The sequence below is a fragment of the Rhodoferax sp. genome (assembly GCF_034519335.1).
GTDB lineage: Bacteria > Pseudomonadota > Gammaproteobacteria > Burkholderiales > Burkholderiaceae_C > Allorhodoferax.
This window is the reverse complement of record NZ_JAXHOL010000004.1, coordinates 1-47,135: the sequence shown is the minus strand read 5'-3', so window position 1 is coordinate 47,135 and position 47,135 is coordinate 1. Positions and strand designations below refer to the sequence as shown.

Below are 47,135 nucleotides of genomic sequence, written 5' to 3'. Positions count from 1 at the left end.
AAGTTACGTATTGCTGTCCGACGAGAATTGGTTTCATTGAGGCAATTTCGATATCGAAAGCAACGGGTCTCTCGAATATCCAATTCGAACCGCAATTCATAAATTCTTCCATATCGTGTTCTTGCATCGAGAAACTTTGTTTAATGTTTCTCTTAATGTTGTTGCTGTTGTATCCATTGACAAGGAAAGATGTAGAACGAAAGGGTATCATTGTCGTTGTCATTTTTTCTCCTGTGTGATCTACCATGCTCATTTCACAAATCATAATCAGACCCACTTTTATTAGTGTTTTTTTTGATGCTTCATTTTGAATTAAACGCGTTCCGAAGTTCTGGAAGCACTGATTGTTGTGTCTTTGGCGCGTCGCAGCTGTCCCAGTTCATGGACCAGACCAATCCGTTGGCTGAAATCACCCACAAGCGCCGCGTATCGGCCCTTGGCCCGGGTGGTTTGACCCGCGAGCGCGCAGGCTTTGAAGTGCGTGACGTGCACGTGACCCACTACGGTCGCGTCTGCCCGATCGAAACGCCTGAAGGTCCGAACATTGGTCTGATCAACTCCCTGGCCTTGTACGCCCGCCTGAACGAGTATGGTTTCATTGAAACCCCTTACCGTCGTGTCGTGGACAGCAAGGTGACGATGGACATCGATTACCTGTCTGCCATCGAAGAGGGTAAATACGTGATTGCCCAGGCCAATGCGGCTCTGGACAAGGACGGCAAACTGACCGGTGACCTGGTGTCTGCCCGTGAAAAAGGTGAATCCATCTTGGTGGGCGCAGACCGCGTCCAGTACATGGACGTGTCGCCCGCGCAGATCGTGTCGGTGGCTGCTTCGCTTGTGCCATTCCTGGAGCACGATGATGCGAACCGCGCCTTGATGGGTGCAAACATGTCGCGCCAAGCCGTGCCCGTGCTGCGCCCCGAGAAGCCCATGGTGGGAACCGGTATCGAGCGCGTTGCCGCGGTTGACTCCGGCACCGTGGTGACTGCCACCCGTGGCGGTATCGTGGACTATGTGGATGCCACCCGTGTGGTGATCCGCGTGAACGACGCCGAAGCGCAAGCTGGTGAGGTTGGCGTGGATATCTACAACCTCATCAAGTACCAACGTTCTAACCAGAACACCAACATCCACCAGCGTCCCATCGTCAAGAAGGGCGACAAGCTGTCCAAGGGTGATGTCATTGCCGATGGTGCGTCGACCGATCTGGGCGAAATCGCTATCGGGCAGAACATGCTTGTGGCCTTCATGCCTTGGAACGGCTACAACTTCGAAGATTCGATCCTGATCAGCGAGCGTGTGGTGGCCGAAGACCGCTACACCTCCATCCATATCGAAGAACTGGTGGTGATGGCGCGTGATACCAAGTTGGGCGCGGAAGAAATCACCCGCGATATCCCCAACCTGAGCGAACAGCAACTGAACCGTCTGGACGAGTCCGGCATCATCTACGTGGGTGCCGAGGTTCTGCCCGGCGACACGCTGGTGGGCAAGGTCACACCCAAGGGTGAGACCACGCTGACGCCAGAAGAGAAGCTGCTGCGCGCCATCTTCGGCGAGAAGGCCAGTGACGTGAAGGATACATCCCTGCGCGTCGACCAAGGTAGCTCTGGCACCGTAATCGACGTGCAAGTCTTCACCCGTGAAGGCATCACGCGCGACCGCCGTGCCCAGCAGATCATTGACGACGAACTCAAGCGCTTCCGTCTGGACTTGAATGACCAGCTGCGTATCGTGGAAGCCGATGCGTTCGACCGTATCGAGAAGCTGTTGACCGGCAAGGTTGCCAACGGCGGCCCGCAAAAGCTGGCCAAAGGTACCAAGCTGGACAAGGCCTACTTGGCTTCCGTAGAGAAGTTCCACTGGTTCGACATTCGTCCTGCCGACGAAGAGGTGGCTAGTCAACTGGAGAGCATCAAGAACTCGCTGGAGCAGACCCGCCACAGCTTCGACTTGGCTTTTGAAGAAAAGCGCAAGAAGTTGACGCAAGGCGACGAATTGCCCGCGGGCGTTCTGAAGATGGTCAAGGTCTACATTGCGGTGAAGCGCCGCTTGCAGCCCGGTGACAAGATGGCAGGTCGCCACGGCAACAAGGGTGTGGTCTCCAAGATCACTCCGGTGGAAGACATGCCTTACTTGGCGGACGGTACTCCGGTGGACATCGTACTGAACCCGCTGGGCGTGCCTTCGCGTATGAACATCGGTCAGGTGCTGGAAGTGCACTTGGGCTGGGCCGGCAAGGGCCTGGGCCAACGTATTGGAGATATGTTGCAACGCGAAGCTGCCGCAACAGAAATCCGCGGTTTCCTGGAGAAGGTTTACAACAGCGCCGGCCGTAAGGAAGACTTGGCCCAATTGTCTGACGCTGAAGTTCAGGAAATGGCCAAGGAGCTCACCAGCGGGGTGCCATTTGCGTCTCCAGTGTTCGATGGCGCCACAGAAAAAGAAATTGGCGACATGTTGCAGCTGGCGTACCCAGACGATGTTGCCAAGGCCAAAGGCCTGACTGCAACGCGTACCCAGGCGCAGTTGTATGACGGTCGCAGTGGTGATGCTTTCGAGCGCACCACGACAGTGGGCTATATGCACTACCTGAAGCTGCACCATTTGGTGGACGACAAGATGCACGCCCGCTCGACTGGCCCGTACAGCTTGGTGACCCAGCAACCTCTGGGCGGTAAAGCCCAGTTTGGTGGTCAGCGCTTCGGTGAAATGGAAGTGTGGGCGCTGGAAGCCTACGGTGCGTCTTACGTGCTGCAGGAGATGCTCACCGTCAAGTCCGATGACGTGCAAGGCCGTACCAAGGTGTACGAGAACATCGTCAAAGGCGAGCATTCCATCGAAGCCGGTATGCCGGAATCGTTCAATGTGTTGGTCAAGGAAATCCGTTCCTTGGGCATCGACATCGAACTCGAACGTTCTTAATTGAAAGGGAAAGAGTCACATGAAATCTTTACTCGACCTGTTCAAGCAGTTCACTCCCGATGAGCATTTTGATGCCATCAAGATCGGCATGGCTTCGCCTGAGAAGATCCGTTCTTGGTCTTTCGGTGAAGTCAAGAAACCCGAAACCATCAACTACCGCACGTTCAAGCCCGAGCGCGACGGTCTGTTCTGCGCCAAGATCTTCGGCCCCATCAAAGACTACGAATGCCTGTGCGGCAAATACAAGCGTTTGAAGCATCGCGGTGTGATCTGCGAGAAGTGCGGCGTTGAAGTTACACAGACCAAAGTTCGCCGTGAACGCATGGGTCACATCGACTTGGCCGCTCCCTGCGCGCACATCTGGTTCCTGAAGTCCCTGCCCAGCCGTCTGGGCCTGGTGCTGGACATGACGCTGCGCGATATCGAACGCGTGTTGTACTTCGAGGCATACGTGGTGACTGACCCCGGCATGACCCCGCTGAAGAAGTACAGCATCATGTCCGAGGATGACTTTGATGCCAAGTTCAAGGAATTCGGCGACGAGTTCACCGCCAAGATGGGCGCTGAAGGTATCAAAGACCTGCTTGAGAGCATCGACATCGAAGGCTCTATCGAGAAGCTGCGTAACGACCTGACCGGCTCTGAACTGAAGATCAAGAAGAACGCCAAGCGTTTGAAGGTTCTGGAAGCGTTCAAGAAATCCGGCATCAAGCCCGAGTGGATGGTGTTGGACGTTCTGCCCGTGCTGCCACCGGACCTGCGTCCTTTGGTGCCGCTGGACGGCGGCCGCTTTGCGACCTCCGATCTGAATGACCTGTACCGCCGCGTGATCAACCGCAACAGCCGTCTGCGTCGTTTGCTGGAACTCAAAGCGCCCGAAATCATTGCGCGCAACGAAAAGCGCATGCTGCAAGAAGCCGTGGACAGCTTGCTGGACAACGGCCGCCGCGGCAAGGCCATGACAGGTGCCAACAAGCGCGCACTCAAGTCCCTGGCTGACATGATCAAGGGTAAATCCGGTCGTTTCCGTCAAAACTTGCTGGGCAAGCGCGTGGACTACTCCGGTCGTTCCGTGATTACCGTGGGCCCGACGCTCAAGCTGCACCAGTGCGGTCTGCCGAAATTGATGGCTTTGGAGTTGTTCAAGCCCTTCATCTTCGCGCGCCTGGAAGCCATGGGCATTGCGACCACCATCAAGGCGGCCAAGAAGGAAGTCGAATCCGGCACCCCCGTGGTGTGGGACATCCTCGAAGAGGTCATCAAAGAGCACCCAGTGATGCTGAACCGTGCGCCCACACTGCACCGTTTGGGTATCCAAGCCTTTGAGCCCATCCTGATCGAAGGCAAGGCTATCCAGTTGCACCCCCTCGTTTGTGCGGCGTTTAACGCCGACTTCGACGGTGACCAAATGGCGGTTCACGTGCCTTTGTCGGTGGAAGCACAAATGGAAGCCCGCACGCTGATGCTGGCCTCCAACAACGTGCTTTTCCCCGCCAACGGCGAGCCCTCCATCGTCCCATCGCAAGACGTGGTGCTGGGCTTGTACTACACCACTCGTGACCGAATCAACGGCAAGGGCGAGGGCCTGATCTTCTCCGATACCGGCGAAGTCCAGCGCGCTTTCGATGCGGGTGAAGTCGAGCTGAACGCGCGCATCAACGTGCGTTTGACAGAGTGGACCAAGAACAAGGAAACCGGCGAGTTTGAGCCCTCGACCAAGCTGTGGGAAACCACTGCTGGCCGTGCGCTACTGTCCGAAATTCTGCCCAAGGGCCTGCCCTTCTCCAACATCAACAAGGCATTGAAGAAGAAGGAAATCTCCAAGCTGATCAACGTGTCCTTCCGCAAGTGCGGATTGAAGGAGACTGTGGTGTTTGCCGATAAGCTGCTGCAAAGCGGTTTCCGTCTGGCGACCAAGGCTGGCATCTCGATCTGTATCGACGATATGCTGGTGCCGCAAGAGAAGCACGACATCATTGGTCGTGCCCAAAAGGAAGTCAAAGAGATCGAGCAGCAGTACGTCTCCGGTCTGGTGACCTCCGGCGAGCGCTACAACAAGGTGGTTGATATCTGGGGCAAGTCCGGCGACGAAGTGTCCAAGGTGATGATGGCCAAGCTGTCTAAGGAGACGGTCACTGACCGCCATGGCAAGCAAGTCCAGCAGGAGTCCTTCAACTCCATCTACATGATGGCCGACTCTGGTGCTCGCGGTTCTGCTGCGCAGATTCGCCAGGTGGCCGGTATGCGGGGGCTGATGGCCAAGCCGGACGGCTCCATCATCGAGACGCCCATTACCGCGAACTTCCGCGAAGGTCTGAACGTGCTGGAGTACTTCATCTCCACCCACGGTGCTCGTAAGGGTTTGGCCGATACTGCGTTGAAGACAGCGAACTCGGGTTACCTGACACGCCGCCTGGTGGACGTGACTCAAGACTTGGTCGTGACCGAGCAGGATTGCGGTACCCACAATGGCTACCTGATGCGTGCCATTGTTGAAGGCGGTGAAACCATCGAATCGCTGCGTGACCGCATTCTGGGTCGTACCGCTGCTGACGATGTATTGCACCCTGAAAACCGCACGGTGTTGGCTCCTGCCGGCTCCATGTTGGATGAAGATCTGATCGAAGAACTCGAAAGTGCCGGCGTCGACGAAGTCAAGGTGCGTACTGCCCTGACGTGCGAGACCCGCTTCGGTATCTGCGCCAAGTGCTACGGACGCGATTTGGGCCGTGGTGGTCTGATCAACGGCGGCGAAGCTGTCGGTGTGATCGCTGCCCAGTCCATCGGTGAGCCTGGTACCCAGCTGACCATGCGTACCTTCCACATTGGTGGTGCCGCGTCGCGCGCTGCCATCGCCTCCAGCGTTGAAGCCAAGTCCAATGGTGTGATCGGCTTCAACGCCACGATGCGCTACGTGACCAACAGCAAGTCTGAGTTGGTTGTGATTGCCCGTTCTGGTGAAATCATCATCCATGACGAGCATGGCCGTGAGCGCGAACGTCACAAGGTGCCATATGGGGCCGTGTTGACCGTGAAGGCTGACCAAACCATCAAGGCTGGCGCCATTTTGGCCAATTGGGATCCGCTGACTCGCCCCATCATCACTGAATTCGCCGGTAAGGCCCACTTCGAAAACGTCGAAGAAGGTTTGACAGTAGCCAAGCAAGTGGATGAAGTGACTGGTCTGTCCACTCTGGTGGTCATCGACCCCAAGCGTCGCGGCGCTGCCAAGGTCGTGCGTCCCCAGGTCAAGCTGATCGACGCTTCTGGTCATGAAGTGAAGATTCCAGGTACCGATCACTCGGTGACCATCGGCTTCCCAGTGGGCGCCCTGGTGCAGGTGCGTGATGGTCAGGACGTGGGCCCAGGCGAAGTGCTGGCCCGTATCCCGATCGAAGGCCAGAAGACTCGCGACATTACCGGCGGTTTGCCGCGTGTGGCCGAATTGTTCGAAGCCCGTTCGCCCAAAGACAAGGGTGTCTTGGCTGAAGTGACCGGTACGGTGTCCTTTGGCAAAGAAACCAAGGGCAAGGTTCGCCTGCAGATCACTGACCCAGAAGGCAAGGTCTGGGAAGAACTCGTGCCCAAGGAAAAGAACATCTTGGTGCACGAAGGGCAGGTGGTCAACAAGGGCGAGTCCGTGGTGGACGGTCCTGCAGACCCGCAAGACATCTTGCGTTTGCTGGGCTCCGAAGAACTGGCGCGCTACATCGTGGACGAAGTGCAGGATGTTTACCGCTTGCAAGGCGTGAAGATCAACGACAAGCACATTGAAGTGATTGTTCGCCAGATGCTGCGCCGCGTAGTGGTCGAAGCCGCAGGTGATTCTGGGTACATCAACGGTGAGCAGGTCGAGCGTTCTGAAATGCTCAACACCAACGACGCTTTGCGTGCAGAAGGAAAGATCCCCGCAACTTACACCAACCTGTTGCTGGGTATTACCAAGGCATCGTTGTCCACCGACAGCTTCATCTCCGCAGCGTCCTTCCAGGAAACGACCCGCGTGTTGACGGAAGCTGCCATCATGGGCAAACGCGACGAGCTGCGTGGCCTGAAGGAAAACGTGATCGTGGGCCGTCTGATCCCCGCAGGCACTGGCTTGGCTTACCACGAAGCCCGCAAGGTGCGTGAGACTATGGACGATGCAGAGCGTCGTGCCATCGCTGAGGCCGAAGCTGCTGAGCTGGCTGGTGGCGCAGACGTCGCCGGTGAGTTGGAAGCCAACGAAGGATCTGCGGCCGAATAATCCGCCGGTTCCGCGTTAGTGCCGATGCCCCAAGCATGTGTCATGCAGCTTGGGGCATTTTTATTGAGGGTTTTATGATGGATCTGTCCCTGCTGCTCTGGGTGGTTCTCGCACTTCTGATTTTTTGGGGAGTAGGTCTCTACAACCGTTTGATGCGTCTGCGTGCACGTGGTCTCGAGGTGATGGCCGTGGTGGAGAAACACGCAGGAACCTGTGCCGCATTGGTTCGGCAATATGTTGCTGCCCCGAATGCAGAGGGAGCCGCTGAGGTCGACGCGCAATGGAGCCATGTGCAAGTGGCCGCCGGTCATTTGGAACAGGTCCTGGCGCAGCCACGCCCTGCCTCCCTGCAGCCAAGCGCAGTGGCTGCCTTGTCCGATGCCTGGGCCTCCATGCATGCGGCATGGCAGGAAGCGAGCGCTGCTCCGACAGATTTGGCTGGGCCAGCGCTACCGCCAGACATGCAAGAGGCTTGGAATTCCGCCAGTCTCAAGGTGCAAAGCGCAAGTGGCGGGTTTAACCAAATCATCACTCTCTACAACGAGGCGATTCAACAGTACCCAGCACGCTGGGTTGCAACCCTCATGGGCTTTCAGCCTGCAGGGCATTTCTAAGTTATGAATCAATCTGTAAACGCCCCCCCTCTTTGGAAGCAACTCCAACAAGTGGCCCGTGTGAACCAGGCTGTCATGTCGGGCGCCTCGGGCACATCGGTATTGGAGACCGTCGACCCCGGATTGCGAAGTGGTGTCCAAGCCCTGTGCTTCTACGTGTGGCGGAACTGGGGCCGCGCACAGGCACTGCGGGCGCTACTGGTCCGCAAAGCGCCCCCGCCGCTGGCTGACGCATTGTTGTGTTCGGCTCTGGCGCTGACTTGGCAAATTGAAGACAATGCCTACGACGCGTTTACGCTCGTGAATCAAGCCGTCGAAGCCGCCAAACGTCAATCAGCGACGAATGCGCAAGCAAATTTCATCAACGCGTGCCTGCGTCGGTTCTTGCGGGAGCGCGATGCGCTAGTTGCCGCCACAGACCTTGATCCGGTCGCCTTGTGGAATCACCCACGCTGGTGGATCGCCCGGCTTCAAAAAGACCACCCTCAGCATTGGGAGCTCATACTGAGGGCTGCGAATCAGCATGCCCCCATGACTTTGCGCGTGAATCCACGGCGCAAGGACCCTCAAACCTATCTCGGATTGCTGCAAGCCGCTGGCATGAATGGGCAGCATTTGTCCGCCAATATCATCGAACTCCAGCGCGCCGCGCCAGTACAAGCTATCCCGGGTTTCGAAGACGGTTGGGTTTCGGTGCAGGACGCTGCAGCCCAGGTGGCGGCCCCTTTGTTGGTTGAGGGTTATCTTGCACCAGGCCCATGGCGCATATTGGATGCTTGCGCCGCACCTGGCGGCAAGACTGGCCACTTGCTGGAAATCACGGATGCCGAAGTGGTCGCCCTCGAAGTGGATGCTGACCGAGCGAAACGGATTGGTAGCAATGTGCAGCGCTTGGGACTCAGTCCTCAGGTAATTGTCGCGGATGCCGGGGCTGTGCAGACCTGGTGGGATGGCAGCCTGTTCGACCTGGTTTTGCTGGACGCCCCTTGCACCGCCTCCGGCATCGTGCGGCGTCACCCCGATATCCGTTGGTTGCGCCGCGAAAGTGACGTTGCCCAACTGGCAGCGACCCAGCGACAGCTCCTGTTGACCTTGTGGCCCTTGGTCAAGCCCGGCGGGCGCCTGTTGTTTTGCACATGCTCGATATTCCGCGCCGAGGGCGATGCCCAAGTACAAGCGTTTCTTGTACACAACACTGACGCTGCTTTGATGCCGTCCCCGGGGCATTTGCTGCCGCACAGCAGCCCTGCGCGAGAGGTTGTCGCTGACAATTCGCTGGGTGACCACGACGGTTTTTTCTATGCACTTTTTGAGAAACGCAAAGCCTGAGTTCGGCCTGCGTTGGCTCTTGATCGTCTGCTTTTTGAGTTTTTCATTGCTTGGCAAGGGCCATGCGGCTGCGGAGCTCACGGGTTTTGAGCTGGAACGCGATAGTGAAGAGGTCAGTGTTACGGCCCAATTGCAGTTTGAATTGTCCAGCACCGTGGAAGAAGCTTTGCTCAAAGGCATTCCCATGGTGTTTGTTGCCGAAACGGAACTGCTGCGCGAGCGCTGGTATTGGTATGACAAGTCGGTTGCCACCTCTGCGCGTCATTTCAGGCTTGCGTTTCAGCCACTGACGCGGCGCTGGCGACTGAATATCAGTTCGGGCGCCGCCAGCGCCACAGGCCAGGGGCTTGCCTTGAATCAAAGTTTTGATACCTTGCAGCAAGCCTTGGCCGCAATCAAACGCATTTCGCGTTGGCGTGTGGCGGGCGCCAACGAGCTTGACCCTGCAGTTCGCTACCGGTTTGAATTCCGTTTTCGGCTCGACCTCGGGCAGTTACCTCGGCCTTTCCAGATTGGAGCCATCGGTCAGTCTGAGTGGGACATATCCGTTGTGCGCTCCGAGTTTCTGGCGCCCGAGGCCGCCAAATGAAACCTTTGGAGATTCTGGAAGCCAGTCCCAGGCCCCAGACATCGCGTGCTGTACGACGCACAGTGGCCCTGGGAGCTGCGGCCATGGTACTCATTGGTCTGCTGTTGCTTTACCTGCTCACACAGGCCACCAACAACCGTGAACTTTATGAGCAGAACTACGCGCGCCTGTTTGTGGTGAACGTGGTGGTGGCGACTGTGCTGGGCGTGGCTATTGCCTGGGTCGGGTATCGCCTGATGGCCCGTCTGCGGCAGGGGCGATTTGGCAGCCGCTTGTTGGTCAAGCTAGCCACCATCTTTGCGCTCGTTGGGGTCATGCCCGGTCTGCTGATCTATGTGGTGTCCTATCAGTTCGTATCCCGCTCTATCGAAACATGGTTTGACGTCAAGGTAGAGGGAGCATTGGAGGCTGGGCTCAGTTTGGGGCGGGTCACCTTGGAAACATTGTCCAATGACTTGGCCACCAAATCACGTGCGGCGTCCAACCAGCTGGTGGAAACCAGCGATGCTGCGACAGGCGAAGTTGCGGAACGGTTACTAGACCAGTTGGGTGCCACCGACATCACGGTCTGGACAGGTGCTGGCAAGCTCATTGCCAGTGTCGGGCAATCGCGTTTCCAGCTGAGTCCGGACAAGCCGAGTTCCAGTCAGTTCAGAGCGGCCCGACAAGAGCGGGCACTGGCGTGGGTTGAGGGCTTGGAAGACGCTGTACCCGGTGCGCTTGCCAACGCCCATATCAAGGCGCTGGTGCCAGTGTCCAGCTCAGTGCTGGGTTTGTCTGCTGAGACCCGCTATATGTTGGTATCGCGCGCATTGCCCGCGAGCTTGGTAGCCAATGCCATGGCGGTCGAAGCCGCCAATCGGGAGTATCAGGAGCGTGCTTTGGCCCGGGAAGGTCTCAAGCGCATGTACATCGGCACCCTTACTCTCAGCCTTTTTCTGGCAGTGTTTGGTGCCGTGTTGCTGGCTGTGGTGTTGGGCAACCAGATCGCCAAGCCCCTGTTGCTGTTGACTGAGGGGGTAAGTCAGGTGGCTGCGGGGGATTTGACTCCCAAGCTTGCCATGCAAGGGCGGGATGAATTGGGGGGGCTCACGCGCGCCTTTGCTTCCATGACACAGCAGCTCGCGGATGCACGACGCTCGGTGGAAACCAGCATGTCGCAAGTAGATGCGGCCCGCGCAAACCTGCAGACCATTCTGGACAACTTGACCTCTGGGGTAGTGGTGCTGGCTGCTGACGGCAGTATTGTGTCCTCCAACCCCGGAGCCACCCGCATACTGCAATTGCCTTTGGCCGCGTATGAAGGCCAGCGCCTGGCCAATGTTCCGGGCTTGCAATCCTTTGGTGACGCGGTGCACAACCAATTCGCACAGTACCTGACCAACCGCGCAGAGCACGGATTGGACCACTGGCAGCAGTCCTTTGAGCTGGGCGGCGAGGCAGCGGTTCAAAGCCCATTTGAGCGAGCTGTCACACTGGTGGCACGTGGTGCGGAATTGCCGGGCGAGCAACGGTTGCTGGTGTTCGACGATATTTCTGAAATCGTGTCGGCACAGCGGGCCCAGGCGTGGGGAGAAGTGGCGCGCCGTCTGGCCCATGAAATCAAAAACCCTCTGACGCCCATTCAGCTCTCTGCCGAGCGCATGGAAATGAAATTGGCTGGCAAGCTGGAAGGTGCCGAACTGGCCATCCTAACCAAATCGGTCAAAACCATTGTTGACCAGGTCGATGCCATGAAACGCCTGGTCAACGAGTTTCGCGATTACGCACGACTGCCCTCCGCAGAACTCAAACCCGTGGATTTGAATGCACTGATGCATGATGTCCTTCAGCTCTATGAGTCTGATGCCAGCAAGGTAGTTTTGGTTGCAGATCTGGACGAAGCCTGTCCCCCTGTCCGCGGTGACGCCCAACAACTGCGGCAAGTCATTCACAACTTGCTGCAAAACGCCCAGGACGCGACCGAATCCGCAAACTTGCCTGCGCCGGGCCGTGTCATTCTGCGTACCCAACACCTTGCTGCAGCGGACCGCGTACGCCTGTCAGTGCAAGACCAGGGCACAGGTTTCCCCGACCATATCCTCAAACGTGCATTTGAGCCCTATGTCACGACCAAAGCCAAAGGCACAGGACTTGGTTTGGCGGTAGTCAAGAAAATTGCGGATGAACATGGCACCCGAGTGGATATCACCAACCGCATCTCGGAAGGCAAGGTAACTGGCGCACAAGTGTCGTTATCATTGGCCATAGATCACAGCGCACAAGGTTGAGTGCGGACAAGGGCATCAAAGGGACTGCGCTAACAATGGCAAACATACTGGTAGTAGACGACGAGCACGGCATTCGGGAATTGCTCTGGGAAATTCTCAATGACGAGGGCCATACCGTCGAGCTTGCTGAAAATGCCGCGCAAGCCCGTGCTGCCCGCCTGCGCGAGCGCCCAGACTTGGTGTTGCTGGACATCTGGATGCCCGACACCGATGGTGTCACCTTGCTCAAGGAGTGGTCGTCTACCGGTGCGTTGACCATGCCGGTCATCATGATGAGCGGTCACGCCACCATTGATACCGCAGTAGAAGCCACCAAAATCGGCGCGCTCGCCTTCCTCGAAAAACCGGTCACCCTGCAAAAACTGCTAAAGGCGGTAGAGCAAGGGTTGGCGCGCAACAATTTGCGCAAAACAGCCCCACTGCCCATGGCCAGTTTGCAGGCCACCGAGCTCGCAGTGTCGCCCGCTGCAGTCATCGTTGCCACAGTGGATGCAGGGCCGGTCTCCGAGCAGCGCTTTATGCTGGACAAACCCTTGCGCGAGGCGAGGGATGAGTTCGAGAAGGCCTATTTTGAATACCATCTGGCCAAAGAAAATGGCTCCATGACACGGGTTGCAGAGAAAACCGGCCTGGAGCGGACCCACCTGTACCGCAAGCTCAAACAATTGGGCGTGGATCTGACCCGCGGCAAACGAAATGGCCCTTAAACTGATGCTATAATTCAAGGCTCAGGCCCGGTAGCTCAGTCGGTAGAGCAGAGGATTGAAAATCCTTGTGTCGGTGGTTCGATTCCGCCCCAGGCCACCAAACCTAAAAATGGCTTCCAGCAATGGAAGCCATTTTTTTTGCCCATTCGCTACGGTCTTTCCCCTGGCGTAGTCCACACGGGCTCTTGTTGCTAAGATGGCTCGGCGTTACGCTTGTAACCAGTGACGAGCCTCGTTGAGCAGATGGCAAGGCAGGTTGGCAAAATAAAACGGGCTGGAGTAACATGCAGCCGACAACACGAGGGGCACTCATGTTCAGCATGTTTCGGGGCAAAGGTGACAAGCCAGATCCCGCCAAGGACGCGCCGGATTCGCGCGGCTTGGAGGTGAAGGAGGACGACCCTGATACGGCCTGGAGCTTGTGGGACAGTGCTTTGGCAGAGCAAGATTCGCGGTTTGTCGACCTGCCCCCTATTTCCACGGCCATGCCGCTTGCGCCCGAACCTCGTGCGCGCAGCCAAGCCAAAGCGGCAGACGCGTTTCCCGACCTTGAGCTGCCTACCCAACCCATGGGTCTGGAAGAAGCGACGCCAGCTATGCGCATGAAAGCGGCGTTGGACATTGTGGAGCTACACCACCACCGCATTGCCAATACGATCCGCACCCTGTGGGGTTACAAGGAATGCAGTGTCTATATCAACAAGCTGATCATGAATGGGGGCGATGGCATGGGCAACGCCCGCATCGGCTTCAATCAGGAAGCGGCGGATGCCATGTTGGTGCTGGCGGACCTGCACGACGCCGAGTTTGGGCCGTCCGATCCCGGTGGCGGGCTGGGGTTTGCCGACTCGTCGTTCCACACCGGATACAGCGGCCATCGCGGCTAACCCGCCCGCCTTCGTGCGGTTGGGCGTTCAGACCTTACCAGTCCAGCAGCGTCAGTCCCACACTCAGCACGGTGCGGCGGCGGTTGTAGTCCATCAATGAGTCCCCGTAGCCGCTGAACAGCTCCGTATGGAAGCGCAGGCTGCTGCGATCACTATGGTTGCTGGCGCTCCCGATTTTGTACAACCAGCCCAACCGGACTGAGCCATTGCCCTCGCCCTTGAGGGAGTGACGCAACGTCAGTGCCAGTGTGTTGCTGGGGTCAATGTTCCACGCCGCTGCCACTTCGGCCCTTCCCACCATGTCTTCGATGTCCGGGTTGTCGTCGCTGGCGGCGTCTTCGGGCAGGCGCTGCCAGAGGCTGGCATTGATGGCCACCTTGCTGCCCAGCTCCAGCCCGGCGCGGGCGATCACGCGGTTCCAGCTGCGCGAGAGCGGCAGGCTTTGGCCGTTGCTCTGGTGGTTCAGGCTCACGCCGCCGTAGCGCAAGCGCCAGCCCGACGGCAGGGCCGATTCCAGCGGAAAGATGTAGGTCAGCTCGGGCTCGTGGTCAGTGGCGCGAAAGGGGCGTGACAGGTCGGCGTTGAACAGCTGCCAATACGACTGCTGGCTGTAGGCAAACCATAGAGAGTCAAGCCGGTTCGGGTCGCCACCGGTCAGCAGGCCCTGGGCCACCTTGGTACGCACCGAGAGCTGGATGCGTGTTTCGGTGGTGGTGTAAGGCTGAAAGCTGGCAGTGTGCCCCGCTGTCGGAGAGCTGGGGGCGGTATTCACACTGTCCGATCCGATGACGGACAGGCTGATGGGCCGGTAGCCCCGGATGCCAAAGGTGCCGCAGTCGCTGGCGGGCTCTAGTTCCCAAAAGCGCGACAGCGGTGTGGCGGCCGGGTTTTTGCAGCTCACCACTTCCACCGGAATCGGGGTGTTCACCGCCGCAGGGGTTTCTGCCACCGGCTGGTTGCTGGCCAGCGCATTGGTGTCAATTTGAGCCAATGCGCCCGTGGATATTGCGCAAGTAGCTATAAAAAACAGAGCAAAAAGAGTGCGTTGGGTCATTTCAGGGCAGCGGCTTGGGCCGCGTTGGCTTGGGCTTTGGCGGCAAACTCGGCACGCAGGGCGCGCAGTTTCTCGCGCGGGTCTTCTTTCACGGTGGCTTGGTCCAGGCCCATCTCGGCAATAAAACGGCTGGGCAGGGCCGCCACCATCTCACGGCCTTTTTTGCGGCGGCGCGTCCAGCTCACAGCCAGGCTGCGCTGGGCGCGGGTGATGCCCACGTACATCAGGCGGCGTTCTTCTTGCAGCCGGGTGGCCATGTCTTTATTGGCCGCTTCATCGGCCATGCTGGAGCCGCCCAGGCTGTCGGCCCCGTCGCCCAGCTTGAAGGGCAGCATGCCCTCGGTCACGCCCACCAGCATCACATGCGGCCACTCCAGCCCCTTGGAGGCGTGCAGGGTGGACAGTGTCACCACGTCCTGGTCCTTCTCGCGCTCGCTGATGGTGGAGAGCAGGGCGATGGTTTGCGCCACTTCCAGCAGGCTTTTGACCTCGCGCGCGGTCACACCCGCTGCGTCTTCAATCTGCCCGCCGCAGCGCTGCGCCATCCAGTCGCAAAACTCCAGCACATTGGTCCACTTGGCGGCGGCAACCTTCTCGCTCTCTTCGCCGTCGTACAGGTGTTTTTCGTAGCCAATTTCCTTGAGCCACTCGGCCATGAAGGCGGTGGCGGCCTCGGCACCTTCGGTGTGGCGGGCGCGGAACTCCAGGTCGTTGATGTAGCGGCCAAACTCGTGCAGGCTGCCCAGCGCTTTGGCGCTGAGGGCCGCGGCCAGGGACGAGGAAAACAGCGCCTCAAACAGGCTCAGCTTGTACTGGCTGGCGTACACGCCCAGTGTGCCCAGCGTGGTGTGGCCAATGCCGCGCTTGGGCGTGGTCACCGCGCGCAAAAACGCCGGGTCGTCGTCGTTGTTGCTCCACAGGCGAAACCAGGCGCACAGGTCGCGGATCTCGGCACGGTCAAAAAAGCTTTGCCCGCCCGACACCTTGTAGGGAATACCAGCCTTGCGCAGCGCTTTCTCAAAGGGCTTGGCCTGGTGGTTGGCGCGGTACAGCACGGCAAAGTCGCGGAACTCTTTGTACTGCTTGCCTTGCATGTTGGCCAGCCCTTCGGCGCGCAGGCTCTGGATGCGGGCCACGGCGCGCTCGGCCTCGTGTTCTTCGTTGTCGGCATCCACCACACGCACTGGCTCGCCCTCGCCCAGTTCGCTGAACAGGGTCTTGGGAAACAGCTTGGGGTTGGGGCCAATCACATTGTTGGCCGCACGCAGGATGGCGCTGGTGGAGCGGTAGTTCTGCTCCAGCTTGATGACCTTGAGGGTGGGAAAGTCCACCGGCAGCTTTTTCAGGTTGTCCAGCGTGGCGCCGCGCCAGCCGTAGATGGACTGGTCGTCGTCGCCCACTGCGGTGAAGCGCGCCTTTTCGCCCACCAGCAGCTTCAACACGTCGTATTGCGTGGCATTGGTGTCCTGGTATTCGTCCACCAGCACGTGGCCCAGCTTGGCCTGCCAGCGCTCGCGCACCTCGGGGTAGTCGCGCAGCAGTTTCAGCGGCAGGCTGATCAGGTCGTCAAAGTCCACGCTCTGGTAGGCCGTCAGCCGCTCTTCGTAGCGCCCCATCACCGTGGCGATGATGCGTTCGTTGTCATCCGCCGCCTGCGCCAGCGCTTCGGTGGAGGTGAGCCCCGCGCTCTTCCAGGCGCTGATGGTCCATTGCCACTGGCGCGCCGTGGCCGCATCCACCGTGCCACCCGCGTCCTTGAGGATGCTGGTGACGTCGTCACTGTCCAGAATGCTGAACTGGGGTTTGAGCCCCAGCACTGCGCCGTCTTCGCGCAGCATGCGCACGCCCAGCGCGTGGAAGGTGCAGACCAGCACGTCTTTGGCGGCGCGGCCGATCAGCTGCTTGGCGCGCTCGCGCATTTCGGCAGCGGCCTTGTTGGTAAAGGTGATGGCGGCAATGCGGTTGGCTGGCAGCCCCATCTGGATCAGGCGCCCAATCTTGTGCGTGATCACCCGCGTTTTGCCCGAGCCCGCACCGGCCAGCACCAGGCAGGGGCCGTGCAGGTAGTTCACCGCCTCTTGCTGTGCGGGGTTCATGCCGTGGTTGGCGTTGGGGGAGGGGGCAGACATGGGTAACGCGAGAGAAGAAAGTGGGAGCGCCGGAAGGGAGCGGGAACGATCCCGAAGGGGCCGGCGCGCCATCTTAACGGGTCAGCAAAACCCGTGCCCTGGGTGCGTTGCTTGTCAGCCCGGTGGCAGGCCCAGCCCCCAAACCCCGCCACAATGGAGGCCGTGCTGCAAATCCTGACTGTTACCTTCCCTTTCTTCGCCCTGGTGCTTGTGTGGCTACCTCGCCGCCCGCCGCGGCATGCTGCCGCTGGCGGCCATTCCCGGGCTCAACGGGTTTGTGCTGTTTTTTGCGCTGCCCTGCATGCTCTACCGCTTTGGCGCCAGCACACCCATCGCGCAGTTGCTGGACGTGCAGGTGGCGCTCACCTACCTGCTGTGCGCCCTCGTCATGGTCGGCTTTGTGGTGGCCGTCACGCTGCATGGCCGCATTGGCTGGAACGACGCCGCCTTTGGCGCGCTGGTGGGCGCCTTCCCCAACACTGGCTTCATGGGCGTGCCGCTGCTGGTGGCCCTCCTGGGCGCCAAGGCTGCGGGCCCCGCCATCGTCACCATTTTGGTGGACATGGTGATCACCTCGTCGCTATGCATTGCCCTCTCGCGCCTGGGCGGCACCGATGGGGTGTCCGCCACCCAGGCCGCCAAAAACGCGCTCAAAGGCGTGGCCGCCAACCCCATGCCCTGGTCCATCTTGCTGGGCGCGCTGGTGTCGGCCCTGCAATTGGAGCTCCCCAAGCCCGTGGTGACCACCGTAGGGCTGCTGGCCGACGCGGCCTCCCCGGTGGCGCTGTTCACCATTGGTGCGGTGCTGGCCCGCTCCCAAATGCTGGCCAAGGACGACAAAACCCACGAGGTGCATTGGCAAGAGTACGTGCCCGTCGCCCTCATCAAGCTGTTTTTGCACCCGCTGTTGGTGCTGCTGGTGGGCGTGTCGGCGGTGAGCTTGGGCGTGCCCATCGACAAATTTGCGCTGACCGTGTTGGTACTGCTGGCCGCGCTGCCTAGCGCCAGCAATGTGTCCCTCTTGGCTGAGCGCTTTGGCGCCGACAACGGCCGTATTGCGCGCATCATCCTGGTGTCCACCGCGGCAGCATTCTTCACCTTCTCGGGGGCGGTGGCGCTGATGGTGGGGATATAGGCGCTATTGTTTTAGTAGCTGCTCGCGCATATTCCACCGGGGCTAGAGGCTTATTTGGCTTGAAATTTGGGCTGCCCCCAGGTTTGCTGGTGGTTTTGCCTGGGCGGGCACAATAGGCGCATGAATCTTGTTTCTCAAGTCGTCTCCGCCGTGCTGCGCACGGTGCTGAAACTCGCTTTGCTGGCCGCAGCCTTGGTGTTCATCACCAGCCTGCTGATCGTGGGCCTGCTCAGTCTCGTGTTGGTGCTGCTCAAGGCGCTGCTCACCGGCCGCAAGCCGGTGTTTGTCACCACTTTCCAGCGCTTCAACCAGGCCCGCCAGCAGTTCAAGCAAGGCGGCTGGCGTGCCGGACCTGCAGGCGCCGGGGGCTTTGCCCCTGGGGCAGGTGTTGCGGATGTGGTGGATGTGCAGGCGCACGAGGTGCGTGACGAGCAGGCCTTGCCCTACGGAACCAGGTCGGACAAATCCTGACTGCGGGCCACAAGGCAAGTGGGCGCTATTGAATAGATAGCTGCTCGCGCAGCGTGCATAAGGGCTGTGACCTGATTTTGTTCGAAAGCCCCCGTTCCCTGGTGCACGCTTGCTTGCACGCTCAAACGATTCGGCAAGCAGACGGGATATCCATGCGCTTTACGTTGGAGGCCAACGGCGCACAGCATACGCCGCGCAGCGGCAACCCGCTGCTGTGTGTCCGCGTGGGCCGACCTGTTAAACGGATGTTTCATCGGAGACACGTATTCGTGGTTCTTTAGCAAGAATGGCTCGAAGCTGGTCAGTCACGACACGAACTTGCTCAACGGTGCTTGCACGACCAAACAGTTTCTTCCAAAAGAAAGGTGTCCAAATTGGGGCATCAGTTCCAACAAAGCAGGACCATTCGATCGCTCGACCATCAGGCACAAAGGATGCATTCTCTTCAGGCGTGACTTTGCTATAGAACTCCGACCTATCGTTGCCGCACCCAACCCACAGCATGAATGGTTCGCGTCTGAGCATGACACACCACCCCCAATCTTCCGCAATGACTGGCTCAGGTTCGTAACCCATCTCTTGGAACTTGCTACTTACCCACTCAGCCAATGAGCGCCCATAGCAGAACGGATTGGTTTCCTCGTCTTCTCGTGGATCGACCTGAAAGAGATCGCTGCGAAATAGGATGGTTGAAGACTCTGGCGGCATTGCACTAGCCGTTTAACGTTGGAGGCCACTGGGACGCAACCCGTGCCGCACAGCGGCAGCCTTTGGTTGCGTGTCCATGTGGGCCGAAAGGTTAAACGGCGGTCGTGAATCACTCATTGCCCGACTGCCTCAGTCGGTTGCCGCTCTGCGCTGCAACTAGCGCAGAAACGAGCTTGTGGCGTGCGAAGTAGTTCACCACACGAGTGACAAGGCGGACCAAACATACTCAGCCGGTGGTGGAAAAGCGCATTGGCGTTTGTTTCTTTGAACCCCGTAATCCTCTCATAGGCCAAAAGTGCCTCAAGCCCAAAGCCCTTCGTGGTTGCTTCGGCCAAAGAACAACCATGCGTCTCGCGATAGCGTTTGATTTGACTGACCCCATCTGCCAAATGCGGACCAACCTGTTCCCATTCTTCCTCTGTGAGCATCGGCATATCCATGCGACAGCGCCAACAGTAGATCGTCCTTGGCATAGCGGTTTAACGTTGGCGATGACTAGCGCACAGCAACTGCTGCGCAGCAGCCATTTTCTGCTGGGTGTCTGCGTCGATCAACTGGTTAAAGCTCACTGCCACAGGCTCCAAGACTCTTTCGAATGGCCACACCCAATTCTTCCGAGCTGGCATTGGTGGGCAAGGTCGAAGAGCAGCCGGGCACCGGAGAAAAGCCTTTTTGGGGACCTTTAGCCCCCCCGTTCATGTGTGGTTCGAGTTCTATCAAGTCTGTGGACTTGATGGCTACCAAACGAGCATTTGTCATAAATGTTTTTTCAGACTTGGCCCCTGCTGCCCGCAGTCGCGAGTTGGCGACTTCGGTCCAAGAGGTTGGATGTGGAACGACGCCATCCGACTGCTGCAGTGCCGCCAAAACGGCTGCCCCCAGGTCATTGTCCAGCGCGGAAAGAGGCATAGAAACGAATTCAGCGGATGCCAACCAAACCCCAGCCGTGGTCTTTCGCAGCGGGTAAACAAAGTACCGGTCTCGCAGTTGATAAACGTTGGCGGATCGCATCGGTGAGCTTTAACTTGATATACGAGTGAAACCTGTCTTATCAACAAAGTTTGCTTCGATCATTTTTTCACTCCCGTTTTTTGTAAGTCCTTGTTTTATAACTGATTGTGCAGAGCTCCCTGCCACCGCCCCCGGATAAATTCAGGACAAACCCTGCAAGCACGCTGGATAAAACGGCCGTTGCTGTTCAACCCGTTGTAGAGATGTCCGTCAATGCCTTGATTCCATTGGCCTGCAGCCACTTTTCGATCATTTGCGCATCGATAAATTCGACCACAAAGTCGCCAAAACCCAAGCCTTTTCCATCGCGGTGGAAATGCTCTTTTGCAAGCTCAATGCCTGCTTTAGAGGAACTTCACGAACGACCGGAACCTGCCAGGGCACGAAACCGACGATCAATGGTGCAGTCCAATCGCGTTTGCTGGTTGGGTTTGGACCGGAACAATGGGTTGCTCTGTGGCCCTTACATCCTGCGACGGTCTCAGGATGCACGATTTTGCTATGAATAAAGTAGCTGCTCGCGCAATTAATACGGGGGCTGTAGCCCTAAAAGGCACTCAAATCGCCAGCGGATCCACATCAATCGCCCAGCGGATCAGGCCCTTGCATTCCGGCTGCCCGCGCGTGGCGTGCAGCACGCTTTGCCAGCCGTTAAGGAACTGCTGCAGCGCCGCGCGCGAGGGACTTTCGATCAGCATCTGGGCGCGCTCCACATTGGCCACGCGCTGGATGGTCATGGGCACGGCGGGGTAGAGCGTGATCTGGTCCAGCAGCGGGGCCCAGCCCTCCCATTCCAGCATCTCGGTTTGTGCAAACGTGCGGGCGGCGTTCAGAAAGGCTTGCGCGGCTTCCTGCGTCTTGGCGTCGGCGCGCACCAGGGCCTGGGCGCTGAAGGGCGGCATGGCGGCCTGTTCGCGTTCTTTCAGCTGCTGCTCGGCAAAGGCCGGGTAGTCGTGTTTCTTGAGCGCTGCATACAGCGGGTGGGTGGGCTGGAAGGTCTGGATCCACACCTCGCTCTGCGCGCCCAGTGACGCATCCCGCCCGGCCCGGCCGGCGGCCTGCATCAAGAGGCTGAACAGGCGCTCGGGTGCGCGGAAGTCGCTGCTGAACAGGGCGTTGTCGGGGTTCACCGCCGCGACCAGGGTGATGCGCCGAAAGTCGTGGCCCTTGGCAATCATTTGCGTGCCCACCAGCACGTCCACATCGCCCGCGTGCACGGCGGCCAGCTGGGATTCCAGTTCGCCTTTCAGGCGCGTGGTGTCCGCGTCGATGCGGGCGATGCGCAGGTGCTCGCCCCTGGGGTTTTGGGGGGTGACCGAGCCGGCGCGTTTCACGTCCACCAGCAGCTCGGCCAGGTGCTCTTCCAGCTGTTCGGTGCCACGGCCGATGGGCGCAATGTCCACATTGCCGCAGTCCGGGCAGGCGCGCGGTACGCGCTCGGTAAAACCGCAGTGGTGGCAGCGCAGGGTGCGGTCGATCTTGTGGAACACGCGGAAGGCGCTGCAGTGCGGGCATTCACTCTTCCAGCCGCAGTCGTCGCAGGCCAGCACGGGGGCGTAGCCGCGCCGGTTCAGAAACACCATGACCTGCTCACCGCGCGCCACGCGCTCCTTGATGGCATCGATCAGCGGCAGCGAAAACACCGCCTTGCGTGGCTGGTGGTTCATGTCCACCCGGCGCACCAGCGGCAGCTTGCTGGACTCACCCACGCGGCTGGGCATGTGCAGGCGCAGGTAGCGCCCGCCTTCCCCGGCCGGGCGGCTGTGGTGCCAGCTCTCCAGCGAGGGCGTGGCCGAGCCCAGAATCACCTGGGCGCCTTCGAGCTTGCCGCGGTAGATGGCCAGGTCACGCGCCGAGTAGCGCGCGCCTTCGCTGCTTTTGTAGCTGGGGTCGTGTTCCTCGTCCACCACGATGAGGCGCAGTTTGGGCAGGCTGGCAAACACCGCCATGCGCGTGCCCAGCACAATGCGCGCCGCGCCGCCATGAGCCGCCAGCCAGCTCTTGAGCCGCTGCGGGTTGGTCATGCCGCTGTGCAGGCTGACCACCGCCTCCTCACCATACAGCGGCGCAAAGCGCGCCTTGAAGCGCTCTTCGAGCTGCGGCGTCAGGTTGATCTCAGGCACCATGATGAGCGCCTGGGCGTCCGGGGCGGCGGCCAGCAGCTTGTGCACACAGTGCAGGTAGACCTCGGTTTTGCCGCTGCCGGTGGCGCCAAACAGCAGGAAGGGGCCGGGGTGGCTGTCGATCTGGCCTATCACCGTGGCCTGCTCGGGCGTCAGCACCGGCACGGCCAGCACAGCGCCGGTCGCACCCTCCACCGGTTTTTTGCGCTTGAGTCGGCGCGCCATCTGCTCGGGGCTCAGCTCGCGCAGCTGCGGCGGTAGGGCGGCCAGGGCCACCTCGCCTGCCGATCGCTGGTAATAACTGGCCGTGAATGTAAGCAGTTGTTGCCACTGGGCCGACAGCGGCGCAATGCCCTCCAGCGCCCCCGCAATCGCCCGTACTTTGCTGGGATCGAACTCGCCGGTGGCTTCGGTTCCCGTGTTGTCCCACACCACGCCCAGGGTTTCGCGGCTGCCCAGGGGCACGCGCACCAGCGTGCCGGCGGGTAGCGGCTGCTCACTTTGGTAGGTCAGCACCGGCCCCAGCGCGGCGTGCGCAGGCGTATTCACCAGCACGGGCAACCAGTGACTCATGGGAGGGTCACCAGTTCGGCAACGGTGGAGCAGGGGCGGGTCGGCACTTGGGTTAATTTATTGATGTGAACTGGTGAAAAAGGGGCTAAGTGCTTGATTTCAAAGCGCTTTACAGTTCGTTCACGTTTTCTGTGGATAACTTTGTTGATATCTGCGCTTTGCCCCTGCCGAAGCCTTGTAAATCAAGGGTTTGCATTGCAATGCCCAGAAAAAAAGCAAACTTCAAATTCCTTATAAATCAAGCACTTACGCGCGCTATTTCTTTTGTAGCGGGCGTCCCCCATGTGGGGGAAGGGATAACCCTAGCCCCCCCATTTTTGTGCATAAGTAAGTTTGTGGAACTTGAATTTGGTGCACAAATCGTGGTAGCGGAATTACCCGCGCAGGCGTTTGGAGTGCGCGTGCACCGCCGAAACCAGCGCCGCCACGTGCTCGGGCGGGGTGTACTGGCTGATGCCGTGGCCCAGGTTAAAGATGTGCGTGGGGCCGGTGCCACTGCCCTGGTAGGGCGTGCCAAAACTGTCCAGCACCTTGGCCACTTCGGTTTCGATAGCAGCCGGTGGCGCAAACAAGACGTTGGGGTCGATATTGCCTTGCAGTGCCTTGCCGGGGCCGTTCTCCAGGCCACCCACCAAAGCGCGGGCTTTGGCCAGGTTGACAGTCCAGTCCAGGCCCAGCACTTCGCAGTCCAGCGCCTGCATGTCCTGCAGCCACAAGCCGCCGCCTTTGGTAAACACAATGCGGGGCACCACCTTGCCGTCGGTGCCCAAGCGCTTGAGCTGCTTGAGCACGCGTGCGGTGTAGGCCAGGCTGAACTCCTGGAACGCACCATCGGCCAGCACGCCGCCCCAGCTGTCAAACACCATCACCGCCTGGGCGCCCGCGTCGATCTGGGCATTCAGGTAGGCCGCCACCGAGTCAGCATTGATGGCCAGCATGCGGTGCATCAGGTCTGGGCGGCTGTACAGCATGGTTTTGACCAAGCGGTAATCGTCGCTGCCTTTGCCTTCGACCATGTAGCAGGCCAGTGTCCACGGGCTGCCGCTAAAGCCGATCAAGGGCACGCGGCCCTTGCCGTCCACCGTGAGGGCCTTGCGGATGCTGCTCACCGCATCAAACACGTATTGCAGCTTGGCCATGTCTGGCACTTCCAGCTTGGCCACATCGGCCTCATTCTTGATGGGGCTGGCAAAACGGGGGCCTTCGCCTTGGGCAAATGACAGGCCCAGGCCCATCGCGTCGGGCACGGTCAGGATGTCGCTGAACAAAATGGCGGCGTCCAGCGGGTAGCGGTCCAGCGGCTGCAGGGTCACCTCGGTCGCGTAGTCGCGGTTGGTGGCCAGGCCCATGAAACTGCCGGCCGTGGCGCGTGTGGCCACGTACTCGGGCAGGTAGCGCCCGGCTTGGCGCATCAGCCACACGGGGGTGTGGGGCGTGGCCTGGCGCATGCAGGCTTGCAAAAAGCTGGGGTTGTGCAGGGTGTCGAAAGACAGGGCGGCGGGAGCGTACGGGGTGGTGTCGGTCATGGACCGATTGTCGCAGTTCGGCCCCACCCGGCCTTTGTCTTGCCTCAAGTCAAGGCGAGAGGCGGGCGTGCTCCACCAGCAGGCACTTGTCCTGCACACACAGCAGGCCCGCAGCCCGGGCTTGGGCCAGCGCCGCGTCGTGGCGTATGCCCAGCTGCAGCCAAAGGGCCGGTGCGCCAATGGCAATCGCCTCGTCCACCACGGGCGGCACGTCGTCGCTGTTGCGAAACACATCGACTAGGTCAATCGTCTCGTGGGCGGCGGCCTCGGTCAGGCTGCGGTAGACCTTTTCGCCCAGGATCTCGATGGCATTGGGGTTGATGGGCACGATGCGCCAACCCTGGCGCTGCAGGTACTGTGCGACCTTGAAGCTGTCGCGGTGCGGTTTGGGCGAGAGGCCGACCACAGCAACGGTCAGCGGTGTGCGCACCAGCTGGGCAATGGTCTGGGCTTCGGTCAGGGCGGCAGCAGGCATGGGGCGCTCACAAGGTGGCAATGGCGCGGCGCAATTCGCCAGGCGTCAGGATTTCGGACAACACCACGGGCGCCTTGCCTGGTGCGTACAGCACATACACCGGCACACCGCTGCGCCCCAGGGCCTGCAGTGCTTGGGTGATGGCCGGGTCGCGCCGCGTCCAGTCGGCGCGCAGCAGCGTGACGCGCTTGGCGGCAAAGTCGGCTTGCACGTCAGCGTGGGTCAGCGTGGTCTTCTTGTTCACCTGGCAGGTGATGCACCAGGCCGCGGTGAAGTCCACAAACACCGGCTGGCCTTGCGCCAGCGCGGCTTGCACGCTGTTGGGCGCCCAGGGCTGCCAGTCTGTCGCTCCGGGGGCCGCCGTAGCCGCGGCGGCAGGGGGCTCGGAATTCAAGCCATATTGGGCTGTAGTGCCCATGAATACTGCGCAAATAGCTATCGAAATGCTAGCAATCAGAGTGCGGCTGCGGCCTCGCAGGCCCAGCGACCAGACCAGCATGCACACGCCCAAAATCAGCAGCAGCAGGCTGGCGGCGCCGTCCACCCCGCTCAGATGGCCCAGCACCCACACCAGCCACACCACCGTGGCCGCCATGGGGAAGGCCAAAAACTGGCGCAGCGTGTCCATCCAGGCGCCCGGCTTGGGCAGCCAGCGGGCCACGGCGGGCACCCAACTGGCCAGCAGGTAGGGCAGGGCCAGGCCCAGGCCCAGCGCTGCAAAAATGGCCAGCGCCTGCGCGCCCGGCAGCGTGATGGCGTAGCCCAGCGAGGCGCCCATGAAGGGCGCGGTGCAGGGCGAGGCCACGGCCACCGCCAGCACACCCGACAAGAACGCCTCGGCCACCGGGTGGCGCAGCTGCAGGGTGGCCAGGCGCTGTGGCAGCACGCTGCCCACGTTCAACCAACCGGCCAGGTTCAGGGCGATGAGGGTGAACAGCAGCGCCAGCGCCACGATCACGCCCGGCGTTTGCAACTGAAAGCCCCAACCCAGCTGTTCGCCGCCTGCGCGCAGCGCCAGAAGCAGGCCGCCCAGCGCCAGAAACGACATCACCACGCCGGCGGTGTACGCCAGACCCTGCGCCCGCTGGGCCGCACGCGATTGACCGCTCTGTGTAGCAAAGCCCAAGACCTTGATGGCCAGTACCGGGAACACACAGGGCATGAGGTTGAGGATCAGCCCGCCCAGCAAGGCCGTGGCCAGCACCCACAGCAGGCCACCGGGCATGGCCGGGGCGGTGGTTTGGGCTTGTTGGGCATTGGCGGCCAGCGCGGCTTGCAGCGCAGCGGGCACTTCGGCGCGGGCGGCGGTGGCGGGCCATGCGCCTTGCACGGCGGCCTCGGTGCGCAGGCGATCATTCCCTTGCACCAATACCCAAGCCACGGTGGCAGGGCTGGTGTAACGCTGGGCTGAGTGCGGCACCTGGGCGGTCCACACGCCGTCTTGCCAGCCTTGGGTGCCGGCTTGGGTGGCCGTGCCGGACGTGACCGCATCACCGTCGCCGGGCAGGGCCGGGGTGTTCAGCAGTTCGTGGGTTTCGGGGAAGGCGTTGAGGGCCTTGCCGCGCCAACTGGCAGGCAGGCCGCTCACGCGCAGGGCCATGCCAGTATCAGACACCGTGGCTTGCATGGCACCTGCAAACGGTTTGGGCGCGGCAGCCCAGGCCGCCTCAAAACTGGCCCGGTGCAGCGCGGTGGAGCCACGCAGGGGCAGGCGTAGCGCAAATTCACCGTCTTGCGGAATACATTCTTGGCGGCACACCAGCCAGCTGGCCGAGACACGCACTTCCAGGTCCTGCGCCAGGCCGCTGGGGCGGAAGTCGGGCGCAATGGTCAGCGGCACCGGCAGCAGCACCGTGCCCTCAAAACCCAGGTTGGCCAGGCTGCCAATGGCAATCTTGTGCGGCGTTGGCCATGCGATCTCGCCTGCGGTCACGCCGGCGGGCAGGGTCCAGGCCAGCGTGGTGGGCAGGCCGGAGTCGCCGGGGTTCTTCCAGTAGGTATGCCACTGGGGCTGGTGCTGCAGCTGCAGACCCAGCCATACCTGCGCGCCCGGCGCCACGCCCTGGGGCGCGTAGGCCAGCAGCTCGGCGCGCACCTGCTCGGTTTGCACCACCGCCGTGGCCGCCCCGGCTTTAGTGTCAAACTGGGCTCTGGCGCCCGTGGATATTGCGCAAGCAGCTATAAAAACGAGAGCAACTAGGATGCGCCAGAAAGCCGAGCGCGGGATTCGGTAAGAAAACGAGGTCATTGCGGGGTGGGAGCTGCGGCGCGTCCAATAGTTCCGGAGGTGCCTCACGGAGGCGGGGCTGTGGTGGTAAATACAGCGGGCAGTTTGCGGGGCGCACGGATGCGCAGCTGCTTGTTCACATTTTCCTGGCCAAAGACCACGGTGATGTCTGTCACCGCCACGCCAAACAAGGGTGCTAAAAAGCGCACCATGTGGTCGGTGGCTTTGCCGTTCTGCGGCGCAGCGGTCACGCTCACCTTGAGCTGGGTGCCCTTGCGTTTGCCGATGGCGTCTTTGCTGGCGGCCGGTTTGCCAAGGATGTTGACGATCAGGGTGTCACCCTCCCAGGCAAAAAAGGAGTCGCCAGTGGCGTTGCGGGGGCGCTGGGAAGACATGCGCGCATCATAGTAGGGGCGGTGCGAATGCCTTTTGCTTGACCATTGCCAAGGTGGGCGTTGATACTTTGCCCAGACCACCACAGCTTTCATCACCAGGGAGTGAGCAGTTTTGCCCCAGCCAGCCGGTTTTGCAGCGCGTTTCCCCGTCCTGTCCTTGCGCCAGACGCTGATGCTGGGCGTGGCGCTGGGCATTTTGTTGCCCGCGCTGTTTTTGGCTTATTTCCAGGTCACGGCCAAGCTCCAGACCGAAGTGGCCCTGCGCGTGGAGGCGCCGATGCGCCAGTACGCCGAGGTGCTGTCGCGCGGCATGGCCGTGGCGGTGTGGAACCTGGACCGCGGTGTGGCCAGCGAGCTGGTGGATGCCGTGATGCGCAACCCTGATGTGGTCAGCGTGACGGTGACCGACGAGTTTCGGGACGTGTTTGTGCGCAAGCACAACGACAACCTGTCTCCCGGTGCCACACTCAACGACCAGCGCGACATCATTTACAACGGCACCCGGGTGGGCCGCCTCACGGTGGAAATGACCTCCCAGCGCATCGAGCGCGAAATGCGCCAAGACCTGCTGCGTTTTGCGCTGGCGCTGGTGTTGCAAATGGCGCTGGCGTTTTTGGTGATTTGGCCGCTGTTCAACCGCCGGGTGCTCAAGCCCCTGCTGGAGCTGCGCGAAGACGCCCGCCGGCTGGCGCGCGGCGAACTGGCCCTGCCGCTGTCGCCCCAGCGCAAAGACGAGATGGGTGAGCTGGCCCACGCCTTGGACACCATGCGCATGGACTTGGCCGCGCTCATGGCCGAGCGCGAGCACAAGACCCAGGCCCTGCAGCAAGAGCTGACCGAGCGGGCCCGGACCGAAGAAGCTTTGCGCGTCAGCCAGACCAAATTCAAGGCGATCTTTGATGCCTCGCCGGTGTCCATGTCGGTCTCGCGGGTGGTGGATCACGACATCCAGACCATGGATGTGAACAGCGCCTGGGTGCGGGTGTTCGGTATCGAGCGCGAAGTGGCGATTGGCTCCAATGGTTCTCGCACTGGCATCTGGAAAGACGTTGCACAGCGCGAGGAAGGCAACCGCATCCTGCAAGAGCGTGGCGAGTTGATTGGCTACCGCGCCTGGATGCTGCACGGCGTCACGCGGGCCGAGATGTTGTGCGAGCTGTCAGGCCGCATGGTGGTACTGGGCGGGGAGCGGGTGCTCATCATGGCGTTTGACGATATCACCGCCAAACACCGCTACGAAGAAAACATCCTCCAGCTCAACGCCACCCTGGAGCACCGCGTGCAAGAACGCACGCAGGAGCTCTCCAGCACACTGGCCCAGCTCACCGCGGCGCAAAGTGAGCTGGTGCGGGCCGAAAAAATGTCGGCCTTGGGTTCCCTGGTGGCCGGTATTGCGCACGAACTCAATACGCCCATTGGCAACAGCTTGACCGTGGCCAGCACCCTGCAAGACCATGCCAACAGCTTTGCCAACACCATGGCCCAGGGCCTCACCCGCAGCAAGTTGGAAGAGTTTGTCGGCAACACCCGGCAAGGCGCGGGCATTTTGATGCGTGGCCTGCAGCACGCCGCCGAACTGGTGTCCAGCTTCAAACAGGTGGCGGTGGACCAGACCAGCCTGAACCGCCGCAGCTTTGACCTGCAGGCTACGGTGAGCGAGATATTGCTCACCCTGGGGCCCACCATCCGCAAGTCCAACCACCAGGTGGAGTGCGACATTGCCGATGGCATCGTGATGGACAGCTACCCCGGCCCGCTGGGGCAGGTGCTGACCAACCTCATCAACAACGCCCTGCTGCACGCGTTCGAGGGCGTGGAGCGCGGCACCGTACAGGTCAGCGCCAGTCTGACGAGTGAGGGTGCGGTGCGTTTGATGGTGCGTGACAACGGTGCAGGCATTCCTGCGGCGCACTTGCCCAGGGTGTTTGACCCCTTCTTCACCACCAAGTTGGGCCAGGGCGGCAGTGGCTTGGGCCTCAACATCGTCTACAACCTGGTGACCAAATCGCTGGGAGGCACTGTGCATGTGGCCAGCAGCCCGGGCGAGGGCGCCACCTTCAGCATGGTGTTGCCGCGCCTCGCGCCTGCGGTGGCATTTGATCCGTCTGAGCCCGAGGCCTTGGCGCGTTAGCTCGCCTAAGATAGGCGCATGCATAACCCTTCCCTTTTTTGGGCCGACTGGAGCACCCGCGACTTTGCGCAGTGCCGCGCCGATGGCCGTTTGGGCGCCACCATCGCCGTGCTGCCCGTTGCCGCCACCGAGCAACACGGCCCGCACCTGCCGCTGCGCGTGGACACGGCGCTGGTGGATGGTGTGGTGGCCGCCGCAGTGCCGCACATTGCGGCCGAGGTGCCCGCCCTGTTTTTGCCTACCCAAGCCGTGGGCTTCAGCCCCGAGCATGCGCAGTTTGCCGGCACCCTGACCTTCAAAGCCGAGACGGTGATCCGCCTGTGGACCGAGCTGGGCGAAAGTGTGGCGGCCACCGGCGTGAAAAAGCTGGTGCTGCTCAATTCACATGGCGGTCAGGTGGGCCTGCTGGATGTGGTGGCCCGTGACCTGCGTGCCCGCCTTGGCATGCTGGTCTACAGCGTGAACTGGTTTGGCCTGCCGCTGGTAGGCCCGGCTGGCGAGGATGTGAACGCTCTGTTCAGCGCGCACGAACACCGCTTTGGCATCCATGCGGGCGAGATCGAAACCTCCATGATGCTGGCCCTGGCGCCGCAGCAGGTGGCCAAGGCGCAGGCGCAGAACTTTGCCTCCACCTCCGAAGAGCGTGCCAAACGCTTTGCGATTTTGGGCAATGGCAAAAGCGCCAAGCTGGGCTGGCAGATCCAGGACTACAACCCGTCTGGTGCGGTGGGCAATGCCGCCGCCGCCACCGCAGAAAAAGGTCGGGCGGTGCTGGACGCTGCGGGTCGCGCACTGGCGCAAACGCTGGCTGAAATCCACCAGCTACCGGCCGATACGTTGCGGGCCTAGCGCTAGTCCAGGTTGCGGCACTGCCCCACGGCGCTGTCGCCGCGCTGCCAGCAGGGGCTGGCGGTGCTGGGGTCGGGGGTGGGAATACCTTGCAGGTCGATACGCGCCACGCGGGTGTCAAAGGCCTGCACCCCGGCGGCGTCTAGGCGCAGGCGCAGCACCCAGCCCACGCGCTGGTTGGCGTTGTCGGTTTCTTTCATCACAAAATTGCCCACGCTGTAGACGATGGGCTTGCCCCGGTAGTGCTCGATGTCTTGCGTCACATGTGGGTGGCCACCAATCACCGCGTCCGCCCCTGCATCCACCATCCGGCGCGCCAGTTGGCGTTGGCGGGCATTGGCCACCGGCTCGTTTTCCCAGCCCCAGTGCATCACCGGGATCACCAGGTCCGCCTTGTGCACGCTGCGGGCGGCGCGTATGTCAGCCACCACCTGTTCGTCCTCGCTCCAGGCGGAGCCGGGGGCGTCAAAGTCGGCCTCGAAGCTGCGCGGCATGAACTCGTTGTAGCCCAGCAGCGCAATACGCAGCCCCTTGCGTTCGATGATCAGCGGGGTGTGCGCTTCTTGCAGGGTGTGGCCGCCGCCAAAGTAGTCCAACTTGGCCTGGCGCATCAGGCCCAGCATCTCGGCAAAGGCTTCGCGCCCGTAGTCGCCCGAGTGGTTGTTGGCCAGGGCCATGGCGTCAAAGTGGCGCTTGAGCACGGGTAGCACGCGTGGGTGGGCACGGAAGGTGTAGTTCTTCTCGCCGGCCGATCCGGTGGTGGCCACCACACATTCCAGATTGCCCAGACGAATGTCTGCGTTTTTAAAGACTGTGGCAAAGCCCGCAAACGGGTCCTGCCCGCGCTCGATCATGCGGCCCGCATCGTCGTCGAGCACGATGTCGCCGGCGAACACCAGTGTCACTGGCGGCGTTTGCGCCAGCGCGGTCGAGGTGGACAGGCCGAGCGCCACGCCTAAGGCTGCGAAGTAGTGCAGTGCGGTTTTCACGGTGCCACCCCCTGCAAGCTGCATTCGTACTGCAGTTCCCGCTCCACCTCACCGGCATAGACGAATTGTTTGCCGGTTAACGAGGGGGTGTTGGCGAATGGCGGCAGGTAGGTGGCCTGCTGCACCAAGACGGGCTGGCGCCTGGTGTCCAGGTAGGCATAGAGTTTGATGTACTCCAACAGTGTGCCTTCACCCACCACCACGGCCTTGAAGCGAAAGCGCCCGCCCACATCCACCGACGCCACGGGGTAGGGATTGCGCACCGGCGTGGCGTCCAGGGCTTGGGTGCTGCCGGCGTAGGTGAGCTGGCAACGCAGAGTCGGGGTGGCGTGGGCGGCCGTCAGGGCAAAGGCCGCTGCACAGGCGAGGACAGGGTGCAGGATTTGGGGCATGCCGGCATTGTGCGTCACGCCCGCACGCGGCCTACCCCCGGAGAGCGGGCTAGCGGATGCCGCGGATATAGCGGTGCGCGTCCTGCTCGCTGGCGCCCATGAGCGAGTCGGAGGCGCCGGGCATGGCCGGTTTGGCCACGCCACCAATCACCCCAAACAGGCTGCTGCGCGAGGAGCGGGGTGTGTGGGTTGGCACCATGGCCAGCTCCAGCTTGGCGGCCCATTCGGCCAGGTCGGTGTGGCCGTCTTCCTCGGCTGCCGATCGGGCAAAACGCACAATTTCAGCGGCGTACTCGGTGTTGCTGGCCATCCATTCGGTGTCGGTCACGCGGCCGGTCTTGCGGCGCAGCAGCACATGCAAATGGGCGGCAATCGCCAGCTTTTCACTGTTCAACATGCAACACTCCTTGGGGTTTCACCGTTCAGCTTCCCATGTGCTCCCGGTGCTGAGACACATCCAGACCTGTGAGTTCGGAGTTTTCGTCCACCCGCAGGCCCACAATCACTTTGGTCACCCACAGCAGCGCCCAGCTCATGACGCCGCTGTAGACCAGCACCACCAGCACGCCCAGTGCCTGGGTGGCCACACTGCCACTTGCACCCGATATGTTTTTGCTGGCAAAGTAGCCCGTCATCAACGAGCCCACGATGCCGCCAATGCCATGGACGCCAAACACATCCAGCGAGTCATCGGCATTGAGCATGCGTTTGAGCCCGGTAGCACCCCAGTAGCAGGCCAGCCCGGCCACGCCGCCAAAAATGACCGCAGAGCCTGGCGTGACAAAACCCGCCGCAGGCGTGATGGCGACCAGGCCGGCGACCAGCCCCGAGCACAGGCCCAGCAGCGAAGGCCGCCCGCGCATGATCCATTCGCCAAACATCCAGGCCATGGCTCCGGCCGAGGCCGCAATGTGGGTGACCGCCATGGCCAGGCCTGCGCGGCCGTCCGACGCCACGGCCGAGCCTGCATTGAAACCAAACCAGCCCACCCACAGCAGGCCGGCACCCGCCATGGTCAGGCCCAGGTTGAAGGGCTCAAACGGTTCGCGTGCCATAGCCCTTGCGCGCGCCCAGCATGTAGGCACACACCAGGCCCGATATGCCCGCATTGATGTGCACCACCGAGCCGCCTGCAAAGTCCAGCACCCCCATTTGCACCAGCCACCCACCGGGCTCCCATACCCAGTGGGCAATGGGCGCATACACCACGATGGACCACATACCAATGAACCACAGCATGGCCGAGAAGCGCATGCGCTCCACAAAGGCGCCCACAATGAGCGCGCCGGTGATGATGGCAAAGGTGAGCTGGAACATGGCATAGACCGACTCGGGAATATTCGGTGCCACATGGCTCACCGCTACCGTGCCGGCTTCTTTCAAATAACCCAGGCCGGTGAACCACAGCCGGTCGGTGCCACCCAGCCAGGCGCTGCCGGGGGTAAATGCCAGCGAATAGCCCACCGCAAACCACAGCAGGCTCACCATGGCGGCAATCGCCACCACACTGGCCATGGTGTTGATCACGCTCTTCTTGCGCACCATGCCGCCGTAAAACAAGGCAATGCCGGGCAGCGTCATCAGCAGAACCAGCGCGGTGCTGGTCATCATCCAGGCGGTGTCGGCGGCGTTGAGGGTGCTTTGGGGCACCAAGCCGGGCTTGGTGAGCGCAGGAGGTGCAGCCGGGGGCGGGGTCGCTGTGTCGGCTGGTGCCGCCGCAGGGGGCACTGCAACGGGCGCCGCAGCCGGGGCCGAGGCGGCCACAGGAGCATCTGCTACCGTGCCACTAGCCGCTGTTTGTGCTGGGGCCGACAGGCTCCAGGCCAACAACCATACCCCCAAGCAAGGGGCTACCCACTTCGTTCCGAATCGGTGCATCGTGTTCCTCTGTGCGGTCCAACAGAGGCTTCAAAGCACAAGGCGTGCCAGTCGGCACCGGCGCGTGCCTACGAGTACGTCACCCAGTCGGCGTAGGCTGCGTCGTCCAGATGCGGCAGCGTGTTGTAGGTCACCAGCATGTGGCGCTTGGGGGTGTAGGCCAGCTCGGTGATGGAGCTGTTGCGGATGCGCAGGTTCAGCTCAATCGTGGTCTCGGGCGTGGTGCCCAGGATGTGTCCCACGGCGGTGGAGATGGGCCCCCCGCTGCTCACAATCAGCACATTGCCCGTGTGCCGCTGGCGCACATGGTCCAGCGCGCTGGTCACGCCCTCCACAAACGCGCCGTAACTCGGCATGCCCTGCGGGCTCACCACCCCATTCATCCACTGCGTAAGGCCGTCGCGCAGCAGGCGAAAGTGGTGGCGGTACATCTCGGGCGTATCTGCTTTCTCCAGCGGCGCAGGGTGAATGGCGTGGATCACCGCCGCACTGTCGTACTCGTTCAGGCCCGGCCATTCCAGCACTTCATGCGTGAGGCCCGCACCCTTGGCGATGCCGGCCCAGGTCTGGGCATGGCGCTTGAGCGTGCCGGTCATCACCGCCTCAAACTGCAGGCCCTTGCCCGCAAAGTATTCCCCCAGCCGCACGCTCTGCCGGTGGCCGAGCTCGCTCAGGTTGTCGTAATCCGCGGCCCCGAAAGAAGCCTGCCCGTGGCGCACCAAATAGAGATTTCCCATGGGGGAGATTTAAGCCGAATCGGCACTTGGCGCTTGTTAAATGTGCGACAGCAGCTACGAAATTAGGAGCGCTAGTTGTCGTAACTCATGCAGGATTTGTGTGTCACTGCCATTGGCAAGGCAGTCCCATCAAAGAGCAGGAGCTGCTATGTGGGGCGGTGAAATGACGCTAACCCCGCAGTACTTCGGCAAACACCCCCGAGTCCACATTCCCCCCGCACAGCGTGATGCCCACTGTCTGCCCTTGCAGGCCGGCGCGCTCCTGCATGGCGGCGGCAAAGCTGGCAGCGCCAGCGCCTTCGGCCACGTTGTGGGTGCAGGCGAAGAGATCGCGCATGGCTTGGGCGACTTCGGCGTCGGTGACTTGCACGATGTGGTCGATCTCGCCCATCAGGACGTCCAGAGCCTCGGGATCAGCCACGCGGCAGGCCATGCCGTCGGCCAGCTGGGTGGTGACCGGGGCTTCGATGACTTTGCCGGCCGTCAACGAATCCGCATAGGTGGTGGCGTGGGCGCTGACTACGCCGACGATCCGCGCTTGATGGCCCAGCGCCCGTTTGGCGGCCACGGCGCTGCAGGCGCCTGAGCCCTGGCCGATGGGCACATAGATCACGTCCAGTTCCGGTGCTGCCTTGAGCAGTTCCCACCAGTAGGTGGCCACGCCGCGCAGCAGGTCGGGGTGGAAGCTGGGCACCATGTGGGCGCCGCGCTCTTGGGCCAGGCGCATGGCGTGTTCGCGGCTCTCCTGAAAGTCGGTGCCGTGTTCGATGAGCGTGACACCCAGCGCACGCATGGCGGCGTTCTTTTCCAACGAGTTGCCATGCGGAACCACGATGGTGCAGGCCACCCCGTGCGCCCGCGCGGCCCAGCCAATGCTCTGGCCGTGGTTGCCACGCGTGGCGCTGATCACCTCGGCGGGCAGGGCGCCGCGCCGGGCCAGCTGGTCAAAGTAGGTCAGGCCACCACGGATCTTGAAGGCACCCACGGGCGTGTGGTTCTCGTGCTTCACCCAGCAGGTCGCGCCCAGCAGCTTGGCGAGTTGGCCCCAGCGGTACTGCGGCGTGGGGCCGAATTCGCGGTACACCACCTGGGCCGCGGCTTCGATGTCGTGCAGGGTGGGGAGAAGGGTGTTAGCGGTCATGGTGGGTCCTGGGGCAAGGGATTCAATGTGCGTGGGTGCTGGCGCGCAGCAGCTGCAGCCCGGCCAGGCCGAACACGGCGGCCAGCAGGCCTTCCATCCAGCGGCGGCTGCGGGCATAGAGGCGGCGCGCGGTGGGGGTGGAAAACGCCAGCGCATAGCCGGTGAAGATGCCCACCCCCATCACCATGCAACCGGCTACCACCACCCACGCCAGGTGGGGTGAGGCCCCGGCTGGAATGCCGACCGTGACGGTGGACAACCAAGCCAGCACCGCCTTGGGGTTGGTGAGGTGCATGCCGAGGCCGCGCAAGTAGAGTTGGCGTGGCATCGCCTGTGCAGCTTGTGTCGACTGCAGGTCGGCATGGGGCGCACATGCCACGCGTGCCGACTTGAACGCCAGCCACAGCAAATAGAGTCCGCACAGCACCTTCATGGCGATCAGCCCGGTGCTAAAGCTGGCCACCAGCTGCGACACACCCAGCGCTGCCAGTACGCCCCAAAACCACGACCCACACAGAATGCCCGACGCCAACCACAGCGCGGGGCGGCGCCCGGCCTGCATGGCCATGCCCATGATGGCCATATTGCTGGGGCCGGGGCTGCCTGCACCCACCAGGTAGGTGGTCCACGCCAGTGCAAGTTGCGCCGCCAGCGGCGCGTGCAGCCAGGCGTCCAGTGCGGCCATCACAGCGTCACCTGGCCTTCAATACACGTGACCGAATCGCCACCCACCCAGACTTGGCCGCTGTCGTCCTGCTTGATGAAAACACGCCCGGCCCGGCCAATGCAAGTGCCTTGCGCGGCCACGTAGCGGGCAGACGCAATGCCGTCAGCGATCAGCCACTGGGCCAGGCTGGCGTTGAAGCTGCCGGTGACCGGGTCTTCCAGCACACCAATATCGGGGGCGAAAAAGCGCACCTCCACAGAAGGTGTGTCCTCATCCGCAGTGCTGGCACCAGCGTCGCGGGCACCAAAAGCACGCGCCTCGCGGTTGCTGCGGACTATCAAATCAGGAGCTGCTGGCGCAGCATCCATGCCGGCTACACCTACACCGGGCACCAAACCTTTGAGGGCCGCGGCGTCCGGCTGCAGGCTGAGCACGGTGTCCATGCTGTCGAGCAACAGGCCCAGCCAGGTGGGGCCGTTGTTGAGCCACTGGGCTGCCAGAATCTGTTGCGGCTGCAGTCCCAGCGCTTGCGGCCACGCGGGCCGATCAGCGCCGCATCCGGCGTGCTGCGCTGCAGGCTCGGAGCGGCAAAGGCCAGGCGCGCGCCGTCGCGGCGCAGAGGCACCAAACCCTTGGCGCACTCTTGCAAGATGGTGTCGGGAGCCTTGGGCGCGCCGCCGGCCTGCAGCCAGGCGTGGCAGCTGCCCAGCGTGGGGTGGCCGGCAAAGGGCAGCTCGTCACCGGGCGTGAAGATGCGCACCCGGTAGTCCGCGCCTTGGGCTGCGGCCTCGGGGCTGGGCGGCAGCAAAAACGTGGTCTCGCTCAGGTTAGTCCAGCGGGCGAAGGACTGCATTTCTTCGGTGCTGAGGCCGCTGCCGTCCAGCACGACGGCCAGCGGGTTGCCGAGGTAGGGCTGGGCGGTGAACACGTCCACCTGCTTGAAAAGGCGTTGGCGCATGGAAGCTCCGGAAACGGGAATGAGGGTTAGAGCGTGGCCGTGCCACGGATGCAGGTCACCGAATCACCGCCCACCCAGACTTGGCCGCTGGCGTCTTGGCGGATGTGGATGCGGCCCTCGCGCTGGATGCAGGTGCCCTGGTGCACCAGGTAGCTGGCGGGCATGTAGCCATCGGCAATCAGCCACTGGGCCAGGCTCGCGTTCAGGCTGCCGGTCACAGGGTCTTCGTTGATGCCGTTGAGCGCGGCAAAGGCACGCACCTCCAGCTTCTCCGCTATCGAATCAGGAGCTGCTCGCGCAGTATCTACGGCCGCTACGCCCACTTTGACGCCTAAATTTTTGAGCGCAGGGTGATCTGGCTGCAGCTGCAGCACGGACTGCATGTCGTCCACCAGCACACCCAGCCAGTCGGTGCCGTTGCTCAGGTGCTGGGCCGAGATGATTTGTTTGGCCGTCAGGCCCAGCGCGTGCGCCACCTGCGCCAGCAAGCCGGGGCTGGGGTTTTTGCGCTGGAACGAGGGGGCTGCAAACGCCAGTCGGCTGCCGTCGCGGCAGATTTGCACCAAGCCCTTGGCGCACTCTTGCACGATGCGGTCTTTGGCTCGGGGTGTGCCACCGGCCTCCAGCCAGGCGTGGCAGCTGCCCAGCGTGGGGTGGCCGGCAAAGGGCAATTCACCGCCGGGGGTGAAGATGCGCACCCGGTAGTCTGCGCCCAGCGCTGCCGCCTCGGGCGTGGGGGGCAGAACGAAGGTGGTTTCGCTCAAGTTCGTCCATCGTGCAAAGCCTTGCATCTGCGCATCGTTCAGGCCACTGCCGTCGAGCACGACGGCGAGCGGGTTGCCCAGATACGGCTGGGCAGTGAACACATCGACTTGGGCGAAGGGGCGAAGCTGGGGCACGAGGAACCTTTCTAAGAGTGAGCGTTATGAAATAGGCAGGTCAAGCACACCGCGTGTGGCCGGGCGCGCCAGGATGGCGGCAAACCAGCGCTCCAGGTGCGGCCAGCTGGGGCGTGGCTGGGGCAGGGCGAACCAGCGGTGCACATCGCAGGCCACCGGAATGTCGGCCATGCTGAAGTGCTCGCCGCACATCCAGGTGCGGGTGGCCAAATGGTCGTTGAGCTGGGCCATGGCGGGCTCTGTGGCGGCGGTGGAGCGGGCAATCAGTGCCGGGTCGCGCTTGTCAGCCGGCGTGCGGAACCACTGCAGAAACGCGCCACCGCTCTCGCGGTTCAAGGTGGTTTGCTGCCAGTCCATCCAGCGCTCTGCGTCAAAGCGCAGGGCCAAGTCCTGGGGGTAGAGCTGTTCGTTGCCGTACTTGGCAAAGATGTAGCGCACGATGGCGTTGCTCTCCCACAGAACAAAGTCGCCGTCTTGCAACGTAGGCACCAACGCATTGGGGTTCATGGCCAGGTATTCGGGCGTTTTGACCACGCCAAACGCCATGCCCGCATCGCTGCGCGTGAAAGTCACGCCGGTTTCTTGCGCGGCCCACACCACCTTGCGCACGTTGAGGGAGGACAAACGCCCCCAGATATGAACCGCCATGCTTAGCTCCTTTGGGCGTGGATGGCTTCGGCCAGTGCGGCCACACCGCGGTGGATTTCTTCCACGCTGGGGGTCACAAAGCTCAGGCGCATGGCGCGGGCGTCGGCATTGCCTGCGTAGAACGGTGCACCCGGCACAAAGGCCACACCCTTGTCCACTGCGTGGGGCAGCAGGTCTACGGCGTTCATGCCCGCTGGCAGGCGCGCCCACAAGAACATGCCACCGGCCGGAGTGTTCCAGGTGAAGGTGCTGTCGGCGTTGGCGGCGTGCGGCCCTTGTGATTCGGGGAAGTGCTTGGCCAGAGCCTCCAGCATGGCGTCGCGCTGGGCTTTGTAGAGGCTGCGGATGGTGGGCACATGGCGATCCAGAAAACCGTTTTGCATCACCTCAAAAATCAGGCGTTGGTTGAAGCCGGGGCTGTGCAAATCGGCCGCTTGCTTGGCTTGCAGCAGCTTGGGGTACACCGCTTTGGGGGCCACGACAAAGCCCATGCGCAGGCCGGGGGCCAGCACCTTGGAGAACGAGCCGAGGTAAATGCCGCCCTCGGGGTTGCGCGCGGTCAGGGGCGCGGGGGGCGCTTGGTCAAACCACAGGTCGCCATAGGGGTTGTCTTCCATGATGGGCAGGCCGCTGCGGGCTGCTTCTGCGCTGAGTGCCGCGCGGCGCGCCTCGGTCATGCTGCGGCCGGTGGGGTTCTGGAAGTTGGGCAGCACGTACAAAAAGCGCGCGTCGGCCGACTTGGCAGCCAGGTCGGCAATGTCGATGCCTTCGTCGTCGCTGGCCACGCTCACCACGTTGGGCTCCATGGGCGTGAAGGCCATCACCGCGCCCAGGTAGGTGGGGGACTCGACCAGCACCTTGCTGCCCGCGTCGATCAAGATTTTGGCGACCAGGTCCAGGCCCTGCTGTGACCCGGTGGTGATGAGCACCTGCGCGGGATCCACATTCCAGGTCACGCCGGCAGCGGCGCTTTGGGCTTTGAGCTGGGCGGCGACCAGTTCGCGCAGCGGGCCATAGCCCTCAGACGCTGCGTATTGCAGGGCGCCAGCCGGGTCGTCTTTGAGCACCTTGGCGCATGCGGCTTCAAACTCGGCCACGGGGAAGGTTTTGCTGCTGGGCAGGCCGCCGGCAAAACTGATGATGCCGGGCTTCTCGGTCACTTTCAGGATCTCGCGGATCACCGAAGGGTTCATCTTGGCGGCACGTTCGGCCAGGGTCCAGTGGGTCGTGTTTGTCATGGTTGTCTTCTCTCAAAAAATCAGGGTCAAGGCATGAGCATAGGGTAGAGCGAGGCCACCAGGGCCAGCGCCATGGTGATGTTGAAGATGCGCAGGCGCAGCGGGTCTTGCAGCAGGCCGCGCATGGCCTGGCCAAAGCCCAGCCACACCGCCGAGCAGGGGCTGCCCAACACCAGCGACATCAGCGCCAGCAGCAGCACTTGGGACAGAGTGGCGTCGGGCGGCAGGTAGGCGCTCATGGCGGTAACGATCATCACCCAGGCCTTGGGGTTGATCCACTGGAAAGCCGCAGCGCCCCAGAAGCCCAAGGGTTGTGCTGCTGGCGCATCTGGGTCGGCGTTGGCCGGGCGGGCGGTGGCCAGCTTCCAGGCCAGCCACAGCAGGTAGGCCGCGCCGCCCCAGCGCATCAGCTGGTAGAGCGCCGGAAACCGGTCCAGCACCGCATGCAAGCCCAGGCCCACGCACAGCAGCATTACGGTGAAGCCGATCTGCACCCCCAGCAGGTGCGGCAGCGAGCGGCGCACGCCAAAGTTCACCCCCGAGGCCATCAGCATGGTGTTGTTGGGCCCCGGTGTGACGGAGCTCACGATGAGGAACAGGGCCGCGGCAATCATCAGGTCGGTGTTCATGCGGCGGCTGCTTTCACAGGGGTTTGCACCGGCATGCGCCGGCCGATGAAGACCGTTGCAATCACCGCCACGCCAAAGCCCACGGTCACCGCGTCCAGCCGCTCACCCAGCAAGGGCACGGCGAACAGCATGCCCAGAAAGGGCTGTAGCAGCTGCACCTGGCTTACGCGCACCGTGCCGCCCAGGGCCAGGCCCTTGTACCAGGCAAAAAAGCCCAGCCACATGGAGAACACCGACACATAGGCAAACGCCACCCAGGCGCTGGCCGGCAGCGCCACGCCAGGAAACTGCCACACGGCCAGCGGCAAGTTGATCGGCAGTGCAATCACCAGCGCCCAGCAAATCACATGCTCGGCCCGCATGCGCTGCGACAGGCGCCCGCCATGGCCATAGCCCACGGCCGCACAGGCCATGGCTAGCAGCAAGAGCACGTCTGCCATTTGCAAGGTGAGGCCGCTTTGGCCCGAGCGCAAGACAGCAAACGCCACCACCAGCGCCGTGCCCGCCAGCGCGCAGACCCAGAAGCCGGTAGACGGTCGCTGCCGATTCAGGAACGCGCCCACCACGGCAGTAGCCAGCGGCAGCACCCCCACCATCACACTGGCGTGCACCGCCTCCACATGGCGCATGGCCAGCGAGGTAAAGATGGGAAAGCCAAACACCACCCCCAAAGCGACCAGCACCATCGGGCCCCAGGTGTCGCGCGGCGGCAGCGGTGCGCGGCTGAACCACAACAAAAGCGCTGACAGCACGCCCGCCACCACAGCCCGGCCCACGGCAATGAACAGGCCCGACATCAGCGGCGCCTCGGGCGTGCCCACGGCCAGCCGTGTCATGGGCAGCGTCATGGCAAAGATGGTGATGCCCAAGAGGCCCAGCCACAGGCCCTTTTTTAGGTTGGCGGTGTGTGAAGTGCTCATAGCGATCCCATCCAAGCGGCCGTAGCCACCAACACGGCAGCCATGCCGCGGTTGAACCAGCGCAGGCGCTGCGCCGTGGCCACACCGGCGACCACCGGGCCGCTGAGCCAATCGCGCAAGAGCGAGCCAATGGCCGCGTAGAGCAGGTTGCTGAAGAAACCAAAGGCCAGCATCAGCGGCAGCGTGATGGCAAAGCGCGCCAGCACGTCCTCGCGCCCGGCCAGCCAGCCGGCAGTCACCGTCAGGCCCAACATCCAGGCCTTGATGTTGAGAAACTGCAGCGCCACGCCCTGCCAAAAGGTCACGTTGAGCCGGCTGGCGTCCGCCTCGCCCAGGCTGCTGGCGCGGGCCAGCTTGACCGCCAGCCACAGCAGGTAGGCAATGCCCAGCCACTGGATGGCGCTGCGCAACAGCGGCAGAGCCACCACCAGCGCACCCAGGCCACCGGCACACAGGGTGAACAACAGGCCCCAGCCCAGTGGCACAGCCAGCACAAAGTGCAGCGCACCGCGCAAGCCCCGGTTGGCCGCCAGTGCGGTAGACAGCGTGGTGTTGGGCCCCGGCGTGAAGCTGGCCGCGGTGGACAGCAAGAGCAGCGCGGTGAACTCGGCAGCGGTAAAGGTGGTGAACATGCGATTCACTGTACTTGGAATAGCAGCACACTTGCAGTACAGTTTGTATGAACAGAAACCAAACTGTATTGCTGGCACGGCCAGCACAGAGGACGCCCCATGCTCATGAAAACCGCGGCCCAAAGCCTGGCCGAACAACTGGCGGCGCTGTTTGCCCAGCGCATCCGCGACCGCCTGCTGGCACCCGGTGCGCGCCTGCCCTCGGTACGCCTGTGCGCGCAGCAGCAAGGCGTGAGCCCGTCCACCGTGGTGGGGGCTTACGACCAGCTGCTGGCCCAGGGGCTGGTGGAGGCGCGCAAAAACCGTGGCTTTTATGTACGAGAAATGCCTTCGGCCGCCGTGGGTAGTGCGCAAGCAGCTATCGAATCAGGAGCGCACGGCGTGGCTAATTTGATGCTCACCGTGCCCCAGCGCTACGCCCCGCTCAACGCCACGGCGCTGATCCGCGGCATGTTCAAGGGCGTGAGCAACAAGCCCCAGCCCGGCATGGGCGTGCTGCCCAAGGAGTGGCTGCAGTCCACGTTTTTGGCCACGGCCGTGCGGCGCAGCTGCAGTGTGGAGGCGCTCAACGCGTTCTCGTTGCAATACGGCGAGCCGGCCGGCGACATCGGGCTGCGCCGCGCGCTGTCCACTAAGCTAGCAGGCCTGTCGGTACACGCCGCGCCCGAGCAAATCATCACCACCGTGGGTGCCACCAACGCGCTGGACGTGGTGAGCCGCACCCTGCTGCGCGCGGGCGACTACGTGATGGTGGAAGAGCCCGGCTGGGCGATCGAGTTTGCGCGGCTCGATTCGCTGGGCATGCGCATCCTGCCGGTGCCGCGCCGCGCCGAGGGGCCCGACCTGGAGGTGATGGCGCAGTACTGCCAGCAGCACCGGCCCAAGCTGTTTGTGAGTGTGAGCGTGTTCCACAACCCCACGGGGTTTTGCCTCTCGCCAAGCAGCGCCTACCGTATCTTGCAGCTGGCCAACCAGCACGACTTTCATATTGTTGAGGACGACACCTACAGCCACTTCGCGCCCGAACACGCCACGCGCCTGTGTGCGCTGGACGGCCTGCAGCGCACCATTTACGTGGGGGGCTTTGCCAAAATTTTGGCGCCCAACTGGCGCGTGGGCTACCTGGCCGCCCCCAAAGACCTGGCCGAGCGGCTGCTGGACACCAAGCTGCTGTCCACGCTGACCACGCCCGCGCTTCTGGAAAAAGCGCTGGCCTGGTGCATAGACCAAGGCCAACTGCGCCGCCACGCCGAGCGCATCCGCACCCAGCTGGACGGCGCCCGCGCCCGCAGCGTCAAGTTGGCGCTGGCGCACGGCTGCACCTTCGCGTCCGACCCCGTGGGCCTGTTTGGCTGGGTGGAAACTGGTGTGGACACCGACGCCCTGAGCCAGCGCATGCTGGACGAGGGCTACCTGCTCGCGCCCGGCGCCCTGTTCCACGCGCAGCGAACGCCCAGCAGCCTCATGCGCATCAACTTCGCCAGCACGCAAGAGGCGCAGTTCTGGAAAACCTTTGCACGGCTGCGCGATGAGCAGGTGCGCGCATGAAGCGGCTAGCCCTCGCAGCTCTGGCCCTGTGGCTGTGTGCCAGCAACTTGGCTTTGGCCGCCCCCCAGACCCGCTGTGGCTGGTGGGACAACCCCAGCCCCGGCAACGTGTGGCTGCACGACAAAGATGGTGAGTGGGAAGTGGCCGTGCAAGGCGGCCACCAGGCCGAGGGCGACTGGCCCGAGATACCCGCGCGGCAGAAAGTGCGCGTCAACGGCGCCTACGGCTATGGCTGCGCGTGTGTCCGCGTCACCGTCAACACCAAGACCCGCCAGGTGCTGCGCATCCTGAGAGCGCAAGCCCGCCCCCTGGCCCAGTGCCGTGCCGACGCTGCGCTGGGCAAGCCACCCGGATGATTTTTTCATTGGAGACACATTGATGGTGACCTGTTACCTGCGCTACGTGATTGACCCTTACAAGCTCGCCGAGTTCGAGCACTACGGCAAGCTTTGGATTCCGCTGGTGGAGCGCTTTGGCGGCCAGCACCATGGCTACTTCCTTCCGTCAGAAGGCGCCAACAACATTGCGCTGGCCATGTTCAGCTTTCCCAGCCTGGCCGCCTACGAGACCTACCGCCAGCAGTCCATGCAGGATGCCGAATGTCAGGCCGCCTTCCGCTACGCCGAAGAGACGCGCTGCATCATCAGCTATGAGCGAACGTTCTTCCGGCCGGTGTTTCATTGAGGCAAAATTTGCTATTTATTTGATAGCTGGCCGATAGGTCACCACCCCCAGGCGGCGCGCAGCGGCCTTTGCTGCCTGGCACCGCTGCTGCATCCTCGCCCCCAAAGAGGGATGGGGCACCAAGGACGGGCCTTGCCAGGGCTTTGCGCTAGGTGCTTACATGCAAAATAGGCCGCTAGCCCTCTTGGAATGTGCGCAAGCAGCTACTAAAATAATAGCGTTTCAGTTGTGCGGCAGTAGCCACAGGCACAGCGCCAGCCAGCAGCCGCGCAGCGCCGGGGTGGAGGGAGCCCCTGGGGGCGGACGGGCCACCCACCGGCGCGGCCTGTGCGCTGTAAGCGCCAGGCCCACAGGGTGGGCGGGGAGAGCCACACGTGATGCTGCGCGGCACGCGCCTGGCTAAAACCACTCTGCGGTGACGGCACCAGCCGTGACCGCGCTGGCTGGGGATGTCGGGCGGGGGGCGTATGACTACACGGAGTTCGCCACTATTTTCACTTGCAGGGCAAGGGCCGCAAGACATAACGGGGGTTTCCGGTAAACCCGCAAGGGCGCAATGACTGCGGCTACTTCGCCAAACAAGCTGTTATGTTAAAGCGCGAAGCGATTTACCCTGCAAACCTGCCGGGCGGGCCGGGCTCCGATGCCCGGACTGGACTGCAATCGATGCTCTGCGCGGGGACGCGCATGGAGTTGAATCTATCAACTGCTTTGCAATGCTCAGTCTCGAACCTCTTTGCTTAACTGCACACGAATGGGCTCATCGTCACGAGTCAACGTAGGTTCAGTGGTATCTCAGAGTACAAGCCTATTTCTTCTTACCGTCCCAGCTTCCAGTTTCACGTCTACATTGACAGGATCAAGATACGAATACGCTCCCCCATCCAACCACCCGACACTCAAATCCGGCTGCAATTCCAGGCCAGGGCAATGGACAGGAATTCTTTACAAACTTACCGGCATCTCCACCGACTCAACCAACTAGGCTTCGGCGCCTTGAATGACCATGTACCGCATCAATACAAAAACATTTGCTCCGATCAACTTTTCACCTTGTTCAACCAACGATCTGAAAGAATAATTCGCGTTCATTTTGACCTCTTTGTAACTGCAGCTTCGCCGGAGAAACGGCCCTGAATTCTTCAATCGGCGTGAAGTATTGCCGCCCTCCGGCTGGGTCACGAATTGCAACCACTTGTTTTCCATTTCTCACTGTTACGCCGTCGACAACAACTGCATGCCCGCCACGGTCTAAAGTCATCCTGACGATTGCCGGATCGCCATTTGCCGTTGCTGCTGCAATGTCTTCAACGGTAGCGCCCAAAACGCGCTGAGCGGGTTGACCGTTATCGTTTAACACCCTCACAAAGCCGGGGCATCGTGGTTCCTGTGCTAGTAACTCCCGACTGAGAAATCCACAGTGCCAAGATCGGCTTCAATTCCTGCACACCTGCTGAGTTCAAAACCATTCCGCACGATGTGGGTCCTGCGCAAGTCGGCAATTGGCCTTGATTAATGACAATCCGATCTCCAGCGCGCGGGATGCTCGTGCTCAACGGATTGCCTGGCTCTAGGTTACCAACGACAGTGGAGCGCACGTACTCCCCGGTGACCGCCCTTTACCAGCCTGACGACTGGCCCCACTAGCCGTAGCCTGCTCAACCTTCGCCTCCGCTAGCACCACCTGCAGCTCCTTCGCGATTACTGCAGGATCGGTGGTTTGGGCAACCACGGCTTTGAGGCGAGCCGCAGCAATTGCGGCAGTCGGCGCACTCAGTCCCAACGTAGGCACACCGGATGCGGCCTCCGCTGCACTAATGCTGAGGTCGGTCAGCAGCCCCGAGCAGGCTGCGGCACCGCCGCTACTTCCACACGCCGCCGCCACGGCTCGGCCTACATTGAGCAGCACACCCGCCCCTACCGCTGTGGCTCCTACAGCTAGAGCGGCTTTCACAACCAACTGGCTGCTTTTCAGATGCTCTGCACCCCATTGCAGGCTCTCCACGGCTCTGCCCAGGTCACTCACTTGGCGCTGAATAAGCCGGTCTGTGGTGGCGCCACCTAGCGCCGCACGCACTTCTGGGTTTTGCAGTTCTTTGAGGGCAGCTGCCATACCTTGTACCTGGGTGGTACAAGCTTCTGGGTTGGCCTTGCAGGTGCTTTGTACCCCTCCCACATTGCGCTGCGCGCCTTGACCTACAAGAACCCTGAGCAACGCATCGCAACCCACTGTGCAGGCCTTGAGCTTGTCAACAGCGTTCTTGATATCCCGTGTTTCCAAGAAGTTGTTTTGCACCGCGTTGACGCCAGTTGCAGAAGCAATGTTCACGCTCTGGGCACTGCCATCACCAGTGAGTGCGCCTGCTGTGGCGCTGACCACCTTCACAAAGTCCAGCACCTCGGCATCGGTCTTGTCGCCCGTGGGGTCGTACCACTGCGCTGCCAACTCTCCCACCAGGGCACCCGCAGCCCCCGGCGTGCAACCACTGCCATTACCCGCTGTCGCAGCGCCTGAAACGCAGCCCAGCAGCGCATGGGCCAAGGCTTGCCCAGCTGGGTTGAGCGTGGCGTTTCCATTCGCATCCGGTAGCGTCATTGCACCGATAGCTTTGGCACCAAATGCCATGCTGGTGCTCACCACGGCGTTGAGCAAGGCAGACTGCAAGCCGTCTTCCAAGCTAGAGCCAGTCAGCGCACTGTTGATGCTGGCGCTGGCGAAGTTGTTGGCAATGTTCTTGCCAAAGTTGCTCGCAAAGTCCGCTGTCTTTGGGCTGATGTCTTGCCAGCCCATGGTGCTG

Annotated in this window: 37 protein-coding genes, 1 tRNA gene and 4 pseudogenes; 16 read left to right on the top strand and 26 right to left on the bottom strand. The window is 62.1% G+C overall.

The window, feature by feature from the left end; genetic code table 11:
• A partial coding sequence (locus U5O12_RS04620) for a hypothetical protein (protein ID WP_322577508.1) occupies nucleotides 1–253 on the bottom strand: 253 nt, incomplete at its 3' end.
• Nucleotides 254–354: 101 nt separating this feature from the next.
• On the opposite strand from U5O12_RS04620, the pseudogene rpoB reads away from it, so the two are divergent.
• The 9 genes and pseudogenes from rpoB to U5O12_RS04575 all read left to right on the top strand — a co-directional run.
• A pseudogene (gene rpoB, locus U5O12_RS04615) lies at nucleotides 355–2,928 on the top strand (DNA-directed RNA polymerase subunit beta); the annotation flags it as partial.
• A gap of 19 nt (nucleotides 2,929–2,947) precedes the next feature.
• Nucleotides 2,948–7,174 carry a DNA-directed RNA polymerase subunit beta' gene (rpoC, locus tag U5O12_RS04610; protein ID WP_322577507.1) on the top strand — a complete coding sequence of 1,409 codons (4,227 nt, stop codon included), beginning with the start codon at nucleotides 2,948–2,950 and terminating at the stop codon, nucleotides 7,172–7,174.
• Nucleotides 7,175–7,248: 74 nt separating this feature from the next.
• Nucleotides 7,249–7,788, top strand: coding sequence for a hypothetical protein (locus U5O12_RS04605; RefSeq protein WP_322577506.1), 540 nt, complete (start codon nucleotides 7,249–7,251; stop codon nucleotides 7,786–7,788).
• A 3-nt stretch (nucleotides 7,789–7,791) separates the two neighbouring features.
• Nucleotides 7,792–9,117, top strand: coding sequence for a 16S rRNA (cytosine(967)-C(5))-methyltransferase RsmB (rsmB, locus tag U5O12_RS04600; RefSeq protein ID WP_322577505.1), 1,326 nt, complete (start codon nucleotides 7,792–7,794; stop codon nucleotides 9,115–9,117).
• Nucleotides 9,118–9,151: 34 nt separating this feature from the next.
• Nucleotides 9,152–9,706 carry a DUF4390 domain-containing protein gene (locus U5O12_RS04595; RefSeq protein ID WP_322577510.1) on the top strand — a complete coding sequence of 185 codons (555 nt, stop codon included), beginning with the start codon at nucleotides 9,152–9,154 and terminating at the stop codon, nucleotides 9,704–9,706.
• The gene (locus U5O12_RS04590; protein ID WP_322577504.1) at nucleotides 9,703–11,976 is read left to right on the top strand and encodes a sensor histidine kinase; all 2,274 of its coding nucleotides are present in this window, start codon (nucleotides 9,703–9,705) and stop codon (nucleotides 11,974–11,976) included. The genes U5O12_RS04595 and U5O12_RS04590 overlap by 4 nt, the downstream gene beginning before the upstream one ends.
• A gap of 35 nt (nucleotides 11,977–12,011) precedes the next feature.
• A complete protein-coding gene (locus U5O12_RS04585) occupies nucleotides 12,012–12,683 on the top strand; it encodes a response regulator (RefSeq protein WP_322577503.1) in 672 nt (223 codons plus the stop codon).
• Nucleotides 12,684–12,707: 24 nt separating this feature from the next.
• Nucleotides 12,708–12,783, top strand: a tRNA-Phe gene (locus U5O12_RS04580).
• Between the two features lie 211 nt (nucleotides 12,784–12,994).
• Nucleotides 12,995–13,570 (top strand): hypothetical protein, encoded by a 576-nt coding sequence (locus U5O12_RS04575; RefSeq protein WP_322577502.1) that lies wholly within the window; start codon nucleotides 12,995–12,997, stop codon nucleotides 13,568–13,570.
• A gap of 34 nt (nucleotides 13,571–13,604) precedes the next feature.
• Here U5O12_RS04575 and U5O12_RS04570 read toward each other — a convergent pair whose 3' ends face one another.
• Nucleotides 13,605–14,624: a phospholipase A gene (locus U5O12_RS04570; RefSeq protein WP_322577501.1), complete on the bottom strand. Its 1,020-nt coding sequence runs from the start codon at nucleotides 14,622–14,624 to the stop codon at nucleotides 13,605–13,607.
• On the bottom strand, nucleotides 14,621–16,753 hold the full coding sequence (locus tag U5O12_RS04565; RefSeq protein ID WP_322577500.1) for an ATP-dependent helicase: 2,133 nt from the start codon (nucleotides 16,751–16,753) through the stop codon (nucleotides 14,621–14,623). Before U5O12_RS04565 ends, U5O12_RS04570 begins: the two co-directional genes overlap by 4 nt.
• A gap of 162 nt (nucleotides 16,754–16,915) precedes the next feature.
• Between U5O12_RS04565 and U5O12_RS04560 the strand changes: the two are divergent.
• Nucleotides 16,916–17,888: pseudogene (locus tag U5O12_RS04560) on the top strand (AEC family transporter).
• Nucleotides 17,889–18,008: 120 nt separating this feature from the next.
• Nucleotides 18,009–18,359 (top strand): hypothetical protein, encoded by a 351-nt coding sequence (locus U5O12_RS04555; RefSeq protein ID WP_322577499.1) that lies wholly within the window; start codon nucleotides 18,009–18,011, stop codon nucleotides 18,357–18,359.
• A 237-nt stretch (nucleotides 18,360–18,596) separates the two neighbouring features.
• Here the strand turns inward: U5O12_RS04555 and U5O12_RS04550 are convergent, their stop codons facing one another.
• The 7 genes from U5O12_RS04550 to U5O12_RS04520 form a co-directional block, all read right to left on the bottom strand.
• Nucleotides 18,597–19,067 (bottom strand): hypothetical protein, encoded by a 471-nt coding sequence (locus U5O12_RS04550; RefSeq protein ID WP_322577498.1) that lies wholly within the window; start codon nucleotides 19,065–19,067, stop codon nucleotides 18,597–18,599.
• A 558-nt stretch (nucleotides 19,068–19,625) separates the two neighbouring features.
• Nucleotides 19,626–20,078 carry a hypothetical protein gene (locus U5O12_RS04545; protein ID WP_322577497.1) on the bottom strand — a complete coding sequence of 151 codons (453 nt, stop codon included), beginning with the start codon at nucleotides 20,076–20,078 and terminating at the stop codon, nucleotides 19,626–19,628.
• A gap of 557 nt (nucleotides 20,079–20,635) precedes the next feature.
• Nucleotides 20,636–22,774 (bottom strand): replication restart helicase PriA, encoded by a 2,139-nt coding sequence (gene priA / locus U5O12_RS04540; protein ID WP_322577496.1) that lies wholly within the window; start codon nucleotides 22,772–22,774, stop codon nucleotides 20,636–20,638.
• A 374-nt stretch (nucleotides 22,775–23,148) separates the two neighbouring features.
• Nucleotides 23,149–24,300, bottom strand: coding sequence for a uroporphyrinogen decarboxylase (gene hemE / locus U5O12_RS04535; protein WP_416221446.1), 1,152 nt, complete (start codon nucleotides 24,298–24,300; stop codon nucleotides 23,149–23,151).
• Between the two features lie 49 nt (nucleotides 24,301–24,349).
• On the bottom strand, nucleotides 24,350–24,775 hold the full coding sequence (locus U5O12_RS04530; RefSeq protein ID WP_322577495.1) for a CoA-binding protein: 426 nt from the start codon (nucleotides 24,773–24,775) through the stop codon (nucleotides 24,350–24,352).
• A 7-nt stretch (nucleotides 24,776–24,782) separates the two neighbouring features.
• Nucleotides 24,783–27,023: a protein-disulfide reductase DsbD family protein gene (locus U5O12_RS04525; RefSeq protein ID WP_322577494.1), complete on the bottom strand. Its 2,241-nt coding sequence runs from the start codon at nucleotides 27,021–27,023 to the stop codon at nucleotides 24,783–24,785.
• Nucleotides 27,024–27,067: 44 nt separating this feature from the next.
• The gene (locus U5O12_RS04520) at nucleotides 27,068–27,397 is read right to left on the bottom strand and encodes a DUF167 domain-containing protein (RefSeq protein ID WP_322577493.1); all 330 of its coding nucleotides are present in this window, start codon (nucleotides 27,395–27,397) and stop codon (nucleotides 27,068–27,070) included.
• A 112-nt stretch (nucleotides 27,398–27,509) separates the two neighbouring features.
• Between U5O12_RS04520 and U5O12_RS04515 the strand changes: the two genes are divergently transcribed.
• Both U5O12_RS04515 and U5O12_RS04510 read left to right on the top strand, forming a co-directional pair.
• Nucleotides 27,510–29,528: an ATP-binding protein gene (locus tag U5O12_RS04515; RefSeq protein WP_322577492.1), complete on the top strand. Its 2,019-nt coding sequence runs from the start codon at nucleotides 27,510–27,512 to the stop codon at nucleotides 29,526–29,528.
• A gap of 18 nt (nucleotides 29,529–29,546) precedes the next feature.
• A complete protein-coding gene (locus tag U5O12_RS04510; RefSeq protein ID WP_322577491.1) occupies nucleotides 29,547–30,377 on the top strand; it encodes a creatininase family protein in 831 nt (276 codons plus the stop codon).
• Nucleotides 30,378–30,379: 2 nt separating this feature from the next.
• Here the strand turns inward: U5O12_RS04510 and U5O12_RS04505 are convergent, their stop codons facing one another.
• The 14 genes and pseudogenes from U5O12_RS04505 to U5O12_RS04440 form a co-directional block, all read right to left on the bottom strand.
• On the bottom strand, nucleotides 30,380–31,390 hold the full coding sequence (locus U5O12_RS04505) for a CapA family protein (protein ID WP_416221445.1): 1,011 nt from the start codon (nucleotides 31,388–31,390) through the stop codon (nucleotides 30,380–30,382).
• Nucleotides 31,363–31,758 carry a hypothetical protein gene (locus U5O12_RS04500; protein ID WP_322577489.1) on the bottom strand — a complete coding sequence of 132 codons (396 nt, stop codon included), beginning with the start codon at nucleotides 31,756–31,758 and terminating at the stop codon, nucleotides 31,363–31,365. Before U5O12_RS04500 ends, U5O12_RS04505 begins: the two co-directional genes overlap by 28 nt.
• A 49-nt stretch (nucleotides 31,759–31,807) precedes the next feature.
• Complete coding sequence (locus U5O12_RS04495; RefSeq protein ID WP_322577488.1) at nucleotides 31,808–32,155, bottom strand: hypothetical protein; 348 nt, start codon at nucleotides 32,153–32,155, stop codon at nucleotides 31,808–31,810.
• 25 nt (nucleotides 32,156–32,180) lie between these two features.
• Nucleotides 32,181–33,369, bottom strand: a pseudogene (locus U5O12_RS04490) (ammonium transporter).
• A gap of 335 nt (nucleotides 33,370–33,704) precedes the next feature.
• Nucleotides 33,705–34,373, bottom strand: a complete 669-nt coding sequence (locus U5O12_RS04485) for a histidine phosphatase family protein (RefSeq protein WP_322577487.1) — start codon at nucleotides 34,371–34,373, stop codon at nucleotides 33,705–33,707.
• Between the two features lie 169 nt (nucleotides 34,374–34,542).
• Nucleotides 34,543–35,514, bottom strand: coding sequence for a threonine dehydratase (locus U5O12_RS04480; RefSeq protein WP_322577486.1), 972 nt, complete (start codon nucleotides 35,512–35,514; stop codon nucleotides 34,543–34,545).
• A gap of 22 nt (nucleotides 35,515–35,536) precedes the next feature.
• Entirely contained in the window at nucleotides 35,537–36,199 is a 663-nt protein-coding gene (locus U5O12_RS04475) for a LysE family translocator (RefSeq protein WP_322577485.1), read from the bottom strand.
• Nucleotides 36,199–37,139: pseudogene (locus U5O12_RS04470) on the bottom strand (PhzF family phenazine biosynthesis protein). Before U5O12_RS04470 ends, U5O12_RS04475 begins: the two are co-directional and overlap by 1 nt.
• Before the next feature lie 26 nt (nucleotides 37,140–37,165).
• Nucleotides 37,166–38,038 (bottom strand): PhzF family phenazine biosynthesis protein, encoded by an 873-nt coding sequence (locus U5O12_RS04465; RefSeq protein ID WP_322577484.1) that lies wholly within the window; start codon nucleotides 38,036–38,038, stop codon nucleotides 37,166–37,168.
• A gap of 24 nt (nucleotides 38,039–38,062) precedes the next feature.
• On the bottom strand, nucleotides 38,063–38,686 hold the full coding sequence (locus tag U5O12_RS04460) for a glutathione S-transferase (RefSeq protein WP_322577483.1): 624 nt from the start codon (nucleotides 38,684–38,686) through the stop codon (nucleotides 38,063–38,065).
• A gap of 2 nt (nucleotides 38,687–38,688) precedes the next feature.
• A complete protein-coding gene (locus U5O12_RS04455; RefSeq protein ID WP_322577482.1) occupies nucleotides 38,689–39,924 on the bottom strand; it encodes a PLP-dependent aminotransferase family protein in 1,236 nt (411 codons plus the stop codon).
• A 26-nt stretch (nucleotides 39,925–39,950) separates the two neighbouring features.
• Nucleotides 39,951–40,553 carry a LysE family translocator gene (locus U5O12_RS04450; RefSeq protein ID WP_322577481.1) on the bottom strand — a complete coding sequence of 201 codons (603 nt, stop codon included), beginning with the start codon at nucleotides 40,551–40,553 and terminating at the stop codon, nucleotides 39,951–39,953.
• Complete coding sequence (locus U5O12_RS04445) at nucleotides 40,550–41,473, bottom strand: DMT family transporter (protein ID WP_322577480.1); 924 nt, start codon at nucleotides 41,471–41,473, stop codon at nucleotides 40,550–40,552. Before U5O12_RS04445 ends, U5O12_RS04450 begins: the two co-directional genes overlap by 4 nt.
• Nucleotides 41,470–42,105 (bottom strand): LysE family translocator, encoded by a 636-nt coding sequence (locus tag U5O12_RS04440; protein WP_322577479.1) that lies wholly within the window; start codon nucleotides 42,103–42,105, stop codon nucleotides 41,470–41,472. The genes U5O12_RS04445 and U5O12_RS04440 overlap by 4 nt, the downstream gene beginning before the upstream one ends.
• 99 nt (nucleotides 42,106–42,204) lie before the next feature.
• Between U5O12_RS04440 and U5O12_RS04435 the strand changes: the two genes are divergently transcribed.
• Genes U5O12_RS04435 through U5O12_RS04425 form a run of 3 tightly spaced genes read left to right on the top strand, consistent with a single transcriptional unit; the run spans nucleotide 42,205 to nucleotide 44,337 of the window.
• A complete protein-coding gene (locus U5O12_RS04435) occupies nucleotides 42,205–43,653 on the top strand; it encodes a PLP-dependent aminotransferase family protein (RefSeq protein ID WP_322577478.1) in 1,449 nt (482 codons plus the stop codon).
• Nucleotides 43,650–44,009: a DUF4087 domain-containing protein gene (locus tag U5O12_RS04430; protein WP_322577477.1), complete on the top strand. Its 360-nt coding sequence runs from the start codon at nucleotides 43,650–43,652 to the stop codon at nucleotides 44,007–44,009. Before U5O12_RS04435 ends, U5O12_RS04430 begins: the two co-directional genes overlap by 4 nt.
• Before the next feature lie 22 nt (nucleotides 44,010–44,031).
• Nucleotides 44,032–44,337 carry an NIPSNAP family protein gene (locus tag U5O12_RS04425; RefSeq protein ID WP_322577476.1) on the top strand — a complete coding sequence of 102 codons (306 nt, stop codon included), beginning with the start codon at nucleotides 44,032–44,034 and terminating at the stop codon, nucleotides 44,335–44,337.
• Between the two features lie 1,057 nt (nucleotides 44,338–45,394).
• On the opposite strand, the gene U5O12_RS04420 is transcribed toward U5O12_RS04425, so the two are convergent.
• Together U5O12_RS04420 and U5O12_RS04415 are read right to left on the bottom strand one after the other, a co-directional pair.
• Nucleotides 45,395–45,661 carry a hypothetical protein gene (locus U5O12_RS04420; RefSeq protein ID WP_322577475.1) on the bottom strand — a complete coding sequence of 89 codons (267 nt, stop codon included), beginning with the start codon at nucleotides 45,659–45,661 and terminating at the stop codon, nucleotides 45,395–45,397.
• Between the two features lie 246 nt (nucleotides 45,662–45,907).
• Nucleotides 45,908–47,135: DUF637 domain-containing protein (locus U5O12_RS04415; protein WP_322577474.1), on the bottom strand; the 1,228-nt coding region annotated here is incomplete at its 5' end.

Excerpts from the sequence above, each read along its gene's own strand:
- rpoC (WP_322577507.1), top strand. The coding sequence starts at position 2,948 with ATGAAATCTTTACTCGACCTGTTCAAGCAGTTCACTCCCGATGAGCAT.
- U5O12_RS04605 (WP_322577506.1), top strand. The coding sequence starts at position 7,249 with ATGATGGATCTGTCCCTGCTGCTCTGGGTGGTTCTCGCACTTCTGATT.
- rsmB (WP_322577505.1), top strand. The coding sequence starts at position 7,792 with ATGAATCAATCTGTAAACGCCCCCCCTCTTTGGAAGCAACTCCAACAA.
- U5O12_RS04590 (WP_322577504.1), top strand. The coding sequence starts at position 9,703 with ATGAAACCTTTGGAGATTCTGGAAGCCAGTCCCAGGCCCCAGACATCG.
- U5O12_RS04585 (WP_322577503.1), top strand. The coding sequence starts at position 12,012 with ATGGCAAACATACTGGTAGTAGACGACGAGCACGGCATTCGGGAATTG.
- U5O12_RS04575 (WP_322577502.1), top strand. The coding sequence starts at position 12,995 with ATGTTCAGCATGTTTCGGGGCAAAGGTGACAAGCCAGATCCCGCCAAG.
- U5O12_RS04570 (WP_322577501.1), bottom strand. The coding sequence starts at position 14,624 with ATGACCCAACGCACTCTTTTTGCTCTGTTTTTTATAGCTACTTGCGCA.
- U5O12_RS04565 (WP_322577500.1), bottom strand. The coding sequence starts at position 16,753 with ATGTCTGCCCCCTCCCCCAACGCCAACCACGGCATGAACCCCGCACAG.
- U5O12_RS04555 (WP_322577499.1), top strand. The coding sequence starts at position 18,009 with ATGAATCTTGTTTCTCAAGTCGTCTCCGCCGTGCTGCGCACGGTGCTG.
- U5O12_RS04550 (WP_322577498.1), bottom strand. The coding sequence starts at position 19,067 with ATGCCGCCAGAGTCTTCAACCATCCTATTTCGCAGCGATCTCTTTCAG.
- U5O12_RS04545 (WP_322577497.1), bottom strand. The coding sequence starts at position 20,078 with ATGCGATCCGCCAACGTTTATCAACTGCGAGACCGGTACTTTGTTTAC.
- priA (WP_322577496.1), bottom strand. The coding sequence starts at position 22,774 with ATGAGTCACTGGTTGCCCGTGCTGGTGAATACGCCTGCGCACGCCGCG.
- hemE (WP_416221446.1), bottom strand. The coding sequence starts at position 24,300 with ATGACCGACACCACCCCGTACGCTCCCGCCGCCCTGTCTTTCGACACC.
- U5O12_RS04530 (WP_322577495.1), bottom strand. The coding sequence starts at position 24,775 with ATGCCTGCTGCCGCCCTGACCGAAGCCCAGACCATTGCCCAGCTGGTG.
- U5O12_RS04525 (WP_322577494.1), bottom strand. The coding sequence starts at position 27,023 with ATGACCTCGTTTTCTTACCGAATCCCGCGCTCGGCTTTCTGGCGCATC.
- U5O12_RS04520 (WP_322577493.1), bottom strand. The coding sequence starts at position 27,397 with ATGTCTTCCCAGCGCCCCCGCAACGCCACTGGCGACTCCTTTTTTGCC.
- U5O12_RS04510 (WP_322577491.1), top strand. The coding sequence starts at position 29,547 with ATGCATAACCCTTCCCTTTTTTGGGCCGACTGGAGCACCCGCGACTTT.
- U5O12_RS04505 (WP_416221445.1), bottom strand. The coding sequence starts at position 31,390 with ATGCAGCTTGCAGGGGGTGGCACCGTGAAAACCGCACTGCACTACTTC.
- U5O12_RS04500 (WP_322577489.1), bottom strand. The coding sequence starts at position 31,758 with ATGCCCCAAATCCTGCACCCTGTCCTCGCCTGTGCAGCGGCCTTTGCC.
- U5O12_RS04495 (WP_322577488.1), bottom strand. The coding sequence starts at position 32,155 with ATGTTGAACAGTGAAAAGCTGGCGATTGCCGCCCATTTGCATGTGCTG.
- U5O12_RS04485 (WP_322577487.1), bottom strand. The coding sequence starts at position 34,373 with ATGGGAAATCTCTATTTGGTGCGCCACGGGCAGGCTTCTTTCGGGGCC.
- U5O12_RS04480 (WP_322577486.1), bottom strand. The coding sequence starts at position 35,514 with ATGACCGCTAACACCCTTCTCCCCACCCTGCACGACATCGAAGCCGCG.
- U5O12_RS04475 (WP_322577485.1), bottom strand. The coding sequence starts at position 36,199 with ATGGCCGCACTGGACGCCTGGCTGCACGCGCCGCTGGCGGCGCAACTT.
- U5O12_RS04460 (WP_322577483.1), bottom strand. The coding sequence starts at position 38,686 with ATGGCGGTTCATATCTGGGGGCGTTTGTCCTCCCTCAACGTGCGCAAG.
- U5O12_RS04455 (WP_322577482.1), bottom strand. The coding sequence starts at position 39,924 with ATGACAAACACGACCCACTGGACCCTGGCCGAACGTGCCGCCAAGATG.
- U5O12_RS04450 (WP_322577481.1), bottom strand. The coding sequence starts at position 40,553 with ATGAACACCGACCTGATGATTGCCGCGGCCCTGTTCCTCATCGTGAGC.
- U5O12_RS04445 (WP_322577480.1), bottom strand. The coding sequence starts at position 41,473 with ATGAGCACTTCACACACCGCCAACCTAAAAAAGGGCCTGTGGCTGGGC.
- U5O12_RS04440 (WP_322577479.1), bottom strand. The coding sequence starts at position 42,105 with ATGTTCACCACCTTTACCGCTGCCGAGTTCACCGCGCTGCTCTTGCTG.
- U5O12_RS04435 (WP_322577478.1), top strand. The coding sequence starts at position 42,205 with ATGCTCATGAAAACCGCGGCCCAAAGCCTGGCCGAACAACTGGCGGCG.
- U5O12_RS04430 (WP_322577477.1), top strand. The coding sequence starts at position 43,650 with ATGAAGCGGCTAGCCCTCGCAGCTCTGGCCCTGTGGCTGTGTGCCAGC.
- U5O12_RS04425 (WP_322577476.1), top strand. The coding sequence starts at position 44,032 with ATGGTGACCTGTTACCTGCGCTACGTGATTGACCCTTACAAGCTCGCC.